Origin of the sequence: Roseateles sp. UC29_93, assembly GCF_042695725.1 — a bacterium.
Lineage (GTDB): Bacteria > Pseudomonadota > Gammaproteobacteria > Burkholderiales > Burkholderiaceae_C > Roseateles > Roseateles noduli_A.
The window spans coordinates 3858349-3914460 of record NZ_CP170545.1; the positions used below are offsets into that span (position 1 = coordinate 3858349).

52 protein-coding genes and 1 pseudogene (2 of these 53 cut by a window edge) are annotated in these 56112 nt (G+C 67.4%); 47 read left to right on the forward strand and 6 right to left on the reverse strand.

The genetic code is table 11. The features are described 5' to 3' along the window. From ACFJIX_RS17955 to ACFJIX_RS18055, 21 genes are all read left to right on the forward strand, one after another. On the forward strand, nucleotides 1–197 hold the 3' end of the coding sequence (locus ACFJIX_RS17955) for a phage terminase large subunit family protein (RefSeq protein WP_377153329.1). It extends 1798 nt beyond the left edge of the window; the window shows 197 of its 1995 coding nt (coding positions 1799–1995); its start codon lies off the left edge, out of view; the stop codon is at nucleotides 195–197. Next, complete coding sequence (locus ACFJIX_RS17960) at nucleotides 197–514, forward strand: hypothetical protein (RefSeq protein ID WP_377153331.1); 318 nt, start codon at nucleotides 197–199, stop codon at nucleotides 512–514. The genes ACFJIX_RS17955 and ACFJIX_RS17960 overlap by 1 nt, the downstream gene beginning before the upstream one ends. 72 nt (nucleotides 515–586) lie before the next feature. Continuing rightward, nucleotides 587–1138 (forward strand): hypothetical protein, encoded by a 552-nt coding sequence (locus ACFJIX_RS17965; RefSeq protein WP_377153333.1) that lies wholly within the window; start codon nucleotides 587–589, stop codon nucleotides 1136–1138. Then, complete coding sequence (locus ACFJIX_RS17970; RefSeq protein ID WP_377153335.1) at nucleotides 1138–2715, forward strand: phage portal protein; 1578 nt, start codon at nucleotides 1138–1140, stop codon at nucleotides 2713–2715. The genes ACFJIX_RS17965 and ACFJIX_RS17970 overlap by 1 nt, the downstream gene beginning before the upstream one ends. Further along, a complete protein-coding gene (locus tag ACFJIX_RS17975) occupies nucleotides 2712–4694 on the forward strand; it encodes a phage major capsid protein (RefSeq protein ID WP_377153337.1) in 1983 nt (660 codons plus the stop codon). Before ACFJIX_RS17970 ends, ACFJIX_RS17975 begins: the two co-directional genes overlap by 4 nt. Before the next feature lie 75 nt (nucleotides 4695–4769). Beyond that, nucleotides 4770–5051 (forward strand): hypothetical protein, encoded by a 282-nt coding sequence (locus tag ACFJIX_RS17980; RefSeq protein WP_377153339.1) that lies wholly within the window; start codon nucleotides 4770–4772, stop codon nucleotides 5049–5051. A 10-nt stretch (nucleotides 5052–5061) separates the two neighbouring features. After that, complete coding sequence (locus ACFJIX_RS17985) at nucleotides 5062–5364, forward strand: hypothetical protein (protein WP_377153341.1); 303 nt, start codon at nucleotides 5062–5064, stop codon at nucleotides 5362–5364. A gap of 2 nt (nucleotides 5365–5366) precedes the next feature. Next, a complete protein-coding gene (locus tag ACFJIX_RS17990; protein ID WP_377153343.1) occupies nucleotides 5367–5795 on the forward strand; it encodes a hypothetical protein in 429 nt (142 codons plus the stop codon). A gap of 19 nt (nucleotides 5796–5814) precedes the next feature. Beyond that, nucleotides 5815–6465: a phage tail tube protein gene (locus ACFJIX_RS17995; RefSeq protein ID WP_377153345.1), complete on the forward strand. Its 651-nt coding sequence runs from the start codon at nucleotides 5815–5817 to the stop codon at nucleotides 6463–6465. Nucleotides 6466–6470: 5 nt separating this feature from the next. Continuing rightward, nucleotides 6471–6926, forward strand: coding sequence for a hypothetical protein (locus ACFJIX_RS18000; RefSeq protein ID WP_377153347.1), 456 nt, complete (start codon nucleotides 6471–6473; stop codon nucleotides 6924–6926). A 153-nt stretch (nucleotides 6927–7079) separates the two neighbouring features. Then, complete coding sequence (locus tag ACFJIX_RS18005) at nucleotides 7080–9182, forward strand: phage tail tape measure protein (protein ID WP_377153349.1); 2103 nt, start codon at nucleotides 7080–7082, stop codon at nucleotides 9180–9182. Next, complete coding sequence (locus ACFJIX_RS18010; protein WP_377153351.1) at nucleotides 9182–9769, forward strand: hypothetical protein; 588 nt, start codon at nucleotides 9182–9184, stop codon at nucleotides 9767–9769. The genes ACFJIX_RS18005 and ACFJIX_RS18010 overlap by 1 nt, the downstream gene beginning before the upstream one ends. After that, nucleotides 9766–10332 carry a hypothetical protein gene (locus ACFJIX_RS18015; RefSeq protein ID WP_377153353.1) on the forward strand — a complete coding sequence of 189 codons (567 nt, stop codon included), beginning with the start codon at nucleotides 9766–9768 and terminating at the stop codon, nucleotides 10330–10332. The genes ACFJIX_RS18010 and ACFJIX_RS18015 overlap by 4 nt, the downstream gene beginning before the upstream one ends. After that, complete coding sequence (locus tag ACFJIX_RS18020) at nucleotides 10302–10736, forward strand: DUF6950 family protein (protein WP_377153355.1); 435 nt, start codon at nucleotides 10302–10304, stop codon at nucleotides 10734–10736. The genes ACFJIX_RS18015 and ACFJIX_RS18020 overlap by 31 nt, the downstream gene beginning before the upstream one ends. Next, entirely contained in the window at nucleotides 10736–14473 is a 3738-nt protein-coding gene (locus tag ACFJIX_RS18025; protein ID WP_377153357.1) for a hypothetical protein, read from the forward strand. The genes ACFJIX_RS18020 and ACFJIX_RS18025 overlap by 1 nt, the downstream gene beginning before the upstream one ends. 187 nt (nucleotides 14474–14660) lie before the next feature. Continuing rightward, on the forward strand, nucleotides 14661–15131 hold the full coding sequence (locus ACFJIX_RS18030) for a tail fiber assembly protein (RefSeq protein WP_377153359.1): 471 nt from the start codon (nucleotides 14661–14663) through the stop codon (nucleotides 15129–15131). A gap of 87 nt (nucleotides 15132–15218) precedes the next feature. Then, nucleotides 15219–15347 (forward strand): hypothetical protein, encoded by a 129-nt coding sequence (locus tag ACFJIX_RS18035; RefSeq protein ID WP_377153361.1) that lies wholly within the window; start codon nucleotides 15219–15221, stop codon nucleotides 15345–15347. Between the two features lie 92 nt (nucleotides 15348–15439). Beyond that, complete coding sequence (locus ACFJIX_RS18040; RefSeq protein ID WP_377153363.1) at nucleotides 15440–17002, forward strand: SGNH/GDSL hydrolase family protein; 1563 nt, start codon at nucleotides 15440–15442, stop codon at nucleotides 17000–17002. Continuing rightward, on the forward strand, nucleotides 17002–17259 hold the full coding sequence (locus ACFJIX_RS18045) for a hypothetical protein (RefSeq protein WP_377153365.1): 258 nt from the start codon (nucleotides 17002–17004) through the stop codon (nucleotides 17257–17259). Before ACFJIX_RS18040 ends, ACFJIX_RS18045 begins: the two co-directional genes overlap by 1 nt. Further along, complete coding sequence (locus ACFJIX_RS18050; RefSeq protein WP_377153367.1) at nucleotides 17256–17738, forward strand: glycoside hydrolase family 108 protein; 483 nt, start codon at nucleotides 17256–17258, stop codon at nucleotides 17736–17738. Before ACFJIX_RS18045 ends, ACFJIX_RS18050 begins: the two co-directional genes overlap by 4 nt. A gap of 1 nt (nucleotide 17739) precedes the next feature. Then, entirely contained in the window at nucleotides 17740–18261 is a 522-nt protein-coding gene (locus ACFJIX_RS18055; RefSeq protein WP_377153369.1) for a hypothetical protein, read from the forward strand. A 236-nt stretch (nucleotides 18262–18497) separates the two neighbouring features. Here the strand turns inward: ACFJIX_RS18055 and ACFJIX_RS18060 are convergent, their stop codons facing one another. Continuing rightward, the gene (locus ACFJIX_RS18060; RefSeq protein ID WP_377153371.1) at nucleotides 18498–18935 is read right to left on the reverse strand and encodes a hypothetical protein; all 438 of its coding nucleotides are present in this window, start codon (nucleotides 18933–18935) and stop codon (nucleotides 18498–18500) included. A 251-nt stretch (nucleotides 18936–19186) separates the two neighbouring features. On the opposite strand from ACFJIX_RS18060, the gene ACFJIX_RS18065 reads away from it, so the two are divergent. Next, a complete protein-coding gene (locus ACFJIX_RS18065) occupies nucleotides 19187–19693 on the forward strand; it encodes a DUF1993 family protein (protein ID WP_377153373.1) in 507 nt (168 codons plus the stop codon). Here the strand turns inward: ACFJIX_RS18065 and ACFJIX_RS18070 are convergent, their stop codons facing one another. After that, entirely contained in the window at nucleotides 19694–20215 is a 522-nt protein-coding gene (locus ACFJIX_RS18070) for a hypothetical protein (RefSeq protein ID WP_377153375.1), read from the reverse strand. It abuts the gene before it with no gap. Nucleotides 20216–20654: 439 nt separating this feature from the next. On the opposite strand from ACFJIX_RS18070, the gene ACFJIX_RS18075 reads away from it, so the two are divergent. From ACFJIX_RS18075 to ACFJIX_RS18095, 5 genes and pseudogenes are all read left to right on the forward strand, one after another. Further along, nucleotides 20655–22508: a tetratricopeptide repeat protein gene (locus tag ACFJIX_RS18075; RefSeq protein ID WP_377153377.1), complete on the forward strand. Its 1854-nt coding sequence runs from the start codon at nucleotides 20655–20657 to the stop codon at nucleotides 22506–22508. A 19-nt stretch (nucleotides 22509–22527) separates the two neighbouring features. Further along, nucleotides 22528–24915: a type I secretion system permease/ATPase gene (locus tag ACFJIX_RS18080; protein ID WP_377153379.1), complete on the forward strand. Its 2388-nt coding sequence runs from the start codon at nucleotides 22528–22530 to the stop codon at nucleotides 24913–24915. Between the two features lie 37 nt (nucleotides 24916–24952). Next, on the forward strand, nucleotides 24953–26161 hold the full coding sequence (locus tag ACFJIX_RS18085; RefSeq protein WP_377153381.1) for an HlyD family type I secretion periplasmic adaptor subunit: 1209 nt from the start codon (nucleotides 24953–24955) through the stop codon (nucleotides 26159–26161). Between the two features lie 104 nt (nucleotides 26162–26265). Continuing rightward, nucleotides 26266–27054 (forward strand): annotated as a pseudogene (locus tag ACFJIX_RS18090) (TolC family protein); the annotation flags it as partial. A 91-nt stretch (nucleotides 27055–27145) separates the two neighbouring features. Then, a complete protein-coding gene (locus ACFJIX_RS18095) occupies nucleotides 27146–27685 on the forward strand; it encodes a TolC family protein (protein WP_377153383.1) in 540 nt (179 codons plus the stop codon). 67 nt (nucleotides 27686–27752) lie between these two features. Here ACFJIX_RS18095 and ACFJIX_RS18100 read toward each other — a convergent pair whose 3' ends face one another. Beyond that, entirely contained in the window at nucleotides 27753–28709 is a 957-nt protein-coding gene (locus ACFJIX_RS18100; RefSeq protein ID WP_377153386.1) for a PEP-CTERM sorting domain-containing protein, read from the reverse strand. Between the two features lie 252 nt (nucleotides 28710–28961). Here ACFJIX_RS18100 and ACFJIX_RS18105 point away from each other — a divergent pair, with 252 nt between their 5' ends. From ACFJIX_RS18105 to ACFJIX_RS18165, 13 genes are all read left to right on the forward strand, one after another. After that, on the forward strand, nucleotides 28962–29954 hold the full coding sequence (locus tag ACFJIX_RS18105) for a ThiF family adenylyltransferase (protein WP_377153388.1): 993 nt from the start codon (nucleotides 28962–28964) through the stop codon (nucleotides 29952–29954). Nucleotides 29955–30185: 231 nt separating this feature from the next. Further along, a complete protein-coding gene (locus ACFJIX_RS18110; RefSeq protein ID WP_377153390.1) occupies nucleotides 30186–30824 on the forward strand; it encodes an XrtA/PEP-CTERM system exopolysaccharide export protein in 639 nt (212 codons plus the stop codon). Between the two features lie 151 nt (nucleotides 30825–30975). Next, nucleotides 30976–32568 carry an XrtA system polysaccharide chain length determinant gene (locus ACFJIX_RS18115; protein WP_377153392.1) on the forward strand — a complete coding sequence of 531 codons (1593 nt, stop codon included), beginning with the start codon at nucleotides 30976–30978 and terminating at the stop codon, nucleotides 32566–32568. A 13-nt stretch (nucleotides 32569–32581) separates the two neighbouring features. Next, nucleotides 32582–33595, forward strand: a complete 1014-nt coding sequence (locus ACFJIX_RS18120) for an XrtA-associated tyrosine autokinase (protein WP_377153394.1) — start codon at nucleotides 32582–32584, stop codon at nucleotides 33593–33595. A 4-nt stretch (nucleotides 33596–33599) separates the two neighbouring features. Beyond that, entirely contained in the window at nucleotides 33600–35189 is a 1590-nt protein-coding gene (locus tag ACFJIX_RS18125; RefSeq protein ID WP_377153396.1) for a TIGR03016 family PEP-CTERM system-associated outer membrane protein, read from the forward strand. A 12-nt stretch (nucleotides 35190–35201) separates the two neighbouring features. Continuing rightward, nucleotides 35202–36290, forward strand: a complete 1089-nt coding sequence (locus ACFJIX_RS18130; protein WP_377153398.1) for an XrtA/PEP-CTERM system-associated ATPase — start codon at nucleotides 35202–35204, stop codon at nucleotides 36288–36290. Then, on the forward strand, nucleotides 36287–37144 hold the full coding sequence (locus ACFJIX_RS18135) for an XrtA system polysaccharide deacetylase (protein ID WP_377153401.1): 858 nt from the start codon (nucleotides 36287–36289) through the stop codon (nucleotides 37142–37144). Before ACFJIX_RS18130 ends, ACFJIX_RS18135 begins: the two co-directional genes overlap by 4 nt. After that, on the forward strand, nucleotides 37141–38259 hold the full coding sequence (locus ACFJIX_RS18140; protein ID WP_377153403.1) for a FemAB family XrtA/PEP-CTERM system-associated protein: 1119 nt from the start codon (nucleotides 37141–37143) through the stop codon (nucleotides 38257–38259). The genes ACFJIX_RS18135 and ACFJIX_RS18140 overlap by 4 nt, the downstream gene beginning before the upstream one ends. A 9-nt stretch (nucleotides 38260–38268) precedes the next feature. Next, a complete protein-coding gene (locus ACFJIX_RS18145) occupies nucleotides 38269–39492 on the forward strand; it encodes a TIGR03087 family PEP-CTERM/XrtA system glycosyltransferase (protein ID WP_377153405.1) in 1224 nt (407 codons plus the stop codon). 161 nt (nucleotides 39493–39653) lie between these two features. After that, nucleotides 39654–41309 (forward strand): exosortase A, encoded by a 1656-nt coding sequence (gene xrtA / locus ACFJIX_RS18150; RefSeq protein WP_377153407.1) that lies wholly within the window; start codon nucleotides 39654–39656, stop codon nucleotides 41307–41309. Further along, a complete protein-coding gene (locus ACFJIX_RS18155) occupies nucleotides 41306–42499 on the forward strand; it encodes a TIGR03088 family PEP-CTERM/XrtA system glycosyltransferase (RefSeq protein ID WP_377153410.1) in 1194 nt (397 codons plus the stop codon). Before xrtA ends, ACFJIX_RS18155 begins: the two co-directional genes overlap by 4 nt. A 14-nt stretch (nucleotides 42500–42513) precedes the next feature. After that, nucleotides 42514–44430: an XrtA/PEP-CTERM system amidotransferase gene (locus ACFJIX_RS18160; protein ID WP_377153412.1), complete on the forward strand. Its 1917-nt coding sequence runs from the start codon at nucleotides 42514–42516 to the stop codon at nucleotides 44428–44430. Continuing rightward, the gene (locus ACFJIX_RS18165) at nucleotides 44427–45731 is read left to right on the forward strand and encodes a glycosyltransferase family 4 protein (RefSeq protein WP_377153414.1); all 1305 of its coding nucleotides are present in this window, start codon (nucleotides 44427–44429) and stop codon (nucleotides 45729–45731) included. Before ACFJIX_RS18160 ends, ACFJIX_RS18165 begins: the two co-directional genes overlap by 4 nt. A gap of 99 nt (nucleotides 45732–45830) precedes the next feature. Here the strand turns inward: ACFJIX_RS18165 and ACFJIX_RS18170 are convergent, their stop codons facing one another. Beyond that, complete coding sequence (locus tag ACFJIX_RS18170) at nucleotides 45831–46175, reverse strand: hypothetical protein (protein ID WP_377153416.1); 345 nt, start codon at nucleotides 46173–46175, stop codon at nucleotides 45831–45833. Between ACFJIX_RS18170 and ACFJIX_RS18175 the strand changes: the two genes are divergently transcribed. The 4 genes from ACFJIX_RS18175 (at nucleotide 46150) to ACFJIX_RS18190 (ending at nucleotide 50688) form a co-directional block, all read left to right on the forward strand. Continuing rightward, a complete protein-coding gene (locus ACFJIX_RS18175) occupies nucleotides 46150–46941 on the forward strand; it encodes a glycosyltransferase (RefSeq protein WP_377153418.1) in 792 nt (263 codons plus the stop codon). The genes ACFJIX_RS18170 and ACFJIX_RS18175 overlap by 26 nt on opposite strands. Next, complete coding sequence (locus ACFJIX_RS18180; protein ID WP_377153421.1) at nucleotides 46934–48250, forward strand: putative O-glycosylation ligase, exosortase A system-associated; 1317 nt, start codon at nucleotides 46934–46936, stop codon at nucleotides 48248–48250. Before ACFJIX_RS18175 ends, ACFJIX_RS18180 begins: the two co-directional genes overlap by 8 nt. Next, nucleotides 48250–49212, forward strand: a complete 963-nt coding sequence (locus tag ACFJIX_RS18185) for a polysaccharide deacetylase family protein (protein WP_377153424.1) — start codon at nucleotides 48250–48252, stop codon at nucleotides 49210–49212. The genes ACFJIX_RS18180 and ACFJIX_RS18185 overlap by 1 nt, the downstream gene beginning before the upstream one ends. Nucleotides 49213–49422: 210 nt before the next feature. Beyond that, nucleotides 49423–50688: a hypothetical protein gene (locus tag ACFJIX_RS18190; RefSeq protein WP_377153426.1), complete on the forward strand. Its 1266-nt coding sequence runs from the start codon at nucleotides 49423–49425 to the stop codon at nucleotides 50686–50688. Between the two features lie 81 nt (nucleotides 50689–50769). On the opposite strand, the gene ACFJIX_RS18195 is transcribed toward ACFJIX_RS18190, so the two are convergent. Then, nucleotides 50770–52434 (reverse strand): asparagine synthetase B family protein, encoded by a 1665-nt coding sequence (locus ACFJIX_RS18195; protein WP_377153428.1) that lies wholly within the window; start codon nucleotides 52432–52434, stop codon nucleotides 50770–50772. A 225-nt stretch (nucleotides 52435–52659) separates the two neighbouring features. Between ACFJIX_RS18195 and ACFJIX_RS18200 the strand changes: the two genes are divergently transcribed. From ACFJIX_RS18200 to ACFJIX_RS18210, 3 genes are read left to right on the forward strand one after another with little or no spacing between them, the layout of a single operon-like run. Beyond that, on the forward strand, nucleotides 52660–53754 hold the full coding sequence (locus tag ACFJIX_RS18200; RefSeq protein WP_377153430.1) for a hypothetical protein: 1095 nt from the start codon (nucleotides 52660–52662) through the stop codon (nucleotides 53752–53754). A gap of 5 nt (nucleotides 53755–53759) precedes the next feature. Then, nucleotides 53760–54299: a glycoside hydrolase family 99-like domain-containing protein gene (locus tag ACFJIX_RS18205; RefSeq protein WP_377153432.1), complete on the forward strand. Its 540-nt coding sequence runs from the start codon at nucleotides 53760–53762 to the stop codon at nucleotides 54297–54299. Then, on the forward strand, nucleotides 54226–54939 hold the full coding sequence (locus tag ACFJIX_RS18210) for a glycoside hydrolase family 99-like domain-containing protein (protein WP_377153434.1): 714 nt from the start codon (nucleotides 54226–54228) through the stop codon (nucleotides 54937–54939). The genes ACFJIX_RS18205 and ACFJIX_RS18210 overlap by 74 nt, the downstream gene beginning before the upstream one ends. 40 nt (nucleotides 54940–54979) lie before the next feature. On the opposite strand, the gene ACFJIX_RS18215 is transcribed toward ACFJIX_RS18210, so the two are convergent. Next, nucleotides 54980–56112 carry the 3' portion of a 3-deoxy-D-manno-octulosonic acid transferase gene (locus ACFJIX_RS18215; protein WP_377153436.1) on the reverse strand. The gene runs 211 nt beyond the window's last position, so only the last 1133 of its 1344 coding nucleotides appear in the window; the start codon falls outside the window, past its right edge; the stop codon is at nucleotides 54980–54982.

Genomic DNA, 56112 nt, shown 5'->3' on the forward strand with positions numbered 1-56112 from the left:
CTGTCCTTGAGCCTCTTGGGCAAGACCTGTTCGGGCACATCGGCGCGGATCCGGCGAACGATGAGCCGCATCAAGAGCAGCAAGTCGTCGCGTCCCCGGAGCCAGCGCCAGCGGCGGAGCCTCGTGCTGATGTTCCGGCGCCAGCCACGGCCCAGACGCACTTCAAGACGTTGATCGCGCAACGCCGCCGCCGCTGATGTCTGAGTCCGCCGATACCCTCACCATCATCCTCTCCACCGTACGCGAAAGTATGGAGCGCGCGGGCGTTGCCAACGATCCGTCCTTCGATGACGCGATGGCTGAGGCGGAACTGCGGGCCAGACGGATCCTCGGAGGCGCCCGGCATTACATTCAGCGACTTCCGATGCTTGAGGCGCTCGTCGCCGTCGAGCTGTTGCCCGCCAACCTGACCGTTGAGCAGATGGTGCAACGGACCGGCCTCAGCAAAACCACCGTCAGACGCATGCTGGCGGAGAGCCGACGGCGCAGGGCCAAGGACGCGGCAAACACATAGGTAAAAAGAAAATAGCAGGCCGCACCATTTTTTGCCCTATTTCTGGTGCTCCCGGATTTCAAAGTCCGGGCCATGTTCCCCGCCGCCACGATCCCCACCAGCCTGAACGCAGGCGACACGCTCAGCGCGTCGCTGGGTGACAGCCTCTTCAGCGCCGACGAGGGTTGGGGTGCCACGCTGCGCGTCATCGGTGGCGGCCAGAACCTCGGCGTTGCAGGGACCGCCAACGGCGACGGTTGGGAGTTCACGGTTCCAGCCGCCACGACGGCCGGCTGGGCGGTTGGCAGCTACTCCCTCGTCGCGGTGTTCACCAAGGGCGCGGAACGGCAGAGTTCGCCATTGGGGGTGTTGTCGCTCAAGCCGGACCCCGCTGCTGGCGGGACCACGGCCCTGGACCTGCGCACGCCCGCGCGCCAGGCGCTGGATGCGCTGCAGAAAGCCTACCTTGACCACGTGAGCGGCGGCAGTGCGCTGCTGCAGAGCTACACGGTCGGAACGCGGTCCTTCACGTTCCAGAGCGTGGCCGACCTCATTGGCGCGATCGAGCAGCTCAAGCGCGAGGTCCGTTCCGAAGAACTCGCCGCCGGGAACGGACTTGGCGGGCGCGTGCTGGTGAGGATGTGATGGGCACGCTCAACCGCATCCTCGGCGCGATCGGCCTGGTCACCAAGGGCGAGGCGCGTCAGTCGGCATTCAATGCCCATCGGCTCGCGCGTGTGCAGGCGAGCGGCACGATCCGGCACCTGCAGGCATCCCTGGAATCGCACATCACCACGCAGTGGCAGGGCGCGCCAGAGCACCTGAATGTGTACATCGCCGCGGGCCTGATGAAGGCTCGCGGTCGCAGCCGGGCGGCATCGGTCAACCTCGACCACGCGCGCCGCTTCGTGCGCCAGTGCCACACCAACATCCTGGGCCCTAACGGGGTGATGTTCCAGGCGCAGTTCGGCAAGCCTGGTGGTGGGCTGCACAACAGCGTCAACGAGGCCATCGAAAAGGCACGGGCGCGGTGGGCCAAGATCGGCGTCTGCGACGTCACAGGGAAGTACTCCTGGCGCGATATCGAGCGGCTTTGCCTGGGGCACCTCGTCGTCGACGGTGAGTTCCTTCTGCGGCATGTCGAAGGAGCCGGACCGCATCGTTACCAGGTGCAGGTCATCGATCCCGCGCTGCTGGATATGGATCTGCATATCGACCTGGCCGGCGGCGCCCGCATCCGCATGGGTGTGGAAATGGATTCCGACGGCAGGATCCTCGCGTACCACATCAAGCGCGACCCCGCGGGCTCTCCGGACGGCTACGGCTATGGGCGCCACTCGCGTGTCCCGGCTGACGAGATCATCCACGGCTTCATCCCCGAGCAGTCGAATCAGATTCGCGGCATTCCGTGGATGAACAGTGCGTTGGAGCGCCTGTATCAGCTCGGCGATTTCGAACGGTCGGCGCTGGCGGCATCGCGCAATGCGGCTAAGCGCGCCGGCTTCTTCAAGTCCATGGACGGCGCTCCGCCGCCCGGGTTTGCGGAGACCGAAAAGGACGGCGAGGGATCGGCGGCGTATGCGCCAACGCAGGAGGGCCAGTTCGACACGATCCCGAACGGGTACGACTTCGTCCAGTTCAAGAGCGACTACCCGCATGTGAGCCATGGCGAGTTCGCCAAGGTGGTGCTGCGTGGCGCGGCCTCGGGCCTGGGGGTGAGCTACACGACCTTCGGAAACGACCTGGAGTCGGTGAACTACAGCTCCGCTCGGGTGGGCATCTTCGAAGAGCGCGAGGTGTGGAAGGAGCTGCAGGCGTGGCTTGTCGAGCACCTGCATGAACGCGTCGACGCGCGCTGGCTGCGCATGGCCATGGTCGCCGAGCCGCTGCTGTACGGGCTGAACCCGGCCAAGTTGGCTGACTACACCGAATCGTTGCAGCGCCAGCCTCGCCGTTGGCCAGCGATCGACCCCCTCAAGGAGGCGCAGGCGGATGACCTGCGTCTGCGAAACAAGACGACCAGCCGCACGCGCGTCCTCGCTCGCGAGGGTGAAAGCCTCGACGACCTGGTGCTGGAGATCGAGCGCGAGAACGAACTGCTCGGCGCCCTTGAGCCGTCTGCCTCTACCGCGCCGCCGGCCGCTGAGGACGACGAAGACGAAACGAAGCCTGCCCGCGCGCTGCGCGTGGTCGCAGCCCGATCCGTGGAGAACGCTCTATGACCGAAGTCGACACCAAGACCCTGTCCGCCGCCGATCTCAATCGCGAGTTGGTGCCACGCGTTGCGAGTTTCGTACGCGAGTCCATCAACGCTGAAGAGCGCACGTGTGAGTTGGCATTCAGTTCCGAACTTCCCTACGAGCGCTGGTTCGGCATCGAGATCCTCGACCACAGCTCCGGCGCGGTGGACATGAGCCGTCTGCGCGATGGCGCGGCACTACTCGTCGGACATCGCTCGGACGATCAGGTGGGCGTCGTGGAATCCGCGTCGATCGATGCAGACCGTCGTGGACGCGCGGTCGTGCGGTTCGGGCGCAGCACGCGCGCTGAAGAGATCTGGCAGGACGTCCAGGACGGCATCCGCCGACTCGTGTCCGTCGGCTATCGGATCAACGAAGCCGTGCTGGAGAAGCGCGACACGAAGACCGGCATCGATACCTACCGCATCACCTCGTGGATGCCCTACGAAATCTCGCTCGTCGCGGTGCCCGCCGATCCCACGGTCGGCGTGGGCCGCGCGGCAGGCGAGCGCCCCCCCGTCCCTCAAGCCAAGGAGAAACCTGTGGACGAACTGGAAACCCAACCGCCTGCCGCCAACCGTACCCAGGCGCAGCCCCCCGTCAACATTCAAGCCATCGAATCGGCGGCGCAGACCGCCGAGCGTGAGCGCTCGCGGGGCATCAACGCCCTGGGCGAGCAGCACGGCATGGCCGAACTCGCCCGCGCTGCCGTCGACAACGGCACGTCGCTGGACGCATTCCGGCAGACCGTGCTCGACAAGCTACAGGAGGCGCGCAAGCTGCGCCCGGCGGAGTCCGCCGAGATCGGCATGTCCAGGAGCGATCTCGCCAAGTTCAGCGTGCGCAAGCTGATGCTCGCGCTGGCCTACGGTCACCAGGACCGCAGCTTGATCGAGGGCGCGGCGTTCGAGATCGATGCCAGCAATGCGGCTCGCAAGCTGCGTCCGATCGAGGACACCATGCCGTCCGCGAAGGAGCGTGCCGGTGGCTACACCATCCCGGTGGACGTGCTGCGCGCTCCGATGGGCACTTCCAATGCGCAGGATGCTGCGCGCCAGGCGCTGGCGCAGATGCTGCGCGACCTGACCGTCGGCACTCCCACTGCCGGCGGCAACCTGGTGGCGACCGATCTTCTGTCGAGCGACTTCATCACGCTGCTGCGCAACCGGCTCGTGCTGGGTTCCATGGGTGCGCGGGTCATGACCGACCTCAACGGCAACATCGCGATCCCCAGCCAGACCGGCGGCGCCTCTACCTTCTGGGTCACGGAAGGCAACCCGGTCACCGAGAGCCAAGCCACGTTTGGCCAGGTGGCAATGACGCCCAAGACGGTGGGCATGTTCACCGACTACAGCCGGCGCCTGCTGCTGCAGTCGAGCATCGACATTGAGATGCTGGTTCGCATGGACTTGGTCAACGGCATCGCCGTCGAAGTCGACCGCGTCGGCATCGCCGGTTCGGGCTCTGGCGGTCAGCCCACCGGCGTGCTGAACACCGCCGGCATCGGTGCGGTGGTGGGCGGCACGAACGGCGCTGCTCCGACGCTGGACCACATCGTGGATCTGGAGAGCGCGGTCGCCAACGTCAATGCCGACGTCGGGTCGCTGGGCTACGTGACCAACACGAAGGTGCGGGGCAAGCTGAAGAAGACGCAGCAGTTCACCGGCACGAACGGCCTCCCGCTGTGGACCGGCAACGAGCTCAACGGCTATCGCGCGGGCGTGACCAACAACGTGCCCAGCAACCTGACCAAGGGCACCAGCTCGGGCGTCTGCTCGGCGCTGGCCTACGGCAACTGGGCCGACCTGTTGATCGGCCTGTGGTCCGGCATCGACCTGATCCTGGATCCCTACACCGGCGCCACGGCCGGCACGCGTCGCGTCGTCGCCCTGCAGGACCTGGACATCGCCGTCCGCCGGGCCGCCAGCTTCTCCGCCATGGTGGATGCGCTGACGACCTGACCCCGAGCGTCGCCTCCCCGCTGCCTCGATCTCTGCGAGGCAGCGGGCCCGAAACGAAACCTTGAGCCCAATCCCATGAAAGTCCTGATCATCGAACCCACGTTCATCCCGCACTCGACCGAACCGGAGCTGGGCCCTCAGCTCCTGGAGCAGGGGACGACGCCCGACGTCGACAAGGACACGGCGCGCAAGCTCGTGGACGCGCAGAAGGCGCTGTACACGGCCAAGACCGACGACCCGTACAAGGGCCAACGCACGGCGGAAAAGGAGCTGATCGACGCCGCCGCGAAGGCTCGCACGGAGAAAGCCAAGGCCGACAAGGTCGCCGCCAAGAGCGCGGAAGAAGCGCCGCAGTAAGGGCAACGCCGTGCTGCCGGACTTCATCGCCCAAGACCTCGCCGTGGCCTATGCGGGCCCTGGTGCGGTGGACTGCGCCTTGAGCGCAGCCGCGGGCGGTGCCGCGCAGCCCGCGCGCGGATTCTTCGATGCGCCCGGATCGATCGTGGATGGACTGATCCTCTCCGATCCTGCCTTGCGCGTTTCGGCGTCGACGTGGCCGGCAGCCCGTGATGGAGACAGCGTCATGGTCGGTGCCGTCGCATACAAGGTCCGAGCCGTCGTGCCGCTCGACGATGGGGCGGAGAAGCGCCTCGAACTCGCGAGGGCGTGACCATGCTGGCCGCTGCACAAGTCATCGCGCATCAAGTCGATTGTTTGCTCGGCTTGCCACTCACCGCCGACCGGGTCTTCAACTCGCGGGCTTGGCCCATCAGCGAACAGGACCTGCCGGCGTGGAACGTCCTGGCCGGCCCTGAAGACGTGGAGATGGCGTCCGTCGACGATGACGTCCTCAATCAGCACCAGCTCACGGTGTACCTGCGCGGGTACGTGAAGTCCGTCGACAACCTGGACGACGAACTGCATGCGCTGACCGCCCAGGGCCTGGCTGCCGTCTTCCAGGCGCCGCTGCTCTACCACCTGACGCTTCAGGGCATCGATCGGGATCTCGTCCAGGAGGGCGGGACCGACTGCGGCGTCGTCGTGATCACTGTTCGCGCCACCTATCACGTGCGGGCCAGCGAGCCCGAAACCCTGCTTTGAACCTCCGGAGGATCTGACCATGACCATCACTCTTTCCACCAGGTCGCAGTTCGCGATCGCGACCACGTACGGCCCGTCCGTCAACATGACGGCCATCTCCAACGCCGCCGAGGCGGTCGCCACGCTTGCCGCCGGCCATGCGGTGGTCGTGGGCGACATCCTGGAAGTGACCAGCGGCTGGGGTCTGCTGTCCGAGCGCCTTGTGCGCGTGAAGACCGTCGCGACGAACGACATCACGTTCGAGAAAATCGACACGCAGGACGTCACGAAGTTCCCGGCCGGCAGCGGCATCGGAAGCATCCGGCGCATCACCGCGTGGACCCCCTTCACTCAGGTGCAAGGCGTGGCAACTCAGAAGGGTGCGCTGGAGTTCGCCGACACCACAACGATGGACGACAACGTGCGCAAGCAAAAGCCCACCGTCCGTGGGGCCTCGTCGCTCACGCTGACGATCTTCGACGACCCGAACCTGGCCTGGTATGCGCCGGCGGTCGCCGCGGCGGATTCGAGCCTCGCGACGGGACTGCGCGTGGTCTACCCGAACAACTCCAAGCAGTTCAGCAACGGCTACTTCTCCGTGCAGGAAACGCCGGACATGCAGCCCAACGCGCCACTGACGGTGGACGTGGACTTCAACAACGCGGCCCGGTCGACCCGCTACGCGAGCTGATCGCCATGGATCTCGATCAGATTCAACGAATCGCGCGTGCTTCGCGAGAGTTCAGCGACACCCACGAAGGCGTCACGGTGACCATCCGGATTCCCACGCGACATGAGGTGCGCGTGGCACTGCTGCAGAGCACCGCCAGCACGCCGGAAGCGAAGCTGCTGGATGCTCAGCGCACGCTGCTGCTGGCCGCCGTGGTGGCCTGGTCTGGCGTGGTGGTGCGCCACCTCGTCCCTGACGTGGCTGACGACACGCTTGTCGACCACGAACCGCTGGCAGTGCAGATCCTGCTCGACGCCCAGCCGCAGTGGACGGATCGGTGGCAGGACCTGCTCGTCGCCAGGATGGCAGAGCGTCGCCGCGTGGAGGAGACGGCGGAAAAAAAATCCGTGAGCGCATCGCATGGAGCGAAGCCCAAGCAGATGCGCAGTCGGGCGGCGGCTCGGAGTTTGCGGACGTCATAGGCGACGCGGAGCCGCTGTGCCGGCACGGCGAGCAAGCCCTTCATTGCTGGAACTGGTGCGCTGGCTGGGCCCCCACCTCCTGGCCCACGTACGGATCGCTCTACGCGGTCGACGACTGGACCCTGGTGATCGAACTGATGCAGGTGATTCGAGATGGCCAACGAAGCAAAAATCGTAGTAACGGCTGAAGACCGCGCCCGCAAAGTCCTGGAGGGTGTTCAGAACTCGCTCGGACAGGTGAGTCAAAAGGGCGAGTCGCTCAACGCAGCCTTCGCGCGCCTGGGTCCGCTCTTTGGCAGCGCGTTTGCAGCCACCACGTTCACGGCTTTCATCAAGTCGACGGCACAAAGCATTGATGCGCTGAACGACGTAAAGGACATCACTGGCTCGACCATTGAGAACATCAGTGCGCTGCAAGACACAGCGGTTCGAACCGGCGGATCGTTGGAGACGGTGACAACCAGCTTGGTCAAGCTGAACCAAGTTCTAGGCGAGGCAGACCCTGGCAGCGACAAGGCCAAGGTCCTGCAGGCGATCGGACTCAGCGCGAAGGAGCTTCGTGCGCTCGATCCCGCTGACGCTCTGGAGAAGGTTGCGCGTGCGCTGGCGACATTCTCGGACGATGGGAACAAGGCACGAGTGACGCAAGAGCTGTTTGGGAGATCGCTGCGTGAAGTGGCGCCGTTCCTGAATGACCTGGCGGAGAAGGGCAAGAAGAACGCCACGGTCACGGATGAACAAGCCAAGGCGGCCGAGGACTTCAACAAGCAGCTGTCGGCACTGGATGCAAACAGTCAGCGGCTTGCGCGCACGATCGGGAGCGAAGTGCTTCCGCAGCTCAATGCGCTGTTCGATCGCGTGAACAAGCGCGGGGTTGGCGGCAGCATTTTGGACGCCCTCGGCTTCGGCGAGTCATTCGACAAGAAGCGCGAGTTGGCTGGTGTGGCAAGCGAGGTCGTCAAGCTCGACACCTACCTCAAGAGGCTGAAGGCAGATCAAGCTGGCGGAATCGGATTCTTCGGCAAGCCGGAGAAAGTTGCCGCCGAGATCGAAAAAATAACGACGGAGCTTGAGGTCGCGAAGGCCAAGTTCCGTGAAGCAGACACCGAATACAAGAGGTTCGCCGCCGGGGTAAGCGGTGAGGACTATTCGAACGAGGGCCGCGGCAAGGCAAAACCGTCGGTTGGCGTGCTCCCGGCCAAGACACCGACTCCGAAGCGCGAAGAGATCGACGGAGCTTCCCAGGCTCTTGCGGGCTACGTGCAGCAACTGCAAAGCCAACTCACCACGGAACAGGAGCTGACAGCGGTCGAGCAGGCGCGACTCTTCTTAAAGAGCCTTGGCACCACTGGCGAGATCGAGCAGGTCCGAGAGTTGGTGCTGGAGATGGCAAAAAAGGTGACTGTCGCAAAGCAGGACCAGGCGATCACCGAAGACAACATTCGAATCGAGAAAGAACGGGCGGCTGAACTCAAATCCTTGACGGAACAGTTGGAGGAGTTTTCGGGTCGCGCCGAAGAGGCTCGGAAGATCAAGCTGACTAACCTTCTGGAGTCGCAGATCGCCAGCGGAAACTTCAACTACACGAAAGAGGAATTGGAGCGAATCGTCAAGAGCATTGCCGGCATCAAGGAGGTGGCAGGCAAGGAGCTAAGCGAGATGGGAGAGTTCGCCAAGCAGGCAGCTCGAACGATTCAGAGCGAGCTGGGAGAGAACCTTGAGCAGGTCCTCGACGGCCACTTCAACGGCATCCTGAATTCGTGGGGCAATCTCATCAAGAAGATGGCGGCTCAGGCGCTCTCCGCGCAGCTCGGCAAGACCCTCTTCGGAGACTATGACAAGACCGGCAGCGTCGGTGGACTCTTCGGTCAGGGGCTCAGCTACCTCGGTCAGTACTTCGGCGGGGCGTCGCCAAGCGCCAAGGGGAATGCCTTCGATCCCAACGGTGTGATCACCGCGTTCGCCGCTGGCGGCGTCTTCAATTCTCCGACGGCTTTCAGCTTCGGCGGCGGCCAACTCGGCGTGATGGGTGAAGCCGGCCCGGAGGCCGTGATGCCGCTGCATCGCGGTCCCGACGGAAAGCTTGGCGTCGCCGCGGCCGGAGCACAGCAGGCGGCCCCGACGATCGTGTTCAACATCGCCGCAGGCGTGACGCGCAACGAGCTGATGTCGCTCATTCCCCGCATCAAGGAGGAGATCCTGTCGGAAGGGCAGGCGCGCCAGCAGCGCAAGAACAAGCTCTGGGGTGACGACTGATGGCGACGGAAGACCATCCGACTTGGCTCAAGCCTCAGTCCATGGTGTGGACGAGCAAGAAGCGCGGTATCCAGTCGCGCAGCCCCACGACCGGATCTGTGGAGGCCATCGAGTTTCCCGCCGAGCGGTGGCAGGTCAGCGTGACCTATCCCGCTCGATTGAAGAACGATGGCGGCCCTGCCGAGGCGTTCTTCGCACGCATGGTCGGCGGCGTCGAGCGGCTGCGCGTGTACAACTTCGTGCGCCCGGTGCCTCGCGGAACGATGCGCGGCTCACCGACGCTCAACGCTGCCATCGCGCGCGGTGATCGGCAGATCGCCATCGCTACCACCGGCACCCTTGAGGCCGGCGACTTCTTCAAGGTCGGGAACCAACTGCACCAAGCGTTCAAGTCCGCTCAGCCCTCAGGCGGCGTGCTCACCGTTGAGACGGTTCATCGGGTGCGCCAGGCGGCGGCGGCGGGAACCGCGGTCCTGTGGGATCGGCCTACAGCACTCTTCATCATTCCCGCGGACGCCAGTAGCGTGTCCTATGCGCCCGGCGTCATGGACGCGTTCTCTCACGAGCTGGATGAGGTGTACGCGTGAGCGGGCGTGACCTGACCCCAGAGGCTATCGCCCTACTTGGCAACCGACTGGGTGCGGCCGTCTTCCTGGAGATGCTGCTGGACGTGCCGTTGTACCTCTCTAATGCCGAGGTGCCGATCGACTTCGGCGGCCACACGTGGCTGGGCGTCAGTCAACTCCAGATCAAGGCCGTCGCCGAGGGCTCCAGTCAAGCGGAGAAGCTGCAGTTCTCGCTGCCTGCGGTGCCCAACGAATACCTCGGGCTCGCGCTGTCGACGGAAATCAGGGGCAAGCGCGTGAACATGTACATGGGGATCATGCATCCCGACACGATGGCCCTCGTACAGATGCTTCCCCTGTGGGGGGGGCAGCTCGATCAGATGCCGGTGAGCTACGGGCCCGAGACGGCTTCGATCGCAGCGACAGCCGAGCACCGCGCGGTCTCGTACGCGAGACCCAAACCCTTGCGCTATACAGACGCCGATCAGCGCAGGCTGTACCCCGGCGATCGGTGCCTCGAATACCTCATTGATCAGAGTCAGAAGGAAGACACGTGGCCGAGTCGCGAATGGTTCAAGCGGTGACCGTGCAGCGTTTTCGCGATTGGCAGAGCCGCATCGCCGCCTTCGTTCAGTCGCGCGAGAGGGCGCCCTTTGCCTGGGGCGACCATGACTGCGCGCTGTTCGTGTGCGACGCCATCAAGGAAATATCCGGCCACGACCCGGCCTCCGATGTGCGGGGATACAAGAACGAGCGCGGGGCGGCTCGCGTGGTGAAGAAGCTCGGCGGCATGCGAACCATTGGCGCAAGTCGGTTCGGCATGGAGATCCATCCGATGCAGGCACAGGTGGGTGATGTCGGACTAATCGAGATCGATGGCAGGGAATCGTTCGCGCTGTGCGGCGGCGCCGTGTGGCTGGCGCCCGGCCTGAATGGATTGGAGCGCCTCGGCATCAATGTGGCGGTCATGGCCTGGAGGTGCTTCTAATGCCGCCGGTCATCATTGCTGCTATTGCGCTCTACGCGGGGGCAATCACGCTCGCGTCGTTCATCCTGGTGACCGTGGCCTACGGCATCAGCCAGTATCAGGCGAGCAGGGCGCGCCGGAAGGGGCGCGACGCATACAACGCGGCACTGCAGGACCGCCTGGTCATGACGGCCACAGTCGACCAGCCGCGCACGCGTTGCTATGGGCGTGTGCGGAACGTCGATGGCATCGTGTTCAAGGCGACGTGGGGAGACAAGAAGCAGTTCTACACGCTCGTCATCGCCCTTTGTGGGCACGAGATCGATGGGGTCGAGACGGTGATGTTCGTGGACACCGAATTGACCCTCGACGGGTTAGGCCAGGTGGTGACCGAGCCATGGCGAGTGGACGTCTCCAACACCTTCACACAGCCTGTTGGAATTGGTGTCACGAGTGTTGCGCTGCCAGACATTCCCATCGCGGGGTCGGTGTGGGCGATGGCGGAGACCTCCGACGGGGATGAACAGATCTCCGTGACCGTGGCGGGGGCCGTCGTTACCTTCCCGCCCGGCTCCGAGGTGAATCCGCGGCGGGTGGTCTACCAAGTCTCGGAGGCGAAGTCTCGGGCAGTGGTGACCGTATACAACGGCGGCAGCGGTCAGGATCTGTCCGCTGCCCTCGCCACACGCTTCCCGGACCTGATCGTTCCAGGTGCCCATCGGTTCGCCGGCATGGCCTGCCTGTTGGTGGAATTGGCGTACGACCAGGATGCATTCCCCAACGGAGTTCCCAACCCGATCACGGCGGTCTTCCGTGGCGCGAGGATCTTCGACCCGCGAACTGGCGTCACGGCCTGGAGCGAGAACAACGCCCTCATCGCACGCGACTGGTCGCTGTATGCGAACGGTGGCGGATGCGACCCTTCGGACCTGGTCGCGGGGGACTTCATTGCCGCAGCGAATGCCTGCGATGTCGTACACGCCTTCAAGAGCGTGAATGGCGACGGTGAAGAGGTGATCACGAACCGGCCAATGTACACGTGCGGCATCGTGTGCAGCACCGAGGCCAACCCGCTGGAAACGCTTTCCGCGATCTGTGAATCCATGGCTGGGGACTTCGCTTGGCCGGGCGGCCTGCTATCCATCCGAGCAGGCGCCTACTCGCTTCCGGTGGGCACGATCACTGGAGACTGGTTGAGCGATAAAGCGTCCATCGACATCGTCAAGGACGCCGCACGGGCAGACCTGGTCAACGTGATCACTCCGAGCATCGCCAACGCTGCAAATCGGTACATCATCGCGCCGATTCCGCGTGTTGCGGCGGATGCGTACATCGCGGTTGACGGCGAGGAGTATCCCGAGGAGATGCCGTTCGAGGGCGTCACGGACTCGGATCATGCCGCGCACGTCGCGAGCGTCATGCTCAAGGATGCTCGGGCGGCCAAGACCTACACGTTGCCCTGCAACCTGCGTGGTCTGCAAGTGAAAGTCGGACAGAACTGGACGGTGAACATTCCCGAGATCGGTCTCTCGAATGAGCCGATGCGATGCATCGGGTGGGAGTTGGACTTCGAGAAGTCCTGCTGCTTCCTGAGCATGAAGGCCACCAACGCGGAGATCTTCGATCCGGACGCGGAGTTCAAGCGCGACGACGCGCTGCCCAACTCCTCGTTGCCCAGCCCGTTCATCGTTCCGGCGGTCACGGGGCTCGTCATCCAGAGCGGAACGTCGCACCTCTTCGTCCAGTCCGACGGGACTGTCGTCTCGCGTGTTCTTGTTTCGTGGACTCAGGCGGCTGACGAAGCGGTTCAGAACGGTGGCGCCGTGGATATCCGCTACGGCACGCTCGACAAGGTGCCGGAGGACTGGCAGGTCGCGACGGTGCCGGGCATCGATACGCAGGTCTACCTCACTGGTCTGGAGGACGGTCGCATCTACGGCTTCACCGTCCGGTTCCGCAACAAGCTGGTGGGCGGCAAGTGGGGCTTGGTGAAGATTCACCAGGTGCTCGGCAAGTCGCAGCCGCCGGCAGCGGTGACCGGTCTCGCCGCGACTCGTGTGCTCGGCGCCCTGGTGCTCACCCGAACGCCCACGACGGAAGCGGACTGGGCCGACACGATCTACGAGTACAGCACCAACGGAGGGGCTTCGTACAACCTGATCCAGGCGGTCGCCGACAGGTCGGGTGCGACCTGGAACAACCCGGTGATTGGGGCGCTTCGCATCCGAGCGCGTGATGTCGACACCAGCAACAACGTCGGGACTGCGTCCACCGTCGATTTCACCGTGACACCTGACAACGTCGGCGGCCCCAGCTCAACGCTCGCGATCAAGATCAACGTCAACGACTTCGCCGGCACCACGAACTACAGCGAAGCCTATATCCATGGCCGTGATGCTGCGGGCGCGCCCGCCGACATCAACGGAACGATTCTTCTCAATGGCGAGTCGGTGAACGTACCCAAGGGTAGCCTGGTCACTGGTCAGGGGCCTGTGTCGGCATTCATTGTCTGGGACCGCGCGGGTCTGGGCTTCAGCACGACCATCCCAGACTTTCGGCCATGGGCAATGGCCCGCAAGGTGAACGGTGGCTGGCAATATGACAACAACAGCGGGTGGGTGGCGTTCACGCCGACGGCGGCGCACTACGTCATTGGCCTGATCCAGACGGGAGGCCCCGACACCGGCGCGCCTGGATCGCCACCCGGGATTCTCAGCGCCACGATGCTCAGCTCGGCCTGGGTGCCGGACGTCATCGCGGCGCTGGGTACGACTGCCGACTGGGTCGGGGTGGCGAATCGCCCGAAGACTTTCGTTGTGCGGTCGCGTGGGCTGTGGTCCGTCACGACTGACGCGCCATCAGGCTTCGGATCCGGGATCTACGACGGAGACACGGGAACTCAAATGCCCGGCGCATCTGCTGCGAGGTCATATCGGGCCCAGGTTTACGACCGTGCGGGTGTGCTGCAGTTCAATGCCGCCTATGACGTATACGCTAGCTCCGCAAATGCGAACGCCATGGCAGCTGACTTGACGACGATTGCGACCAGCGCGACGTATCGGAACATGGTCCTTGTCGCCTTCGCCGACGATGAGCCCTACACAAACCACCTGACCCCAGCCCTGGTGGCCGCGATGAAGGCGAACGGCGCCAGCTCGGCGATCTTCGAACGGAGGATCCACGCCCATGGCGCCTACACCCTCATTGCCGTGACCGGATGTGGAGAGGGGAATGGGTTCGAAAACTATGGTGGTGAATATGCCGATGACCCTGGCGGTTGGTGCGAATCAACCTTTCAGTTGTCGAACGGTGCATTCATCGTAAGTGGTGATCGTGCCGGGGCTCGCTCCGTGTATGACTACGGCTATCTTGGTTCGAATGACGCGACGACGAACAACGTCTATTACCAGTCGACACTGCCGACGTCGCCGGTAAATGGCGCGATCTGGATCAACAGCAGCACCGGGAAGGCGTTCCAGTACGTCGGTGGTGTTTGGCAACCGTATGTCGGCACCGGCAGCGTCGGCACCGGTGAGCTTGTGAACCAGGCGGCGACGGAGGTCTACCAGGACAACATCGATCTGGGTGGGCCTTCGGTAGCTGATGACGGCGCTTTCCACGACCTGCGGACTTTCTCCGTCACGCCGCCAGTCAATGCCACGTTGAAGTTCGCGGCTCTAGTGGACTGCAACATCAACTTCGACAACGGCGCTCGCATGCGGTGGGCCTATTCCGCTGGCGGGGAGGGGATAACTTGATCGCGAGCTGCGTGCCGGAGACCGCCGTTACCGGGACGTTCTACCAGGGTCGAAGTGGCGCCAACACCAGCGTGACGGCGACGGCCGGCGTGACCTACACGTTCAAGCTCCAAGGGCAGCGCGTGGTTACGAGTGGCAGCACTCCGCGCGCGTACCTGTCTCAGATGGCAATTGAGGTGATCAAGCGATGAGCGATGCGGAAGTGACGAACGTCGATCAGGTTGTGGACGCGGAGACGACACCTCCGCCGGACTGCATTCCGAGTGAGGAGTGGTGGTTCTACAACCTCACGACCGGCGTCTGCTCGCTGGGATCGATGCTGCTGCCGCACGAGGCCGCCGCGGCGGCGAACACCCCGCCTGGCTTCGGCGCCACGCGCGTGCCCATCGATCCCTACACGCAGCGCTTTGACCCGACGACCATGGACGTGCTGCCGTACACGCCGCCCGGCCCTGACGATGAACTTCTTGCGGAAATGGTTCGAGAGAAGCGCGACGCGCTGATGCGATCGACCAGTTGGGTGCGCGAGCGCGCGACGGACTTCGGACAACCAGTTCCGCAGGAGTGGCGCGACTACTGGCAAGCCCTGCGCGATGTACCTCAGCAGCCGGGCTTCCCGCGCGCAGTCTCTTGGCCTTTCGCCCCTGTGGCTTCCTGACCGCGCTGATCGCATTCCTCCCGCCGATTGAGGTGGCCGCGCTATCGAACGATCTCTAGCCTCAAGGATCTGCAACCTGGAGACCCCATGAAGCGCTTGTTCCTCATAGCAATGTGCGTCTGCCTTGCCGCCTGTGGTGGCGGAGGTAATGACGAAGATGAGCACGTGGATGCCCGCGATCCACGTTGTGTGGAGCATCCCAAGCTCTGCGAGTGACCATTCGGGATTTGAGGCCGCGCCAGTTTTTGCCCTAGTTTTGGTGCGCGTGGTCGGCATCGTGCGTGCAGTTGCACTCACGGACCAATGCCATGCGGATCACAGCCCTCGATAGCTTCCGGCTCCCCGATACCAGCACTGCCGTTCGCGGTAGCACCTACACCGTCCCGGACCAGTTCGGGCAGGAACGAGTCGGCGAGGGGCGGGCCATTGATCCTGATGCGGCCAGTGCGCCGGGGCGCCTCGTCCCGCTTCAGATCGACCAGGCGATCCAGAAGATCTACGGCGGCGCGTCGGAGGTAACGATCGGCGGGGCCGGATCTCCCAGTGAGCGGGCTGCCGGCCTCTACGGCGACTCGCTTGAGGCGCTGGAGTACTGCGCCCCCACGACTGACGCGCCGATCTACGGCGATCCATCTGCCCAGCCGCAGGGCGCATTCAATCCTCGCGGCGTCTTCACCATCGCCAACGCGCTGCTGGGGCAGCCATGGGACATCCGATTTGCGGGCGGCGTCTCCGGCGAGTACAGCGGCCAGATCCTTGCTCGTCAGAACGACCTCCTCGCCGCGGGCGTCAAGTGGGTTCTGATGGATGGCGGGCGCAATGACGTGACGCTGCAGTCGACTGTCTATGGCGGTGACCTTGACCTGGCGTATGCGACAACGCTGGCGAACCTCACTGCGGCGTGGGATCGGTTTCTGTCGAGCGGCGCGCGGGTGGTGTACCTGTCTATCTCGCCCAAGCAGACTTCTTCGGGTGAGGGGACGCCAGAGAACACGCTGGTGATCCGGCTCAACCGCGCACTCAAGGCAGCGGCGGCCGTGCGAAAGGGCGTCTTCTTCATTGATGGATTCGCCGCGTTGGTGGATCCGACAGTCCAGCAGGGGTACGGCAAGGCGTCGCTGTACGTCGACACCACTCACTGGGCGACGGCCGGTGCCTTCCTCCAGGCACTGGAGGTGGTTCGTCAGCTTCGCCCCTTCATCACTCCCTCCAGAACTCTGGTGTCGAGCCGCAACGACTGCTTTCAGCGCGATACGCGGTCGCTCAATTTCCTGTCCGCCTCCGATGGCCTATTCCAGGGCACAACTGACGCGGCGTCTGGAACCGGTGTGTCCGGCACCAAGCTCGCGACGGCGACCGTTTCCCGCAGCGCGGGTACGGGCAGCGTGGTCGCATCCGTGGTCGCCGCGCCGGCATTCGCAGACCCTATCGGCGACGGCGTGACTTCGATCGGCAATGCCCAGGTATTGGACTGCACCGCCGCCGCGGCTGGCGATCAGTTCCAGCTCGCACTTCCTGTCAGCGGTGTGACCTTCGCGCAGCTTGGCGCCGGTACTGCAGTGCAAGGTGAGTGTGCAGTCAAGGTGGAGAACGCGACAAACCTGATCTCGGTGTCGTGCGAAGTCGTGCTGGTCTACACCGGAGGTTCTCCAGCTTCGCCGACGCGCTCGCGGTCCATGCACCCCGTGAGCCTCACGCTGCCTGGAACCGGCAGCGCGTCGTACGAGATGCACCTCAAGACGCCGCCGGTGCGTCTGCCTGCAAACGCCACAGCCTTGACCAGCATCACGATGAACTGGTTCGCGCAGTTCAGCGGCGCGGGCGGCGCGAAGGTCTCGATCGCGCGGGCCTCGATCGTGAAGGTGTCCTGATGCGGCAAGAAGCCAAGGACATCGTCGTTGAACTGGCGACGAAGACAGTGCCGGCCGGCGGCGTGATGGCGTGGTCGACCGACCTCCTGAAGAACATCAACTGGACGTCGGTCGTGCTCCCGGGCCTGCTCTTCATCCTTCAGATCCTTTACCTGCTGCGCAAGTGGTGGCGTGAGGAAACGGCGTGGGGCTTGAAACTCAAGCGATGGGCCGGTCGTGCGCCTGTCGAGAGCAAGGACATGGAGTTGGATGAATGAGCCTCTTCGACACGCTCATCGATCGCGTTCTGGGGCATGAGGGCGGCTACGTCAACCATCCGGAAGACCCTGGCGGCGAAACGAAGTTCGGCATCGCCAAGCGCAGCTACCCCGGCGTCGACATCAAGAACCTGACCCGGCCGCAGGCGATCGAGATCTACCGCGCCGACTTCTGGAACCGCGTGCAGGGCGACAAGCTGCCGCGCGCGTTCGTGTTCCAGGCGCTGGACGCCGCGGTGAATCACGGGGTCGAGAACGCCGTGCGCTGGATGCAGCGCGCCGCCAAGGTGGCCGACGATGGCCACATCGGCCCCATGACGCTGGCCGCCATCGGGCGCGCCGACACCGCCGACCTGGTACTGCTCTTCAACGCCGAGCGCCAGGAGTTCTACACGAAGCTCTCGACCTTCGATGTCTTCGGCAGGGGGTGGATTCGCCGGGTCGCTGCCAACTTGCGGTACGCCGCGGAGGACAACTGACATGGACCCCATCACCCTGGCCATGGGCCTGGCGCAGTTCGCGCCGAAGATCGTGAAATGGATCACCGGCAGCGACAACGCGGCGGCCGGCGCGCAAAAGGTCGTCGACATCGCCGGCCAGGTCACGGGCCTGTCCGGCGATCCGGAGAAGATGCTGGAGGCCCTGCAAGCGGACAAGGCCCTGCAGATCCAGTTCCAGCAGCGGGTGATGGAGAACGATACCGAGCTGGAGCGGCTGTTCCTGGCCGATACACAGAATGCGCGGGCGCGCGACGTGGCGCTGGCGCAGGCCGGGATCCGGAACTACCGGGCCTCATTGCTCGTCGCGGTGGCCGTGCTGCTGGTGCTGATCTGTCTGACCGTCACCGTCTGGAGTTCGAACGCCAACGACTTCGTCAAGGCGACGGTTACGTTGGTGATGGGTCGGGCGCTGGGATGGGTGGATCAGGTCTTCAGCTTCGAGTTCGGCACCACGCGGGCGAACAAGACGAAGGACGACACGATCCGGGACCTGGCCCGCTGACGCCATGCGCTCGAACTGCTTCATCTGGGCGGTTCGAGCGTGGTGGCGACTGCGCCGCAGGCACGTCTGCCACTTCGCGGTCAGGTCCAGCCGTTGGGGGCCGTTCCCGCACTTCAGCGTGATGGTCAAACGCCGGGCCGGCACTTTCCGCTGCATCAGCTACAAGCCGATGTCGCCGCGCCGAAAAGGACTACCTCCGCCGTTGTTCCGCGGCTCGGTGCGCTGGGGCGATTGAGTCAGAGCCTCCCGGCACGGATCGCCGCGTTCACGCCGAGACGCTCGATTGCTGCGTCGGCTTGCGCTGCGTCATCACCCCGCAGTAGGTGGTTGCCAAGGACCAGGATCCCAGTCCGATCGATGCACTCGGGATACAGGTTCATCCCTTTCAGATTCGCTCGCTCGCCCAGGGCGGTGATCTTGACCAGCCGTTCGCGCTCGCGGTCGAACCCCCGTCGTGCTGGATCGTCAGGATGCAGCGGAGCGGGAGCACCGCCGTCATCAACGCCCGGCTCACGCCGCCAGAACGCGCAGCCTTGGGCCGGCCTCGTGATCATCGGGACGTTGGTCGGCTTCTGGCATTGGCCGTGTGGGTTCTCGGCCATCAGGTAGCCGAACCAGTGGCAGTGCCAGCAGGGCCGTGGATCCTGCCAATTCGGTTGCGTCGTGAGTGTCATGCTGTGTATTTATCCAGCATTTGACGTCACGGTCCAGTATGAGTTTCAGTATGTGTTATTGGAAAGTTGCAGGATTTTCATAGGAGAGTATTGGCGTCGAGGATGATGATGTTCATAGGCGTGCGGGCTCCGATCCTACTCGCCTGAAACGGTCGCCCCAAGGCCATTGGGCGAGCGTCGTGCAACAGATCGGAACAGGCACTAGCATCGCGCCCGCATCGCATCCCCCCATCCCAGACAAGGAGACTCCCATGGACATGTACGCCGCCACCGTCCCGGTGTTCGACCGCATGCTGAGCAACATGCAGACCTGGATCCGCACCGCGCGCGATCACGCCCTGGCCAAGGGCTTCGACGAATCGGTCTACCTGACGCTGCGCCTGGCGCCCGACATGCTCCCGCTGCCGCGCCAGGTCCAGATCGCCAGCGATGCGGCGAAGAGCGGCGTCGCGCGTCTGGCCGGCGTCGAGGTGCCGAGCTGGCCCGACAGCGAAGCCTCGCTGGAAGAGCTGATCCAGCGCATCCAGAAGACGCGCGACTTCATCAAGTCGGTCAGTGCCGAGCAGATCAACGGCTCCGAGACCCGTGCGGTCAGCGTGCCGCGCCGCGACAAGGAGCCGCTGCAGTTCCAGGGGCAGGACTTCACCCGCTTCTTCAACCTGCCCAACTTCTTCTTCCACGCCACCACGCTGTACGCGCTGCTGCGCCACGCCGGCGTGCCGCTGGGCAAGATGGATTTCCTGGGTCAGCCGAAGTAATCAGCCGAGCAGGCGTCGCAGCAGGCCCTTCCCCTGCTCGAGCTGCCGGTTGAGTGCGATCAGGCGCGCCTCGGCTTCCGCCTGGTCGACGCACCGGGCCACTTCCGTGTAGATCGCCGTCCGCAGGTGCCACAGGTCCTGCGGATGGCGGGCATGGACGATGTGCCGGAGCAGGGCGCGCACGCGCTCCTGCGTGTCGACATCGGCATCGTCGGCGAGGTCGGTGACGCTGGCGCGGAAGGCTGTGCGCAGCCGGGCCATCGCCCGGGCGCTGGCCTGGGGCCGGCGACCTTCGCCGGGCCACAGCCGCATCAGGCTCTGGAAGATGGAATCGCCGTTGCGCCGCCGCGTCGGCGCATCGTTCATCGCCGCGCCGCCGGCACCGCCGGGGCGGACCGCCGGTTCTGTCCAGGTTTGGGTCTCCACCGCCCGCGTCTCGAAATCGTCCGGCGCCACGGAATCCACCGCTTCCGCCGCTTCGACGATCTCATCCCAACGGGACAGACTCGGCATCGCTTTCATAGGCTGCGTTCTTCTTGTCCTGGTTGATCGGACGCGCGTCCCTCGACGTCCCTTTGCGGGCTTGCTCTATCGCGCGGCGTCCGGACTTCTGAGTGCCCGGATCGCGAGACGATTGTGGAAGTCGGCCATGTAACAAGAAGCTCGAATAAGGCGGTGACGGGGGCCTCAAATCGTGCTCAAGTTCTCACTCCGGCGGCCGATAAAGGGCTGAATGGGCGGGTCGCCGGTGTCCGCGGCGCGCCCAGGGCGGAGATCCCAGGCGGAGAAATGGGTGGTCGGCACCGTCCATTTGCCGGGATGCTTCCGGGAACGCACGGACACAATCCCGTACAGGCGGCCCATGGGCCCGAGCCGGCACGTCCGGCCGTGCCCGCCGGATCGCTCCACCGTGCCCCGAAAGCCCGATCACATGGACATCGCCCACCCCAGCATGCCGAACTTGAGCGTTCCCGCCCCGCTGGCCCAGGAATGGGAGCAGTTGCTGACCCGTGCCCGCGAGGGCTCGCTCCCGCTGCCGGAGCTGATGGACCGCGGCAATTTCTTCCAGGGCCAGAATCTTGGCGATGCCGCCGCCCATCTCTATGAGACGTGGCTCGCGCAGGAGGGCCAGCCGCCCGCCGCGCGTCTGGTGGCGCTGTACAACTGGGGCACCGTGCTGGGCAACATCCAGCAGCACGAACGCGCCGAGCAGGTCTATCGCCAGGCGCTGGCGATCAGCCCGACCTTCGCCCAGGCCCGTCTGAATCTCGGTCATCAGCTGGAGCACCTCGGGCGTGTCGACGAGGCCCTCGGCGCCTGGCGCGAGGTGTACGAAGGCGCCGGCCCGATGGAGGCCCTCGGTGCCGACCAGACCGGCCTGCGCACGCACGCCCTGAACAACGCAGCCCGGCTGCTCGAAGTGCAGCGTCGCTACGACGAATCGGAAGCGTTGATGGTGCGCAGCCTCACGCTCAACCCCGAGCAGACGGACGTGATGCAGCATTACGTGCACATCCGCCAGAAGCAGTGCAAGTGGCCGGTTTACGAGCCGTTCGGGGAAGTTACGCACAACAAGCTGCTCATTGCGACCTCATTGCTGGCGACGCTGAGCGCCACCGACGATCCCGCCCTGCAGATGGGCGCCGCGCAGCGCTTCGTCCACGAGAAGGTGACGAAGCAGAAGGAGGCTCTCTGGCGCCATCCTGTTTCCGTGGCCGCGCGCCAGCAGGGGAAGCTCAAGATCGGCTACCTGTCCGGCGACCTCTGCATGCACGCTGTCGGCCTGCTGACCGCCGAGCTGTACGAACTGCACGACCGCGAGAAGTTCGAGATCCATGCCTTCGACTGGAGCCGCGACGACGGCACCGCGCTGCGCAAGCGGATCCTGATGTCCATGGACAAGGTCTGGCGCCTGAACGCGATGGACGATGCCACCGCCGCCAAGCTGATCGCGCAGGCGGGGATCGACGTGCTGGTCGACCTGCAGGGCCTGACCAGCGGTGCGCGCCCCAACATCCTGGCCCATCGGCCGGCGCCGGTGCAGGTCAGCTACCTGGGCCTGCCGGCGACCTCGCTGCTGCCCGGCGTGGACTGGATCCTGGCGGATCGCTTCACGATGCCGGCCGAATACCTGCCGTACTGCAGCGAAAAGCCCATTTACCTGCCACATTGCTACCAGGTCAGCGACCGCAAGCGCGAGATCGGGGCGACCCCCACGCGCGCCCAGTACGAGCTGCCCGAGGACGCCTTCGTCTTCTGCTCGTTCAACAACAACCACAAGATGAACGCCGAGGTGTTCGGCGCCTGGATGCGCATCCTGCAGGGCGTGCCGAACTCGGTGCTGTGGCTGCTGGCGGACAACGAGTGGGCCAAGGCCAACCTGCGGCGCGAGGCCGAGTCCGCGGGCGTCGATCCATCGCGGCTGATCTTCGCCCCGCGCGTGGCGCCGCCCGACTACCTGGCGCGCTTCCAGCTGCCGGACCTGGTGCTGGACACCTTCCCGTACAACGCCGGCACGACCGCCAGCGACTGCCTGTGGATGGGCACCCCGATCCTGACCCGCTCCGGCCGCAGCTACATCTCCCGCATGTGCGGCAGCCTGCTGACGGCGGTGGGCCTGCCGGACCTGATCACCTTCTCGGTCGAGGAATACGTCCAGCGCGCCATCCAGATCGGCCTCAATCCTGGCCGTGCGAAGTCCTACAAGCGCTACCTGCGGGACGAAGGGCGCAACAGCGCACTTTTCGACATGCCGGCGATCGTTCGTGACATCGAGCGCGAATTCGAGCAATTGGCCCTCGCGCATCGAGGCTGAAACTGAAAAGATTTGATCAATGAACCGGCCGCACGACCCCTTCTTCGACGGTGACCAGCGCGCCCGCGGCCCCGGCCTGCGCCTGGCCGCGGAAGATGGTCAGCGTGCGCCCGGCATCCCGGACGCGCCGCACGACCCGCTCGCGGACCTGGCGCAGCAGCCGGCCGTCGATCCGCTGCTGCAGTGCCTGTCCTGGCTGACGCAGCATCATGGCCGTGCCCGGTCGGTCGAATCGCTGCGTGCCGGCGCGCCCGTCGAAGGCGCGCTCAGCCCCGATCAGGCCATCCGCCTGATGCGCGAAGCCGGCTACAACGCCGGCCTGCTCCGCAAGGGCATCGAGGAAATCAACCAGCTGCTGCTGCCCGCGGTGCTGCTGCTCAACGGCGGCGACGCCTGCGTGCTGGTGCGTCGCCTGGACGACGACGGTTCGGGCGCGGTCCGCTACGAGGTCGTGTTCCCCGGCCCCGAGGCCGCCAGCTGCGTCGCCCCGGCCTCCGAGCTGGACCAGGAGTACAGCGGCTTCATCCTCGCGATCGCTCCCCAGGAGGTCTCGCAGGCCAAGCCGATCGCCGGCGCGAAAGACGACACCCCGCTGCTGCAGGCCGATTCGCACTGGCTGTTCGGCACGCTGAAACGCTTCATCCCGTACTACCGGTCGGCGATGCTCGCCGCGCTGCTGAGCAACGTGCTGATGATGGTGTCGGGCCTGGTGACCTCGGTCATCTACGACAAGGTCATCCCGCACCAGGCCTTCGTCACGCTGTGGACGCTGGCCGTCGGCGCCGGCCTGGCGCTGGTCTTCGACCTCTTCGCGCGCCAGCTGCGGGCTCACCTGATCGACCTCGCCGGCCGCAAGACCGACCTGATCGTCGGCGCCAAGCTGTTCCGCCAGACGCTGGGCGTGCGGATGGAGCACCGCCCCGCATCGGCCGGCTCCTACGCGCATTATTTGGCGCAGGTGGAAGTCGTCCGCGACTTCTTCACCTCGGCCACGATGTCGGTGCTGACGGACCTGCCGTTCGTGGTGCTCTTCGTCGCGATGACCTTCATCATCGGCGGCCCGCTGGGCTGGGTGCTGATGGCGGCGATCCCGCTGATGCTGCTGATGAGCTTCGGCATCCAGGGCTACCTGCGCCGTGCAATGCGCACCAACATGACCGAGGCGGCCGACCTGCACGGCACGCTGGTCGAGGCGCTGGAAGGCCTTGAGGACCTCAAGACCACCGGTGCCGAAGGCCGCTTCCTGCGCCGTTACGAGCACAGCACCGCCATCGTCGCCGAGTCCGCGCTCAAGGCCCGCACGATGGCGAGCTGGAGCATGAACATCTCGATGACCATGCAGCAGGCGATCAACCTCGTGATGCTGGTCTGGGGCGTCTACCTGATCAACGAGAGCGTCATCAGCGCCGGTGCGCTGATCGGCGCGGTCATGTTCGCCGGCCGCGCCACGGTGCCGCTGAACAGCCTCGTGAGCCTGGCGACCCGGTACCAGGGCGCCCGCGCGGCGATGCTGTCGCTGAACTCGGTGATGAGCGCGCCGGTGGAGCGCGACTCCACCCGCAACTACGTCCCGCTGAACCAGATCACCGGCCGCATCGGCCTGAACGACATCGGCTTCTCGTACCCGGCGCAAGGCGACGCGCAGTCGCCCAAGGTGCTGCGCAACGTCACGATGCGCGTGCAACCCGGCGAGCGACTCGCGATCCTGGGCCGCATCGGCAGCGGCAAGTCGACGGTGCTGCGCATGCTGGCCGGCCTCTATCAGCCGACCGAGGGCCACGTCGAGATCGACGGCATCGACCTGCGCCAGGTCGACCCAGCGGAATTCCGCAGCAAGGTCGGTTTCGTGTCGCAGGAGCCGCGGCTGTTCCACGGCACGTTGCGCGACAACGTCCTGATGGGCCGCCACGTCGATGCGCAGCGGCTCGTCGAGGTCGCCAAGCTCACCGGCCTGGACCGTGTCGTCGCCGGTCATCCGATGGGCTGGGACCTGCCGGTGGGCGAGATGGGCTCGCTGCTGTCCGGCGGCCAGCGCCAGCTGGTGGCGCTGGCGCGCAGTCTCGTCACCAAACCGCAGATCCTGCTGATGGACGAGCCGACCAGTTCGATGGACGCGCAGTCCGAGATCGCCTTCCTCCGTCAGCTGCGCGACGCCGCCGGCGACTGCACGCTGATCATGGTCACGCACCGTCCGGCGGTGCTGGAACTCGTGTCGCGCATCGTTGTCGTCGATACCGGTCGCCTCGTCATGGACGGTCCGCGCGACCAGGTCCTGGCGGCGCTCTCCGGCGCCCGCCCGCCCGGCCAGCCGCAGCAGCAGCAACCGCAACCGGGCCAGCAGCCGCAAGCCGCACCCGTTCACGTCCATCCGGCCGCGCAGGCGGTGAACCGCGCCGCGTCGGTGTGATGGCCGTCCGACGTCCGATCTGAAGAAGTCCGCCCCCATGTCGCAGTCCCGCACCCTCAGCCGCGAAGAAGGCCTGTTCGTCGGCAGCGTCCAGTCGGCGCTGATCGACGAGCCGCTGCCGCGCGCCGTCTGGGCGCTCTACCTGATGGCGGCGGTGCTGCTGGTGGGGCTGGCCTGGTCGTCGATCGCGACGGTCGACGAGGTCACCCGCAGCGACGCGCGCATCGTGCCCGACGGCAAGGAGCAGGTGATCGCCAGCCTGGAGTCCGGCACGCTGGGCAAGCTGCTGGTCCATGAAGGCGAGGAAGTCGAGGCTGGCGAGGCCTTGGCCGAACTTGATCCGACCCGCGCCGAGGCCGCCGAGAACGAGAGCCAGGCCAAGCGTCTGGGTCTGATGGCGCAGGTCTCCCGCCTGCGCGCCGAGGCGCTGGGCGTGCCGCTGAAGTTCCCCGACGAGGTCAAGGGCGTGCAGCGCCTGGTCGACAGCGAGACCGAGGTCTTCGACACCCGCCGCCGCGTCCTCGAGGAGGCGACCGCCAGCATCAACCGCAGCATCGGGCTGCTCGCCACCGAGCAGAAGATGGCGCAGGACATGGCGTCCAAGGGCCTGATGTCCAACGTCGAGGTGATGCGCGTCACCCGCCAGGTCAACGAGCTGCAGCAGCAGCGCAACGAGCGCATCAGCCGCTTCCGCCAGGACTCGAGTTCCGAACTGTCGAAGGCGCAGACCGACCTCGCGCAGCTGGACGAACAGCTCGTCGTGCGCCGTGACGCGGTCACGCGCTCGGTGCTGAAGTCGCCGGTCAAGGGCCTGGTCAAGAACATCAAGATGAACACGGTGGGCGGCGTCGTCACGTCCGGCACGCCGATCATGGAGATCGTGCCGATCGGCCCGCGCATCCTGATCGAGGCGCGCATCAAGCCCAAGGACATCGGCTACATCCAGGTCGGGCAGACGGCCATCGTCAAGCTCAACGGCTACGACTTCAACGTCAACGGCGGCCTGCACGGCAAGATCGAGTACGTCAGCCCCGACGCGCTCGGCGAGACCGAGAAGAACAACGAAGGCACCTACTACCGCGTGCTCATCACGGCCGAGCGCAACACGCTGCGCGCCAAGGGCGAGCCGCTGCCGGTCATCCCCGGCATGACGGCGATGGTGGACATTCGCACCGGCGAGCGCTCGGTCCTGAGCTATCTGCTGCGGCCGATGCTGAAGTCCAAGGAAGCGCTGCGAGAGCGCTGAGTCAGGGCTGAAACAGTCCGGTTGCGCGCCGCTTATCGGCGCTTCGATTTCCCGCTGGAATGGTCCAGTAGAGGCATGGGAAATTGCTTGCAGTACGCGTGACCATGACCGACACCACCCGTCGCCGCAGCCTGCGGCGCGCCTCGATCTCCTCCTTCCGACTGAGCGCCGGCGCGACCGTCGTCCTGACGGCGCTCTGCGCGTTCAGCGCGTCCGCCTGGGCGCAGGATCCGCCGCCCAGCCGCTGCTCGGACGAGCGCACGCTGCCGCCTGCGCAGCTGTCCGCCAAGGACACGGCGCTGCTGGATGTCGGCGACTCCGATCCGCGCGCCCAGTTGCAGGACCTCGTCAACCGCTCGCTCAACCGCAGCAAGGCGCTGGGCGCGACCCGGCTACTCACGCTGGCGGCCGAGGCCGACTTCGAGGAAGCCAAGTCGCAGCGACTGCCGACGGTGACGATGGGCATCACGGCCGGCCACACCGGCACCGTCGTGCCGGGCAACGGCTCGATCGACAACTCCAGCGGCCTCCAGGGGCGCGGCTCGTTGAGCGTGACCGCGCCGATCTACGACTCCGGCCGCATCACCAAGCTCACCGAGTGGCGCTCGCAGCTGCTCGAGGCCGCGCGCTACGGCCAGTCGAGCGCCGAGGAGCAGGTCGCCCTCCAGACCGTGTCGCTGGCGCTGGACCGCGGGCGCTATCAATTGCAGGCGCAGGTCTACAGCCAGTACGTGCGCAAGATGTCCTGCCTGGTCGAGGCCCTGGAGATCATCACCAAGGCCGACCGAGGCCGCGCCAGCGAACTCGTGCAGGCGCAGAAGAGCCTGCAGCAGGCCGACCTGTCGTATGAGCAGACGACCTCGGCACTGCGTCAGACCGAGGTGAGGCTGAAGCGCTTCGTCGGCGACGATCTGCCGCGCGGCGCGGCCATGAGTTCCGGTGCTGGCACGCCTGCCCGATCTCAACGAGATGCTGGCCGACGTGATGGTGTCGCCCGACGTGTCGGCGGCCGCGGCGCAGGCTCAGGCGCAGCGCAGCTACGCGGAATCGGTGCGCGCCGGGCAGCAGCCCAGCGTGAGCCTGCTGGTCAGCGGGAATTCGACGATCGGCCAGGCGCGGCAGACCGACTGGATCGGCGGCGTCACGGTCAACATCCCGATCGTGCAGCCGGGCGCCGACTCGGCGCTGACCTCGGCGCGGCGACGTGCGCAGGCGGCCTCGCTGCAGCGTGACGAGACGATCGAGGCCAAGCGCTATCGCGTGCAGGAGATGTACGAGGCCGCGTCCTCGTCGCTCGACCGTTCGCGTCGGCTGGTCGACATCCTGCGCAGCAGCGAGCGCGTCCGCGGCTTCACGCTGCAGCAGTGGCAGCAGCTCGGCAAGCGCTCGCTGTTCGATGTGATGGCGGCGGAGGGCGACTACTACTCGAACCGCATCGCGCACGTGAACGCGCTCTACGACGCGCAGCAGGTCGTGGCGATCATCTGGTCGCAAGGGCGCGGCGTGGTGACGCCGCTGCGTTGAGCAGGAAAGAGAATCGGAAACGGAAAAGCCGCCCCGAGGGGCGGCTTTCGCATTCAGCCGAGGCTGATTACTTGCGCAGGGCGCGGCGGCGTTGGGCGAAGCCCACGCCCGCCAGGGCCAGGCCGACCAGGGCCAGCGTGCCAGGTTCCGGCACGTTGATGACCAGCGAGCCGTCCAGGGTCGACTGACGGATCAGGCCGCCGCCGGAGTTCCACAGTTGGTCCGGGGTCGGGATCGGGGGATCGACGTTGGTGTCGAGCACCCAGCTCACCGAGATGCTGTTGTTCAGCCAGTTGCTGTACAGCGAGCCCAGGCCTTCGCCGGAGTTGAAGAAGTTCTGGATGAAGGTGTCGCCGCCAGCGTAGCTGTAGTCGACATAGCCCTTGACATTCAGGTTGGTCAGCTGGATGTCCGAACCCGTGACGATCAGGCGCAGAACTTCCTTGCCGTTGTTCGGATCCGTCGCAGCGCTCTGATAGAACACGCTGAAGACGCCGCTGGTGTAGGACACGTAGTCCGACACGCCGTCGCCGGTGGAGTCCACGGTCGTACCGACGATCTGGTACGAGTAGGTCAGGCCCCACGCGCCGCCCAGGCCGCCGACGTTGCCGAAGCCGTAGGCCGGGAAGCCCACGCCGCCGACGAAGCCGTTCAGGTCGGTCGGGTTGACCGGGTTGTTCAGCGAATCGATGTTGGTCTGCGCCGGCGCGTTCGGGTAGTTGAACGAAGCGGAGCCGCCCGACAGCGTGGTGTGCGTGCCGGCCGAGAAGCCGTACGAATTCATCACCGACGGGATGTTGGTGTCGATCACCGTGGTGCCGGGGGTGGCCGGCGAGCCCAGATAGATCGAGGTCGCCAGGGTGCCGCTGTAACCCAGCTGGTCGAACACCGTGGTCTTGGTCGAGCCGTTGGGCTCGGGATTGAAGTCCTGCCCGGTGTTGATGTACAGCGGTGCTGCCATCGCCGGCAACGTCGCGGCTGCCAGCGTCATCGCTGCCAGTGCGAGCTTTGCTTGCTTGAACATGTGTCTCTCCTTGAGGATGCGTCTTGCCAGAAGCACGTTAGGAAGCGGCACGTGCCGGCTTCTTGGCGGACATCAAAGCGACAACCGTGCCAGCGAACTTTCATCGTTTTAAATCAATGACTTAACATTCTGATGCGGGAATCTTCGACGGGTCCTGTCAAATTTTTCGACAGCGGTCTGGCCCGCATATCGGGGGGGGTGTCGAGGGGGGGGAGGGGCCGCCGGGCGTCCGTTGCCCGAGGGCTGGCGCGGATGCTTTTCAGCGTTTTGCCGTCATGGCGCGAGCGCATACTCCTCGCCTGCGCTGTGCGAACCGATTTCGCGTGGTCCGGCGGCGGCGCGATTCGAATAAAGGGAGACCCCATGACGCGAGACACTCCTTCCGGTTTCGTCTTCGATTACGACCGCGCGTTCTCGCGCAATATCGGTTGGGTCACGAAGGACGAACAGCAGCGTTTGCGCCGGGCGCGCGTGGCGGTGGCTGGATTGGGCGGCGTCGGCGGTGCGCATGTGCTGGCGCTGTCGCGCCTGGGGATCGCCAATTTCAATATCGCCGACTTCGATGAGTTCGACGTCCACAACATGAATCGCCAGGCGGCGGCATTCATGTCGTCGATGGGCCGCCCCAAGATCGACGTGGTCGCGGAAATGGCCCGCGACATCAATCCGGAAAGCGACATCCGTCTTTTCCGCGAGGGCGTCACCGACGCCAACCTCGACGAGTTCCTGAAAGGGGTCGACGTGTATGTCGACAGCCTGGACTTCTTCGTCCTCGAGGTGCGCCGCAAGGTTTTCCGCCGCTGTCGCGAGCTGGGCATTCCCGCGATGACCGCCGCGCCTCTGGGCATGGGCACCGCGTTCCTGTACTTCAGCCCGACCGGGATGAGTTTCGAGGACTATTTCCAGGTCGAAGGCCGCGACCATGAGGATCAATATGCGCGCTTCATCGCCGGGGTATCGCCGGCGATGCTCAGCCGCCAGTATCTGGTCGCGCCCGAGGCGGTGAATTTCAAGGAGAAGCGCGGGCCCTCCACCGGCATGGCCTGCGAGTTGTGCGCGGGGCTGATGGGCACCAGCGTGCTGAAGCTGCTGCTGAATCGCGGCGCTTTGCGCGCCGCGCCGTGGGGCATGCATTTCGACGCCTATCGCGGCCGGCTCAAGCACACCTGGCGGCCCTGGGGAAATGCCCATCCGCTGCAGCGCCTGCTGATTGCGCTGATCAAGCCGGTGCTGCGCGGGAAATAGCGACTGACGCTTCCCGCTTGCGGGTTTTCCATGACGCTGTCATGAGGTTTTCCGCGGGGATTTCGAGGCGGCTTCACGCCGAGTTGTTTCGGGGGTGTATCCGGACGGTTCCCCGGGGCGGATCCGCTAGCACGGAAATCGCTCACGTCAGGGAGGGATCGCCCTCAGTCCAGGGGGTTCCACACCCGTGCGCGCTGAGGTGCAATCCGGTCAGCTTCCAGAGGGGTGGACATGGTGAAGAACACTGGATTGAAGATCGCTTCCGTCAAGGCGGCACACGCCGCGTTGCTGGCCGCCGCCGCGGCGCTCGCCGGCTGCTCGACCACCGGCAACCTGCCGCCCGCGCCGGTCGCCGCCTCGCAGGCGGACTACAGCTACGTCGTCGGTGCCGGCGACCAGCTCAACATCATCGTGTGGCGCAACCCGGAGCTGTCGCTGACGGTGCCGGTCCGGCCCGACGGCAAGATCGCCGCCCCGCTGATCGACGAGCTGCAGGTGCAGGGCAAGAACTCGGTCGAGGTCGCCCGCGACATCGAGAAGCAGCTCGGCAAGTACGTGCGCGATCCGGTGGTGACCGTGATCGTGACCAGCTTCGTCGGCCCGTACAGCGAGCAGATCCGCGTCGTCGGCGAAGCCGCCAAGCCGATGTTCCTGCCCTACAAGCAGAAGATGACGCTGCTGGACGTGATGATCGCCGTTGGCGGCCTGACCGACTTCGCCGCCGGCAACTCCGCCTCCATCCTGCGGACCGCCGAGGGCAACAAGCAGTACTCCGTGCGCCTCAAGGACCTGATCCGTCGCGGCGACGTGTCCGCCAACGTCGAGATGCGTCCCGGCGACATCCTGATCATTCCGCAGAGCTTCTTCTGACCGTCGCCCGGACGGCCGCGCGCGCGGCCCTCCGGGTCGCCGGGGTCGGCCAGGGGACGTGCCCCGGATCGTTTCCCGCATTTCCCGCAGTATCGGCCCGCCCCGAACCGGGCCCCGCCGGCGCTCCCGCCGGTGCAACCGAGATCGCCGCATGGATTCCCTCATCGCGCAACTGATGGCCGTGTTCAAGCGGATGTGGCGCTACCGCTGGCCGGGCCTGATCGCGTCGTGGCTGGCCGCCATCGCCGCGGCCGTCGTCGTGTTCGTGGTGCCCGACCGCTACGAGGCCAGCGCGCGCGTCTACGTCGATACGCAGTCGATCCTCAAGCCGCTGATGTCCGGCATGGCCGTGCTGTCCAACACCGAGCAGCAGGTCAACATGCTCAGCCGCACGCTGATCAGCCGGCCCAACGTCGAGAAGCTGGTGCGCATGGCCGATCTCGACCTGAAGGCCACCAGCAAGTCCGACCAGGAAGCGCTCATCGACCGCGTCACCCGCAACCTGTCGATCCAGACCGCCGGCAACTCGGCCAACAACCTGTACCTGCTGTCCTACCGCGATTCGTCGCCGGAGACGTCGAAGAAGGTCGTGGCCTCGCTGCTGTCGATCTTCATGGAGTCCAGCCTGGGGGCCAACCGCAAGGACAGCACGACCGCAGCGACCTTCCTGAACGAGCAGATCAAGACCTACGAGACCAAGCTGGAGGAGGCCGAGGCGCGCCGCAAGGAATTCCGCCTGCGCAACCTGCAGCTGACGCAGGCCGACGGCAAGGATGCCGCCGCGCGCCTGGCCGAGGCCAGCAACCAGCTCGAGGCCGCCCGCCTGCAACTGCGCGAGGCCGTCAACGCCCGCGACGCCGCGCGCCAGCAGATCGAGGCCGAGCGCAAGCGCAGCCAGCCCGGCACCAGCCTGCAGAGCCTGATGCAGGAGAGCGCGCAGAAGTTCGCGACGCCCGAGCTGGACAACCGCATCGTCGAGCTCAAGCGCAACCTGGACCAGCTGCAGCAGCGCTACACCGACGCGCACCCGGACATCGTCAACGTCAAGCGCCAGATCCGCGATCTGGAAGAGCAGCGCCGCAAGGAAGTCGCCGACCTGCAGAAGGCCGCGCTGGCCAATCCGGTGCCGACCGGCGGCCCCAACGACAGCCTGGCCAACCAGGAGCTGGCCCGCATCCTGGCGGCCAAGGAAGTCGAGGTCGCGCAGATCCGCGCCCGCGTCGACGAGTACGGCTCGCGCTACGCCTCCGCGCAAGGCTCGATCAAGCTGGCGCCCCAACTGGAGGCGGAGTTCTCGCAGCTGAACCGCGACTACGACATCATCAAGAAGAACTACCAGGAGATGGTCGAGCGCCGCGAGTCGGCCTCGCTGTCGACCGACCTGGACAACACCTCGGGCGTCGCCGATTTCCGCATCATCGACCCGCCGCGCGCGTCGCCCAAGCCGGTGTCGCCGAACCGCCTGATGCTGCTGGCCGCCGGTCTGGTGGTGGCGGCGCTGGCCGGCCTGGTCACGGCCTTCGCCGCCAGCCAGATCCGTCCGGTCTTCCACGACCTCAACGAGCTGCGCCACCGCCTGGAGCTGCCGATCCTGGGCGCCGTGTCGCGCCAGGAGACGCGCGAGGACCGGCGTCGCCAGAAGGTGGACCTGCTGCGTTTCGGTGTCGCGTCGGGCAGCCTGGTCAGCCTGTACGCGGTCGGCCTGATCGGCATGGCCATCTGGATCAGCCGCCAGGCCGGGTGAGGGGAGCTTTCGCATGACGAGCCTGATCGAACAAGCCGCCGCGCGGCTGGAACAACTGAAGCAGGCCGGCGTCGACGTCGGCCTGGCCACGGCGGCCGCACCGGCGACCGTGCCCGCGACCGCGCCGCCGGCGCCTCACGTGGCGCCCGCGGTCGCACCGGCAGTGCTGCCGGCTGCCGCGCCGGCGGTGATCCGCGCCCCTGGCGACGCGACCTCCAAGCGCGTCGACCTGGACCTCGAGGCGCTCGCCGCCCAGGGCTTCCTGACGCCGAACGCGCCGCGCACCGTGATGGCGGACCAGTACCGCAACATCAAGCGCCCGCTGATCCGCAACGCGATGAACAAGGGCGCCTCGTCGCTCAATCACGCCAACCTGATCATGGTGACCAGCGCGCTGCCCGGCGAGGGCAAGAGCTTCACCTCGCTGAACCTGGCCATGTCGATCGCGGCCGAGTTCGACTCCACCGTGATGCTGGTCGACGCCGACGTCGCCCGCCCGTCGATGCTGCGCATGCTGGGCCTGCCGCCCGGCCCCGGCCTGCTCGACGTGCTGGAGAAGGAGGCCGACATGGCCAGCGTCCTGCTCAAGACCAACGTCGACAAGCTGACGCTGCTGCCCAGCGGCCGCCCGCATGCGCGCGCCACGGAACTGCTGGCCAGCGATGCGATGACCGCGCTGCTGGACGACATGGCCAAGCGCTATCCGGACCGGATCATCATCTTCGACAGCCCGCCGCTGCTGCTGACCACCGAGTCCCGGGTGCTGGCCACGCACATGGGCCAGATCGTCATCGTCGTGCAGGCCGAGCGCACGCCGCAGAGCGCTGTGCAGCAGGCGGTCGCCGCGATCGAGCACTGCCCGCTGAAGATGCTGCTGCTCAACCAGGCCAGCAACAAGCGCAGCAGCGGCTACGGCTATGGGTACGGCTATGGCTACGGCTACGGTTATGGGTACGGCAGCGCGGATGGGCAGGGCCATGCGCCGGATGCCGCGCCGCATCCCGCCGCCGGCCCGGATCGGGCCTGACACGATGACGCGGGCCAACGACCTCCGCCGCCGGCCGCAGTCTCCGGTCCGTGTCGCCTGTCTGGCGGCGATGGGCCTGGCCGCGGCCCTGGCGCAGACGCCGGCCGCCGCCCAGGATGACGGCACCAGCGCCGCGGGCTCGCGCAAGGGCATCGCGTTCACGCCGCGCGTCAGCGTCTCCGAGACCTGGACCGACAACCTGGCGCTGTCGCCCGACAACTCGCGCGATCGCGCGTTCATCACGACGGTGTCGCCCGGTCTGACCATCTCCAGCACCACCGGCGCGATCCGCGGCAGCTTCGACTACACGCTCGACGGCATCGTCTACACGAAGAGCGACCGCGACGCGCGGCTGCAGAACCAGCTGAGCACCCGCGTCACGGCGGAGCTGGTGCAGTCGGCGCTGTTCGTCGACGTCACCGGCAACATCAGCCAGCAGACGGTCTCGGCCTTCGGACAGCAGTCGCCGGACGGCACGCTGGACAACCCCAATCGCACGGAGACGCGCACGCTGCAGGTCTCGCCGTACTGGCGCGGCCGGCTGGGCAGCTTCGCGGGCTTCGAGCTGAGGGCGATGGGCCAGATGCGCGATTCCAGCGAGGGCGGCACCGGTGCCGCCGGCGGCAGCGGCAACAGCAAGGAAGGCGCGTTGTCGCTGAACCTGTTCGGTCCCGCCGGCCGCGAACTCAACTGGGGTCTGAACACGTCGACGTCGCGCATGCACTTCGAGCAGACCGGCATCGACTACCGCACCACCAGCGTGATCGCGTCGCTGAACTGGGTGCCCGACGTCGACTGGGGCGTCGGCCTCACCGGCGGTCGCGAGCGCAGCGACTACTTCGGACCCGAGACGACCTCCGTCTACGGCGCCAACCTGCGCTGGTCGCCGGGCCCGCGGACCAAGTTCGCCGCCGACTGGCAGCACCACAGCTACGGCAACAGCCACAACCTGAGCTTCGAGCACCGCATGGCGCAGTTCTCGGTGCGGGCCAACAGCAGCCAGAGCGTCAGCACCGGCGAGACGCCGACCCAGGCGACCAACTACCAGCTGCTGGATCTGCAGTTCGGCAGCCTGGAGCCCGACCCGGTCAAGCGCGACGCCTTCGTCCGCGGGCTGCTGGCCGCGCTGGGCCTGGACCCGAATTCGTTCAGCGGCGCCGGCTTCCTGAGCAACACCGCGTCGCTGCAGCGTCGCAGCGACCTGTCGCTGATCTGGACCGGACCGCGCATGACGGTCACGCTCAGCGGCAATGACAACAACAGCCGCCGCCTCATCAACTCGCCGCTGGGCGTGGGCAGCGGCGACCTGTCGCTGACGGACCGCGTGCGCCAGCGCGGCGCGACGGTGTCGGTGGGCTATCGGCTCACTCCGCTGGCCAACGCCAACGTCAGCTACTCGCGGCAGAACTCGCGCGGTGACGGCGGCGTGGGCGGCAACGACATGCGCACGCTGACCGCCAACGCCACCTACCGGCTGGGCCCGCGCACCGACGCGGCCTTCGGCCTGCGTCAGACCAAGTTCGACGACACCAGCCTGTTCGCCACCAGCTATCAGGAACACGCGATCTACGCATCGCTGACCCAGCGCTTTTAAGCAGTCACCGACATGTACGAGGCCTTCTACGGGCTGGCCAGCAAGCCGTTCCAGCTCAGTCCCGACCCCAGCTTCTACTTCGGCAGCAAGCAGCATCGCCGCGCCAAGGCCTACCTCGACTACGGGGTGCTGCGCAGTGACGGCTTCATCGTCATCACCGGCGAGATCGGCGCCGGCAAGACGACGCTGGTGCGCGGGCTGCTGGACAGCCTGAACCGCAGCAACGTCGTCATCGGCAACATCGTCACGACGCAGCTGGACGCCGAGGACACGCTGCGCCTGGTCGGCGCCGCCTTCGGCGTGCGGGTCAAGGACCTGCCCAAGAGCGAAGTGCTGATGGCGCTGGAGGCCTTCTTCGTCAGCGAGGCCAGCCGCGGCAAGCGCTGCCTGCTGATCGTCGACGAGGCGCAGAACCTCACCGCGCGCGCGGTCGAGGAACTGCGCATGCTGTCCAACTTCCAGTTCGGCAACCAGTCGCTGGTGCAGACCTTCCTGGTCGGGCAGCCGGAGTTCCGCGGCATCCTGCAGCGGCCCGAGATGGAGCAGTTCCGCCAGCGCATCGCGGCGAGCTGCCACATCGGTCCGCTCGACGAGGAAGACACGCAGCGCTACATCGAGCACCGGCTCAAGTGCGCCGGCGCCGCCGACAAGCCCAGCTTCGACGCCGACGCCTTCACCGCGCTGCACCGCGCCAGCCACGGCATTCCGCGCCGCATCAACACCTTGTGCGACCGGTTGCTGCTGCTGGGCTTCATGCACGAGAACCCGCACCTGACCGCGGCCGACGTGGAAGAGGTCGTGCAGGACCTGTCCGCCGAGTCGGCGTCCGCGCCGGCGCCGGCGGTACATGGGTCCGAGATCAACGGCCATGCGTCCGAGGGCGACCTCGCGGTCGACCTGGACCTGACGCGGCTGCGTTCGCGCGTGGCCGGCGGCGGGCTGAACGGAGAACTCGGCGCTTTGGCCGACGGACTCGCGGGCCTGAACCTGGACGGCCAGGAGACGCGCCTGCAGCGCATCGAGGACAGCCTGATGCGCCTGGAACGGATCAACCAGCAGACGCTGGCGCTGCTGCAGAAACTCGTGGGAGCGATGCGATGAACAAGATCCGCAACGCGATGAGCATCGACGTCGAGGACTACTTCCAGGTCTCCGCCTTCGCGCCCTACATCGCCCGTGGCGAGTGGGACGCGCGCGAGTGCCGCGTCGAGCGCAACATCGCGCGCATCCTCGATCTGCTGGACGCCAAGAGCTTCAAGGCCACCTTCTTCACGCTGGGCTGGATCGCGCAGCGTTATCCGCAGATCGTGCGCGAGATCGTCGCTCGCGGGCATGAACTGGCGAGCCACGGCTTCGGCCACGAGCGCGCCAGCGACCTGGACCGCGCCGCCTTCCTGAAGGACGTCGGCGACGCCAAGGCGCTGCTCGAGGACCTGGGCGGCGTCGAGGTCAAGGGCTATCGCGCGCCCAGCTTCTCGATCGGCAAGGACAACCTCTGGGCCTTCGACGTGCTGGCCGAATGCGGCTACCGCTACAGCTCCAGCGTCTATCCCATCGAACACGACCACTACGGCATGCCCGATTCGCCGCGCTTCGCCTACGAGGTGCGCCCGGGCCTGATCGAAGTGCCGGTGACGACGCTGCGCTGGCGCGGCAAGAACTATCCGAGCAGCGGCGGCGGCTGGTTCCGGCTGCTGCCCTACGGCGTGTCGCGCTGGATGATCGAGCGCTTCAACCGCATCGAAGGCCGCAGCGCGGTCTTCTACTTCCACCCGTGGGAGATCGATCCGGAACAGCCACGCATCCCCGGCATCGACGCGAAGACGCGCTTCCGCCATTACGTCAACATCGGCCGCACCGAGTCGCGCATCGAGCAACTGCTGGGCGACTTCGCCTGGGCGCGGATGGACGAGATCTTCCTGCCTCAGGCCGGCACGGACCGGCTGGCGGCATGAGCGCGGCAGCACCGTCGATCCCGGGCGTCGCCACGGACGTGGCCGCGCCGACCGCCGTCGGCGCGGCCGCGGCGGGCCAGCTCGAGGTCCGTCAACTCGACATCGCGGACAGCGCGACCGCGCGGCGCTGGGACGAGTTCGTCCGTGGTTGCGCCTCCGCCACCTTCTTTCACCTGTCCGGCTGGCAACGCATCATCAGCCGTCAGTTCAAGCACCGGTGCTTCTTCCTGTACGCCGAGCGCGACGGCCGCATCGAAGGCGTGCTGCCGTTGGCCCAGGTCAAGAGCCGCCTGTTCGGCCATGCGCTGGTGAGCCTGCCCTTCGCCGTCTACGGCGGCGTGGCCGCGGACAGTGCCGAGGCGGCCGACCATCTCGAACAGCGGGCGCAAAGCCTGTGCAAGACCTTGGACCCGGACCACCTGGAGTTCCGCAACGTCCAGCGCCGTCACGAGGACTGGCCGCACCAGGACCTCTACGTGACCTTCCGCAAGGAGATCCTCGAGGACGAGGAGGCCAACATGCTGGCCATCCCGCGCAAGCAGCGCGCCATGGTCCGCAAGGGCATCAAGAACGAATTGAAGGCGGAGATCGACCGCGACGTGTCGCGTTTCTTCGCGCTCTACGCGGACAACGTCCATCGCCACGGCACGCCCGCGATGCCCAAGCGCTACTTCCAGGCGCTGCTGGACGAGTTCGGCGACGCCGCCGAGGTGCTGATCGTCAGCAGCCCGCAGGGCCAGCCGCTGTCCGGCGTGCTGAGCTTCTACTTCCGCGACGAGGTGCTGCCGTACTACGCCGGCGATGCGGTCGCCGCGCGCGACCTGGCCGCCAACGACTTCAAGTACTGGGAGCTGATGCGTCGCGCCTGCGCCCGCGGGCTCAAGGTCTTCGACTACGGCCGCAGCAAGCAGGGCACCGGCAGCTATTCGTTCAAGAAGAACTGGGGCTTCGAGCCGACGCCGCTGCATTACGAGTACTGCCTGTACCGGCGTGACAGCGTGCCGCAGAACAACCCCAGCAACGCCAAGTACCAGCTCATGATCAAGGCCTGGCGCAAGCTGCCGATCGCCGTCGCCAACTGGCTCGGTCCGCACATCGTGCGCAGCCTGGGCTGAGGACGACGCATGGCCAACATCCTCTACCTGGTCCACCGGCTGCCGTACCCGCCCAACAAGGGCGACAAGCTGCGCTCGTACCACCTGCTCAAGCACCTGACCGCGCATCACAAGGTCTGGCTGGGCACCTTCGTCGACGACGCCGAGGACTGGGCCCACGTGCCCGCGCTGCAGGCGCAGTGCGAGCAGCTCTTCGCCGCCGACCTCAACCCGCTGCTGGCGCGTGTGGCCAGCCTGCGCGGCCTGGCGACCGGCGAGGCGCTGAGCCTGCCGTACTACCGCCACCGCGCGATGCGTGACTGGATCGCGCAGATCGCCAAGACGCAGCGCTTCGACGCGATCGTCGTGTTCTCGTCGACGATGGCGCAGTACGCCGAGCAGCTGCGGGCCGTCGCCGGCCCGGTGCCGATGCTGATCGACTTCGTCGACGTGGACTCGGCCAAGTGGACCGACTACGCCAAGGCCAACCGCTGGCCGATGTCGTGGCTGTACCGGCGCGAGGGCCGCGAACTGCTGGCCTACGAGCGCCGCGTCGCGGAACAGGCCCGCTGCTCGTTCTTCGTCACCGAGGGCGAGAAGGCGCTGTTCCAGCGCCTGTCCGCGACCGGCGCGCCGGTCGAGGCGCTGGGCAACGGCGTCGACAGCGGCTACTTCGCCCCGCTGCCGCAGCAGGCGAATCCCTTCGCGGCGGACGAGCTGCCGCTGGTCTTCACCGGCGCGATGGACTACTGGCCCAACGTCGATGCGGTGCAGTGGTTCGCGGCCGAGGTGTTGCCGCAGCTGCGCCAACGCTGGCCGACGTTGCGCTTCACCATCGTCGGCCGCGCGCCGACGCCCGCGGTGCTGGCGCTGGCGGGCGACGCGGTGCGCGTGACCGGCACGGTGCCCGATGTGCGGCCCTACCTGCAGCATGCGGCGGCTGTCGTCGCGCCGCTGCGCCTGGCGCGCGGCGTGCAGAACAAGATCCTCGAGGCGATGGCCGTGGGCCGGCCCGTCGTGGCGGCGCGCAGTTGCGTCGAGGCGCTGGGCGCCGACGGCGTGCTCGCCGGCCAGGACCTGCTCTCGGCCGACAGCGCCGCCGACTACCTCGAACTGGTCCACGCGCTGCTCAGCGCACCCACCCGCGCGCAGGCGATCGGCCAGCAGGCGCGCGAACGCGTCCTGCGCCAGTTCAGCTGGCAGGCGCACCTGGCCAAGCTGGACGGGTATCTGCCGCAAGGACAAGCGGCATGAGCGCGCGCAGGGCCGCCCCAAGCAAGCTCAGCGTCCCCGCGGGGACCGGCTGCGGCTTGCCGCAGACGAGGGGGCAACACTGCGCGCGCGCAGGGCCGCCCCAAGCAAGCTCAGCGTCCCCTCGGGGACCGGCTGCGGCTTGCCGCAGACGAGGGGCAGCAATGAGCGCCACCACGCCGTCGGCGCTTCAGCAGCGCGGTGTCCCCGATGCCTGGCGCCGCCCGCTGGCGGTGCTGGTGCTGCTCGTCGTCGCGTTGCTGCTGCTGTACCGGCAGACGGCGCTGGGCATGGTCACGATCTGGTGGCGGTCCGGCACCTTCACGCATGCCTTCCTGGTGCCGCCGATCGTGCTGTGGCTGGCCTGGCGCCGCCGCGGGATGGTCGCGCCGCTGACGCCGCGGCCGGTGCCGTGGCTGGCGCTGCCGCTGGTGGCGCTCGGCGCGGTCTGGCTGTTCGCCGACTTCGCCGCGATCAACGCGGTCACGCAGTTCACGCTCGTCGCCATGCTCGTGCTGCTGGTGCCGGCGGTGCTGGGCTGGCGCATCGCGCGCGAGATGGTCTTCCCGCTCGGCTTCCTGTTCTTCTGCGTGCCGGTCGGCGAGTTCCTGTTGCCGCAGCTGATGGACTGGACCGCCAAGTTCACCGTCGTCGCATTGCGGCTCAGCGGCCTGCCGGTCTACCAGGAAGGCCTGCAGTTCATCATTCCGAGCGGCCAGTGGTCGGTCGTCGAGGCCTGCTCCGGCGTGCGCTACCTGATCGCATCGGCGATGGTGGGCACGCTGTACGCCTACATCAGCTACCACTCGAACCGCCGTCGGCTGGGCTTCATCGCCTTCGCGCTGGCGCTGCCGCTGGTGGCGAACTGGGCCCGGGCCTACCTGATCGTGATGATCGGCCATCTGTCGGGCAACACGCTGGCGGTCGGCGTCGACCACCTGATCTACGGCTGGCTGTTCTTCGGCATCGTGATGCTGGCGATGTTCCTCATCGGCGCACGCTGGGCGCAGCCCGAGCTGCCGCTGGTGCCGCCGCCGCGCGATGTCGCGCCGGCCGCGACCGGTGCGGCCTGGCTGGCGACCGTCGCCGTGCTGCTCGCCATCGCGCTGCCGATCACCGCCGGCGTGCTGCTGCGCCAGGGGCACTCGGCCCCGATCGCCGCGCTGCCCGCGGTGTCCGCGGAGCCGGGCTGGTCGGACCAGACCGTCCCGTCCGACGCCTGGGTGCCGGACTTCGAAGGCGCCAACGCCGCGCTGCACCAGGAGTTCACCGGCCCGGCCCAGGTCGGCGCCGCGAAGCCGCGTGTCGGGCTGCACCTGCAGTACTTCCGCGATCAGGACTACGAACGCAAGCTGGTCAGTTCCAGCAACGCCGTCGTGGCCGCCGAGGACAAGCACTGGGCCGTCACCGGCCGCGGCCAGGCCGCGTTCTCGCCGGTCACCGGCGTCTCGGCGGCGCCGGTTCCCGTGCTGACCACACAGGTGCGCGCCTCGTCGCTGGACGCGGTGACCGCGCCACGGATGCTGGTGTGGCACGTGTACTGGATCAACGGCCGGCCGATGACGAGTGCCTGGCAGGCGCGCGTGCGCGGCGCGCTGGAGCGGCTCCAGGGCCGCGGCGACGACGCGGCGCTGGTACTCGTCTATACCGAGGCTGACGAGCTGGCGCCGCAGCGGCTGGATCTCTTCCTGCGTCAGCACTGGGGCACGATCGATGGCGAACTCCGCCGCGTGCGCGACGGCGGCGCACGGGGCGCGCCTTCGACGACGCCAACGACGCCAACGACATTGACGCCCTCGTCGCCAGGGGCGCCGACATGAGCGCCGGCCTGAGCGTCGAGCGCGCGCTCGCGGCCGCGGACGAGCGGCCGCTGGTGCTGCACGTGATGTACCGCTTCGACACCGGCGGTCTCGAGAACGGCGTGGTGAACCTGATCAACCACATGCCGGCCGACCGCTACCGGCACGCGATCGTCGCCCTCACCGAAGTCACCGATTTCCGCAAGCGGCTGCAGCGCGACGACGTCGAGTGCTTCGCCCTGGACAAGCCGCCGGGGCAGGGCTTCTGGCTCTATCCCAAGCTCTACCGGCTGTTCCGCGCGCTCAAGCCGGCCATCGTGCACAGCCGCAACCTGGCGGCGCTGGAAGTCCAGCTGCCGGCCTGGGCCGCGCGCGTACCGGTGCGCATCCACGGCGAGCACGGCCGCGACGTCGGCGACCTCGACGGCCGCAACCGCGCCTACCAGCGCGTGCGGCGCTTCTACAAGCCCTTCGTCTCGCACTACATCGCGCTCTCGCGCGACCTCGGCGACTACCTGACCGGTCCGGTCGGCGTGCCGCCGGCGCGCGTGAGCCAGTTCGTCAACGGCGTCGACACCCTGCGCTTCCAGCGCCAGCAGGTCGAGGCCATCCCGGGCTGCCCCTTCGATCCCGCCGCGCACTGGCTGATCGGCACCGTCGGCCGCATGGCGCCGGTGAAGGACCAGCTGATGCTGACGCGCGCCTTCATCGCGCTGATCGGCCAGGCGCCGGACCTGCGCGCGCGCGCGCGGCTGGTGCTGATCGGCGACGGTCCGCTGCGGGCGCAGTGCCAGGTCTTGCTCGACGAGGCCGGCCTGAGCGAGCTCGCCTGGCTCCCCGGCGAACGCACCGACGTGCCGGCGGTGATGCGCGGTCTGCACGTCTTCGCGCTGCCGTCGCTGGCGGAGGGCATCTCCAACACCATCCTCGAGGCGATGGCCAGCGGGCTGCCGGTGGTCGCGACCGAGGTCGGCGGCAATGCGGACCTGGTGACGCGCGACGTCAGCGGGCTGCTGGTGCCCGCGGCGGATCCCGCGGCGATGGCCGCGGCGCTGCTGCGCCTGGCGCGCGATCCCGAAGGTGCGATGGCGATGGGCGAGGCCGGCCGCGCGCGGGTCGAGCAGGATTTCAGCATGCGTGCCATGGTCGCTCGGTACCAGGGCCTGTATGACACGCTGCGCGGCCACAATGCCGCCAGCCACAAGAACTGACACGGGGTACGACCATGTGCGGAATCAGCGGACTTTTCGATACCCGGGGGCGGCGCGACTTCGATGGCGCGCTGATGCATCGCATCAACGACTCGCTGCACCACCGCGGCCCCGACGAAGGCTCGATCCACCTGCAGCCCGGGCTGGCCTTCGGCCACCGCCGGCTGTCCATCATCGACATCGCGACGGGCCAGCAGCCGCTGTTCAACGCGGACCATTCGGTGGGCATCGTCTTCAACGGCGAGATCTACAACTACCAGCAACTGACCGACGAGCTCACCGCGCTGGGCTACCAGTTCCAGACGAAGAGCGACACCGAGGCCATCGTGCACGCCTGGTCCGCCTGGGGCGAGGCCTGCGTGCAGAAGCTGCGCGGCATGTTCGCGTTCGTGATCTGGGACAAGGCGCGCGACCAGCTCTTCATGGCGCGCGACCGGCTCGGCGTGAAGCCGATGTTCTACGGGCTGCTGGACGACGGCACGCTGGTCTTCGGCTCCGAGCTGAAGGCGCTGCTCGCGCATCCGGGCATGAAGCGCGACATCGTCCCGCAGGCGGTGGAGGAGTACTTCGCGCTGGGCTACGTCGCCGAGCCGCGCACCATCTTCCGCCAGGCGCTGAAGCTGCCGCCGGCGCACACGCTGGTGATCCGGCGCGGCGAGCCGCTGGGCCAGCCGCGCCGCTACTGGGACGTCAGCTTCACGACCGACAGCAAGATCGACGAGGTCCAGGCGCAGGAAGAACTGACCCGCCGCCTGCGCGAGTCGGTCAAGCTGCGCCTGATCGCCGAAGTGCCGCTGGGCGCCTTCCTCTCGGGCGGCGTGGACTCGAGCGCGGTCGTGGCGATGATGGCCGGCGAGACCAACGGGCCGGTGAAGACCTGCTCGATCGCGTTCGACGACCCGCAGTACAACGAGTCCGAATTCGCGCAGAGGGTGGCGGACCGCTACCAGACCGAGCACCACGTCGAGACCGTCCAGAGCGACGACTTCGACCTGATCGACACGCTGGCGCGGCTCTACGACGAGCCTTATGCCGACAGCTCCGCGATCCCGACCTACCGCGTCTGCCAGCTCGCGCGCAAGCACGTGACGGTGGCGCTGTCGGGCGACGGCGGCGACGAGAGCTTCGGCGGCTACCGCCGCTACAAGCTGCACATGATGGAAGAGCGCATGCGCGCCAGCCTGCCGCTGGGGCTGCGCAAGCCGCTGTTCGGCACGCTGGGCCGGCTCTATCCGAAGGCGGACTGGGCGCCGCGCGTGTTCCGCGCGAAGACGACCTTCCAGGCGCTGGCGCGCAACTCGGTGGAGGCCTACTTCCACACGATGTCCGTGATCCGCGACAACGAGCGCATGCCGCTGTACAGCGCGCGCTTCAAGTCGGAACTCGGCGGCTACAACGCGCGCGACCTGTTCCTGCAGCACGCCGAACGCGCCAACACGGACGATCCGCTGGCGCTGATCCAGTACATCGACACGCACACCTACCTGGTCGGCGACATCAACACCAAGGTCGACCGCGCGTCGATGGCGCATTCGCTGGAAGTGCGCGAGCCGCTGATGGACCACCCGCTGGTCGAGTGGCTGGCGACGCTGCCGTCCCACCTGAAGCTGCGCGGCGGCGAGGGCAAGTACCTGTTCAAGAAGACGCTCGAGCCGCACCTGCCCAACGACGTGCTGTACCGGCCCAAGATGGGCTTCGCCGTGCCGCTGTCGCGCTGGTTCCGCGGACCGCTGCGCCAGCGCGTGCGGAACTCGCTGCTGGGCGGGCCGCTCGCGGATTCCGGCATGTTCGACCTGAAGACCGTGGGCCAGATGGTCGAGCAGCATGAGAACGGCAGCCGCGATCACAGCACGCCGCTGTGGACGCTGCTGATGTACGACGCGTTCCTGCGCAACGTGATGGGCGCGACCTCGATGCGCGAGGCGGCGTGAAGATCCTCTACCACCATCGCACCGCGTCCAAGGACGGCCAGGCGGTCCACATCGAGGAGATGATCGGCTCGCTGCGCGCGCTCGGCCACGAGGTGCGCGTGGTCGCGCCCGGCGGCGAGTCGGCGCCCGAGGACAAGGCGAAGATGGGCGACGACACCGGCTGGGTGCATCGCCTGCGCGCGAAGCTGCCCAAGTTCGTCTACGAACTGCTGGAGCTGGCGTACTCGCTGGTGGCGTACCGGCGACTCGCGGCGGCGGCCCGGGACTTCCAGCCCGACCTGATCTACGAGCGCTACAACCTCTTCCTGCTCAGCGGGCTGATGCTCAAGCGGCGCCTGCGCGTGCCGCTGCTGCTCGAGGTGAACGCGCCGCTGGTCGACGAGCGCGCGAAGTTCGGCGGCCTGGCCCTGCCGCGCATCGCGCGCTGGGCCGAGGACACCGTCTGGCGCGGCGCTGACGCGGTGCTGCCGGTGACCCAGGTGCTCGGCGCGATGGTCGGCGCGCGCGGCGTGCCGCAGGAGCGGCTGGTCGTGATCCCGAACGGCATCAACGAGGAACACTTCGACGCGGCGCCGTCGTCCGAGGCGGCCAAGCGCACGCTCGGCTGGGACGGCGCGCTGGTGCTGGGATTCACCGGCTTCGTGCGCGACTGGCACGGCATGGACCGCGTGATCCGCTGGATGGCGACGGACGCGGCGCCCGCCAATGCGCGGCTGCTGCTGGTCGGCGACGGGCCGGCGCGGGCTGACCTCGAGGCGCTGGCCGGCGAGCTGAAGCTCGGCGAGCGCGTGCGCTTCACCGGCGTCGTCTCGCGCGACGCGGTACCCGCCTACGTGGCCGCCTTCGACATCGCGCTGCAGCCGGCGGTGGTCGCCTACGCGTCGCCGCTCAAGCTCTTCGAATACCTGGCGCTGGGCAAGGCCATCGTCGCGCCGAACCAGCCCAACATCGAGGAAGTGCTGGACGACGACCTCAACGCCTTGCTCTTCGATCCGGCGCAGGCCGGCGCGCTGGAGGCGCTGCTGGCGCGGCTGGCGTCGGACGAGGCGCTGCGCCGACGTCTGGGCGAAGGCGCGCGTGCCACGATTGGTCGACTGCAGCTGACCTGGCACGGCAACGCCGCGCGCGTCGTGGCGCTGGGCCGGGCATTGAAGAGCGGGCAGGGCGCTCGCGAGGCGCAGCAGGCCGCTCACGCGGCCATTGCCCCGCGCGCCGTCACGCCCGCCGTCTCGCCCGCCATCACGCCTGCCGTCGAGGCCGCATCCGCGGCGACGTCCGGTGCCGAGGACGCGAAGGCCTGAGCCATGCTGAAGCTGCTGACCTTCTCGACGCTGTACCCGAGCGCGGTGATGCCCAGCCACGGCATCTTCGTGGAGACCCGGCTGCGTCACCTGGTCGCGTCAGGTCAGGCTGAATCCCGCGTCATCGCGCCGGTGCCGTGGTTCCCGCTCAAGGGCGAGCGCTTCGGCGAGTACGGCAAGTTCGCCGCGACGCCGGCGCGCGAATCGCGGCACGGCCTGGACATCACGCATCCGCGCTTCGTGCGGCTGCCCAAGGTCGGCATGAGCAGCGCGCCGTACACGCTGGCCTGGACCTTCCTGCGCGCGGCGCGGCAACTGCAGGCGACGGGCTACGACTTCGACCTGATCGACGCGCACTACTTCTATCCCCGACGGCGTCGCCGCGGTGATGGTGGCGCGGGCGCTGAACAAGCCGGTGGTGATCACCGCGCGCGGCACCGACATCAACCTGATCCCGCAGCACGCCTTCCCGCGCAAGCTGATCCTGCGCGCGGCGGCGCAGGCCGACGCGATGATCACCGTGTGCGAGGCGCTCGAGGACGAGCTGGTCGCGCTGGGCGCGGACGCCGCGAAGGTGACCGCGCTGCGCAACGGCGTGGACCTGACGCTCTTCCATCCCGCCGGCCGCGACGAGGCCCGCGCCGCACTGGGCCTGGCGGCCGGGCGCTTCACGCTGGCCTCGGTCGGTCACCTGATCGAGCGCAAGGGCCATGAGCTGGTCATCGGCGCCCTCGCTGAACTGCCCGACGTCGATCTGCTGATCGCCGGCGCCGGTCCGGAGGAGGGCGCGTTGCGCCGCCTGGCCGAGTCGCTGGGCGTGACGTCGCGCGTGCGATTCCTCGGCGCGCTGCCGCAGGCGCGGCTGCGCGAGGTCTATGCCGGCGTCGACGCGCTGGTGCTGGCGTCGAGCCGCGAGGGCTGGGCCAACGTGCTGCTGGAGGCGATGGCCTGCGGCACGCCGGTGGCGGCGTCCAATGTGTGGGGCACGCCCGAGGTCGTGGCCAGCCCCGAAGCGGGCGAGCTGATGCCCGAACGCACCGCGTCCGGCGTGGCCGAGGCCGTGCGCCGCCTGCGCGCGTCGCCCCGCGACCGCGCGGCGACGCGGCGCTACGCCGAGCGTTTCAGCTGGGACGCGACGACGCAGGGCCAGCTCGACCTGTTCCACCGCATCCTGGCCGCGCGGCGGTCGCCGGAGCTGCGCCATGCGTGACCTGCTGATGCTGGGCCTGTTCCTGGCCCTGATCTACAAGACCTTCAAGGACCCGATGTGGGGCGTGCTGGGCTGGGTGTGGATGGGGGTGATCAACCCGCACCGCCTGGCCTACGGCTTTGCGCACGACGCGCCGTGGTCGATGGTGATCGCGCTGGCGCTGTTCGCGAGCCTGATGGTGCACCGCGACAAGCTGGTGAAGTTCCCCGTCAATGCGGTGACCATCCTGCTGTCGATCTGGATCCTGTGGATCGGCGTGTCGCCGCTGCTGTTCTCGTTCTACCCGGACAAGGAGATGCACTTCTGGTCGCGCGCGTTCAAGGTGCTGCTGATGGTGCTGGTGTCGCTGCTGGTGGTGAAGCGGCGGCGCGACCTGGACTGGCTGGTGCTGGTGCTGGTGATCTCGATCGGCTACTACGGCATCAAGGGTGGCGTGTTCACGGTGCTGTCCGGCGGCTCCGCGCGGGTGTGGGGGCCGGAGGGCTCGTTCATCGAGGACAACAACTCGCTGGCGCTCGCGACCATCATGACGGTGCCGCTGATCCGCTACCTGCAGCTGCAGGCCACCAAGCGCTGGCAACGCCACCTGGCCACCGCGGCCATGCTGCTGTGCATGGCGTCCGCGGTGGGGTCGCAGTCACGCGGCGCCTTCCTCGCGATCGTGACGATGTCGTTCTTCATGTGGATGAAGAGCCGCAACAAGCTGCCGTTGGCCCTGGTGGTGCTGGTGGCGCTGCCGCTGATCTTCGTCTTCATGCCGGAGAGCTGGACCAGCCGGATGGAGACCATCAAGACCTACGACCAGGACTCGTCGGCGATGGGGCGGATCAATGCGTGGCAGATGGCCTGGCGGCTGGCGATCGACCTGTTCCCGTTCGGCGGCGGCTTCACGGTCGCGGGGCCGGCGGTGTTCGCGAAGTACGCGCCCGATCCGTCCGTGCCGCTGACGGCGCACAGCATCTACTTCCAGGCGATGGGGGAGCACGGTTTCCTGGGCCTGGCGATTTTCGTCGGCATCTTCGCCACGACCTGGCGGCTGGCGAGCGCGACCATCCGGACCGCCAAGGACCTGCCCGAGCTGCAGTGGGCGCGGGACCTGTCGGCAATGTGCCAGGTCGGGCTGATCGGCTACGCGACCGGCGGGGCGTTCCTGAGCCTGGTGTACTTCGACCTGCCTTACTACCTCGTGCTGATCGTGGTGGTGGTGAACCGCGTCGTCGTCGCGGAGGTGGCGGGGCGCAAGCAGGCCGCCGTCGCGGCGGGGCAGGCGCCGCGGGACGTGCACTCGCCGTACTGGGGAGGCACCTGATGCTGGCGTCGCTGAGCCTGCTCGGCTGGCCGCGCGGCGAGCCCGCGCTGAGCATCCTGATCTACCACCGCGTGCTGCCCGCGCCGGACGCGATGCGGCCGGGCGAGATCGACGCGGCGCGTTTCGAGGCGCAGGTGTCCTTCCTGGCACGGCACTTCACGCTGATGACGGTGAGCGACGCGGCGCTCGCGCTGCGCGAGGGGCGCCTGCCGAAGCGCGCGGCGTGCATCACCTTCGACGACGGCTATGCGGACAACTGGACGGTGGCACATCCGATCCTGGCGCGGCACGGCGCGCGCGCGACGGTGTTCATCGCGACCGGCTACCTGAACGGCGGCCGCATGTTCAGCGACACGGTGGTCGAGTTCCTGCGTCTGGTGCCGGGACCGGTGCTGGACCTGTCGGCGGTCGGGATGGGCGTGCATCCGGTCGCGACGACCGAGGAACGTCTGAAGGCCGTGTCCGCGCTGCAGGTGCAGCTGAAGTACCTGGCGCCGGACGAGCGCGAGGCGCAACTCCGCCGGATGCTGGCGGCGCAGCCGGTCGGTCCGATGCCGGACGACCTGATGCTCACTGACGCGCAACTGAAGCATCTGGCCGACGCGGGCCACGAGATCGGCGGTCACACGGTGGACCACACGGTGCTGACGACCTTGTCGCCCGACGGCGCGCGCGAGCAGGTGCAGGCGGGACGCGACCACCTCGCGGCGCTGTTGGGCCGGCCGGTGCGCAGCTTCGCGTACCCGAACGGACGGCCGGCGCGCGATTACGACGCGGGTCACGCGGCGATGCTGCGGGATCTCGGCTTCGAGGCGGCGGTCAGCACCGCGCCTGGCGTGGCGCTGCCGGGCGCCGATCTGTTCCAGCTGCCGCGCTACACGCCGTGGGGGAACTCCACCGCGATGTTTGCCGCGCGGATGATGCGCAACGCGCGCATGGGCGGACCGGCAGCGGTGGTCTGAGCACGCTCGGCACCTCCGTGTGCCGCTGCGGATCGTCGATTGCCGAACGCAAAAGTTCTAGGAATGGAACTTCGGTTGTCTGTGGACAAACACCCCCAAAAGATTCCCGCCAGTTCGTGGGCGCGGCGCAACGACTGACCCCGTTTCGCCGGCCCCGTTGAATTTCGACGTGTTCGGACGGGCTAAGAATTTGTGGTCTGGAGGTGATCCATGCTGCAACTGATTGATCGTGTGCTTGACCGCTTTCGCGGTGTCTCTCGTCCCGACCCCCGTTTCGACGTCTTGTCGGATCCGGCGATCTTTCGTCGTCCGGAACTGGCCAGCCGGATGGCGTCCGCGTTGATGTCCCACGACCATGCATCCGGACTTTTCCTCACGGCGCCTCGTCGTACGGGAAAGTCCACTTTCATCCAACGCGACCTCACACCTGCGCTCGAGCGCGAGCATGGTGCGCTGGTGCTCTATGCGGATCTCTGGAGGCGACGGAGCGAGGATCCTGGAACGGTGATCGTCGAGTTGATCAACCAGGCCGTGAAGTCACATGAAGATCAGGCTCGACGCATGTTCGATCGCCTCAGCCTCTCGCGTCTGAAGGTGCCGGGTTTCGAATGGGAACTCAAAGGTGAGCGGGGCGTGCGTGAACCATCGCTCTGCGAGTCGCTGGAGCGCCTGTCCGATCTGGCCAAGCAGACGGTCGTGCTCATCATTGATGAAGTTCAGCAGACGCAGTCGACAAGTCTGGGCCGCGATGTGCTCTACATGCTCAAGTCAGCGCGCGATCACTTGAACGGCTGTGACAAGCTGAAGTTCCGCTTGCTCGCCACGGGCTCGCATCATGAAAAGATCGTCGGACTCGTGCTGGATAAGCACCAGGCCTTTCTCGGCGCGAACATGGAAACGATGCCGACATTGGGCGAAGAGGCCTATCTCCGCTGGGAGCGTGCGTTGCACGGACCGGCGTTCCAACCCTCGCTGGCGGTCATGGCTCAGGCCTTCGATATCTGCCTGCGCCGACCGGCGGACTTCCACAAACTCTGTAGGAGTGTCGTGACGGCAGGTCCCGGCGCAGGGGGAACGGATGACGACACGTTGATTCGCTTCGCACGCGGTCAGATCCAGGTCGAGAAGCGTCAGCTATTCATCCGACTTCAAGCGCTGGAACCGATCGAGCAAGTTGTCTTGCGCCTGCTTGCCGAAGACGGTGAGAAGTTCGCGCCGTTCTTCCCGCCTGCAAAGCGACGGCTGAACACGATGCTGGCGGTACTTGAAGAAGGGAGTCGGCCGGAAGTCTCCGACGCCACCATCAGGATGGCGTTGGACCGACTCTGCAATGCCAAGTTGATGTGGCGAGGGGATGGGCCCTACGTACTGGAAGAAATGCAGTTTGCGACTTGGTTGCTGGAGCGAGATCCCGTCATCGTCGCGCCGGCACCGACGAGCCCGCTCCTCGAAGGGCAGACTGCCGAAGCCGCGTAAGTCGGAGGGAGGCGTCCATGTGGCGAGTCCCTGCCGAAAGACCCGCTCTGACCGCGCCCGCGCTGCTCTCCTGAAGCGCGCTCAAACCCGGTAATTCGGCCGCCGCCCCCGCAGCCACTGCTCCAGCATCATCAGGATCCACACCATCTCGCCGTAGTACCCGGGGTGTTCCGGCAGCCGATCCTTGAGCAGGCTCCGGATGAACTGCGGGCGGACGATGCCGCGCGTGGCCAGGCTGCCGAGCGAGTCCTCCGCCAGCGCGCGCAGGTTGGCGTCGCGCGTGGCCCAGACGCCGAAGGGCAGGCCGAAGCCCTGCTTCTTCTTGACGATGATCTCGTCGGGCAGGAAGCCGCGCAGCGCCTCCTTGAAGAACCAGCGCAGCTGCAGCCCCTTGAGCTTGTAGTCCGCCGGCAGCCGCTCGGAGAAGGCCAGCAGTTCGTCGTCCAGCATCGGGAAACCGACCGAGGTCCCCGCCAGCCGCGTCGTGCCCACGACCTTGGGCAGGTCGGTGTCCGCCAGCGTGTAGCGCCAGTCGAAGGCCAGCATCCGGTCCACCAGCTTGCCGGTCTTCAGCCCGCCCCACACCTGGCGCTGCTGCTTCTGCGGTCCCAGGGGATCCACGCGGCGCAGGAAGTCCGTCTCCAGCACGTCGGCCATGCCCAGCCGCGTCAGCAGGTTGTAGCTCTGCAGCCGGTCGGGCATCGGCACCCGCGCCTGGTCGATGTAGCTGGCGCCCTTCTTCAGCAGCGGCAGCTTGCCGATCGGCGAGCCGAACACGGGCTGCAGCACGAAGTCGCGCAGCGGACCCGGCACGTTGCCGTACCAGGAGAACACCGTCTGCTTCGCATAGCGCGTGTTGCCGCCGAAGAGCTCGTCCCCGCCATCGCCGGCCAGCAGGTGCCGCACGCCGTTGTCGTGGGCCCGGCGCGCGCAGTAGTAGGCCGGCAGCGCCGAGCTGTTGCCGAAGGGCTGGTCGTAATGCGTCGCGACCTTGGCGATCCCGTCGACCAGGTCCTTCGGCGTCACGTAGTACTCGTGATGCCGGCAGCCGAAGTGCTTGGCCGCGATGCGCGCGAAGGCCATCTCGTCGTAGCCCTCGGCTTCGAAGCCGATCGAGTAGGTGTCCGCCGGCCGCCCCGCCACGCGGCTCAACATCCCTGCGACCGTGGAGCTGTCCGTGCCGCCGCTCAGGAAGCAGGCCGCGTCCGGCGCGTGCATCGCCCGTTGCACGGAGCGCTGCAGGATCTCCTTGAACTCGACCTTCAGGTCCTCGAGCCGGGGCGACGGATCGGCGCGGAAGGTCGGCGTCCAGTACGGCGTCACGCGCAGCTCGCCGCGCTCGAAGATCGCGACGTGCCCCGGCGGCAGCCGGAAGATGTTGCGGAACACCGTCCCCGGCGACGGGATGACGTGGAAGTAGAGGTAGTCGAACAGCGCCTGCGGGTCGAGGTCGACGTCGTCGCCGGCCAGGTCGTCCGCGCGGGTCGCGAACTGCAGGTCGTGCCCGACGATGCGGTAGCACAGCGGCTCGATGCCGAAGCGGTCCGTCGCCAGCAGCGTGCGCCCGCCGGGCTGCCGCCATGCCACCGAGAAGCGTCCGCCGACCTGCGCCAGCGCCGGCGCCGGATCGGTCGCCGACAGCAGGGTCTGCCACGCGGCGTCGCGTTGCGCGGCCGGGACGTCGGCGGAGAGACCGGGCAGCACCGGTTGACCAGTGGAAAGGAAGGTGGCGGTGCTCGTCGTCATCGTTGTGTACGGACCGGCGAAGCGGCCAGGAGGCAAGGGAAGGGGCGTCCACGCGGCGTGGAATTCCCCCGGCGGATTCTGGCGTGGAAATGCGTTGGCGCACCCGTCCCCGACCCCACCCACTTGGAGGGCCGCGCTTCGGGGGGAGGCTTCCGACCATGCCGCACAATCGCGGCCTGCCCGCCGCCGGAGGCGGGCGCTGGAGCCGGTTTGCAGATTCACTGGATGCCTCACGCGCTGAACCCGGCCTACGCCGGCGTGCGCCTGCGCTGCCTGATGCCGAGCCGCGAATTGCGCCGCTCGGGTCTGGTCTCGCGCGTGCTGGATCCGGCGCCGGACACGCAACCGCTGCCCGCTGACGGCGTGCTGGTGGTCCAGGCGAAATGGCTGCTCGATGCCGGCTCGCCGGCCGCGCTGCGCGACCGGACCCGGCGTCTGGCCCAGGCCCGTGAACGCGGCGTCCGGCTGGTGCTGGACAGCTTCGACAACTACTTCCTGAACGAGTCCGGCGACCCCGCCCGGGCCGAGCTGCTGACCGCCTACCGCGAGGCGCTGCCGCTGTTCGCGTTGTTCACCGTGTCGTCGCCGGGCCTGAAGCCCTTGCTGGAGGCGGAGCTGCCCGCCGACCTGCGCGCCGCCGCGCCGGTGCGGGTCGTCGGCGATCCGGTCGAGACGCCCGCCGCCGCGCGCGACTTCGAATCCTGGCCGCACCGCATGCATCCCGGCCGCTGGCGCGGTCAGTGGCGCGCCTGGCGCGAGTTGCGCGAGCACCGCGCGCAGCGCCGTGTCGCCCGTCAACTGGTGTGGTTCGGCAATCACGGCAGCGCCTACGCGACCGGCGGCATGGCCGAGCTCGAGCCGCTGCTGCCGCTGCTGGAGGCCGCCTCGCGGCGTCAGCCGCTGCGGCTGACGGTGGTCAGCAACTCCGAGCAACGCTATCGCGAGCTGCTCGGCCGCGCCGCCTTTGCGCATCGCTACCGGCCCTGGGACCGGCTGCATTTCCTGTCGCTGCTCGGCGAGCAGGACCTGGTGCTGCTGCCCACCCGCATGACCGCCTTCACGATGGCCAAGAGCAACAACCGCATGCTGCTGGCGCTCGCCCAGGGCGTGCCGGTGATGGCCGACCCCTTGCCCGATTACCAGCCGTGGCGCGCGCACTGCGCGCTGGACGACTGGGACCACCTGGCCGACCACATCGCCGATCCGGCGCCGCTGGCCGCCCGCGCGCGTGCCGCGATGCCCGCCATCGAGCGCGACTACTCCACGCGTGCCATCGCCGCCCAATGGCGCGAGGCGCTCCAAGCCCTCGTTTCCCGATGAACCGCATGACGCCCGATTCCCTCGCCACGCCGGACTATGTGGCGGACCACGCGGACGCGCACGCGTCGTCGACGCCGGCCTCCTCCGCGGAGAACCCGCTCGCGATCGCCATCGTGCTGCCGCAGTTCCATCCGTTCCGTCAGAACGACGCCTGGTGGGGCAAGGGCTTCACCGAGTGGCGCAACGTCGCCAAGGCCAAGCCGCTGTACAAGGGCCACTACCAGCCGCGCCTGCCGGGCGAGCTCGGGTTCTACGACCTGCGCCTGCCCGAGGCGCGCGCCGCGCAGGCCGAGCTGGCCCGCGAGCACGGCATCGGCGGCTTCTGCTACTACCACTACTGGTTCACCGGCGAGCGCCTGATGGAGCGCCCGATCGAGGAGATCCGCGCCAGCGGCGAGCCCGACTTCCCCTACTGCCTGGCCTGGGCCAACGAGAACTGGACCCGCGCCCTGGAACGGCAAGGACCGGGAGATGCTGATCGAGCAGCGCTACTCGGACGAGGACGACGAGGCGCACATCCGCACGCTGCTGCCGCACTTCCGTGATCCGCGCTACATCCGCATCGACGGCAAGCCGCTGTTCATCGTCTACAAGGTCGACCACCTGCCCGATCCGCGGCGCACGCTGGCGACGTGGCGCCGCATCGCGCGCGAGGAGGGTGTCGGCGAGCTGACGCTGGCCCAGTTCGAATGGAGCGGCACCGGCTCCGGCGCCGATCCGCGCGAGGTCGGGCTGGACCTGTCGATCGAGTTCGCACCGGACTGGCGGCGCCTGGGCGGCAAGCACTTCACCGGCTGGAAGTCGCGCCTGGCGATGGCGCTGGGCCTGCTGCCCAAGGCCTACGGCCAGCACAACTTCTTCGACTACGACCGGATGGTCGACGGCGTGCTGGCCAAACCGGCGCCGGACTATCCGTTCCTGCGCTGCGTCAGTCCCGGCTTCGACAACAGCGCGCGGCGCTCCTCGGGGGGCGCGACGATTCTCATGAACAACACGCCGCAGCGGTATCGCCGCTGGCTTGAGGCCGCGCTCGCGTGGACGCGCAAGCACCAGCCGCCGCAGCGTCAGGTCGTGTTCATCAACGCCTGGAACGAATGGGCCGAGGGCAACCACCTCGAGCCCGACGCGCTGAACGGCCGCGCGCTGCTGGAAGCGACGCGCGACGCGTTGAAGCAGAACGCTTGAGTGGATCCATCGGTCCGGCGGACCAGGCTGCACCGGCCGCTCAGCGCCCGATCCGGGCCGCGCACGCGGCCTGGTGCCGGGCCACCGAGCCCCGCATCGACGCCAGCGCGTCCTCGGTGCGCTGCAGGTCGTCGGCGATGCGCGGCGCGCGTTCGATCGCGGCCAGCCAGTAGTCGCACATCGAGGCCGCGTCGTCGCACTCGTGCAGCACGCCGCGATCGCGCAGCAGGCGGTAGACCGGATAGGACGGGTAGGTCGTGTCCCAGCCGCCGCGGATCGTCAGCGGCTTGTTCAGCCCCAGCGGCTCCAGCACGTTGTGGTCCACGCCCACATGCGCGACGCTCGCCGCCGCGTAGAAGTCCCGCAGCTCGCCGACGGTGTCCAGCACCAGGCATTGCACGTCGGCCGCGAGCGGCGCGTCCTCGATCTGCGAGCGCCGCGTGACCCGCAGTCCCGCCTCGCCGAGCTGGCCCAGCAACTCGCCCATGCGCTCCAGGTTCTCCGGATGCCGCGGCGCCAGGATCAGCAGCGCGTCGGGATGCGTGCGCCGCAGCCGTTCGAAGGCGGCCAGCACCTGATGCTGCTCGGCGAGCTCGGTGACGCAGCCGCCGACCACGATGGGCCGGGCCGACGCGAGCAGATGGCCGAGCAGTCGCGGGCTGCGCGTGGCCTGCTCGACGCCCCAGTCGGCGCGGCGCATCGCGTCGAACTTCATGTTGCCCGTCACCTGCAGCCGCTCGCGCGGCGCGCCGCGCGCCTCGAGCTGCCGCGCGGTCTCGGCGTCCTGCACGCACAGCACGTCGAAGGCGTTCAGGAAGTCGCGCTCCAGCAGCCGGCGCTCCATCTGGTCCAGCCGCGCCGGCGGTTCGTAGTGGTAGAGCCAGCCGTTGAGCATCAGCGTGGCCGCGTTGTGGCGGCGCGCCTCGCGCAGGAAGGCATAGGAGAAGCGGCAGGGCGCCTCCGACGGCAGGCAGGGGATCTCCGCCACGGCCAGCATCGCCGGCGGCAGCAGGCGGGCGAGCCGGCGCGCATCGGCGCTGTGGCCGCGGCTGGTGCAGACCACCGCCTGCGGCAGCCGGGCCAGGTAGGCGTCGCGGTAGTGCGGATGCTCGGTGATCAGCACCGGACGCAGGTCGGGCCGCTGCGCGATCAGCCACTCGATCATCGGCGCGA

Excerpts from the sequence above, each read along its gene's own strand:
- ACFJIX_RS17960 (WP_377153331.1), top strand. The coding sequence starts at position 197 with ATGTCTGAGTCCGCCGATACCCTCACCATCATCCTCTCCACCGTACGC.
- ACFJIX_RS17965 (WP_377153333.1), top strand. The coding sequence starts at position 587 with ATGTTCCCCGCCGCCACGATCCCCACCAGCCTGAACGCAGGCGACACG.
- ACFJIX_RS17970 (WP_377153335.1), top strand. The coding sequence starts at position 1,138 with ATGGGCACGCTCAACCGCATCCTCGGCGCGATCGGCCTGGTCACCAAG.
- ACFJIX_RS17975 (WP_377153337.1), top strand. The coding sequence starts at position 2,712 with ATGACCGAAGTCGACACCAAGACCCTGTCCGCCGCCGATCTCAATCGC.
- ACFJIX_RS17980 (WP_377153339.1), top strand. The coding sequence starts at position 4,770 with ATGAAAGTCCTGATCATCGAACCCACGTTCATCCCGCACTCGACCGAA.
- ACFJIX_RS17990 (WP_377153343.1), top strand. The coding sequence starts at position 5,367 with ATGCTGGCCGCTGCACAAGTCATCGCGCATCAAGTCGATTGTTTGCTC.
- ACFJIX_RS17995 (WP_377153345.1), top strand. The coding sequence starts at position 5,815 with ATGACCATCACTCTTTCCACCAGGTCGCAGTTCGCGATCGCGACCACG.
- ACFJIX_RS18000 (WP_377153347.1), top strand. The coding sequence starts at position 6,471 with ATGGATCTCGATCAGATTCAACGAATCGCGCGTGCTTCGCGAGAGTTC.
- ACFJIX_RS18005 (WP_377153349.1), top strand. The coding sequence starts at position 7,080 with ATGGCCAACGAAGCAAAAATCGTAGTAACGGCTGAAGACCGCGCCCGC.
- ACFJIX_RS18010 (WP_377153351.1), top strand. The coding sequence starts at position 9,182 with ATGGCGACGGAAGACCATCCGACTTGGCTCAAGCCTCAGTCCATGGTG.
- ACFJIX_RS18025 (WP_377153357.1), top strand. The coding sequence starts at position 10,736 with ATGCCGCCGGTCATCATTGCTGCTATTGCGCTCTACGCGGGGGCAATC.
- ACFJIX_RS18030 (WP_377153359.1), top strand. The coding sequence starts at position 14,661 with ATGAGCGATGCGGAAGTGACGAACGTCGATCAGGTTGTGGACGCGGAG.
- ACFJIX_RS18035 (WP_377153361.1), top strand. The coding sequence starts at position 15,219 with ATGAAGCGCTTGTTCCTCATAGCAATGTGCGTCTGCCTTGCCGCCTGT.
- ACFJIX_RS18040 (WP_377153363.1), top strand. The coding sequence starts at position 15,440 with ATGCGGATCACAGCCCTCGATAGCTTCCGGCTCCCCGATACCAGCACT.
- ACFJIX_RS18045 (WP_377153365.1), top strand. The coding sequence starts at position 17,002 with ATGCGGCAAGAAGCCAAGGACATCGTCGTTGAACTGGCGACGAAGACA.
- ACFJIX_RS18050 (WP_377153367.1), top strand. The coding sequence starts at position 17,256 with ATGAGCCTCTTCGACACGCTCATCGATCGCGTTCTGGGGCATGAGGGC.
- ACFJIX_RS18055 (WP_377153369.1), top strand. The coding sequence starts at position 17,740 with ATGGACCCCATCACCCTGGCCATGGGCCTGGCGCAGTTCGCGCCGAAG.
- ACFJIX_RS18060 (WP_377153371.1), bottom strand. The coding sequence starts at position 18,935 with ATGACACTCACGACGCAACCGAATTGGCAGGATCCACGGCCCTGCTGG.
- ACFJIX_RS18065 (WP_377153373.1), top strand. The coding sequence starts at position 19,187 with ATGGACATGTACGCCGCCACCGTCCCGGTGTTCGACCGCATGCTGAGC.
- ACFJIX_RS18070 (WP_377153375.1), bottom strand. The coding sequence starts at position 20,215 with ATGAAAGCGATGCCGAGTCTGTCCCGTTGGGATGAGATCGTCGAAGCG.
- ACFJIX_RS18080 (WP_377153379.1), top strand. The coding sequence starts at position 22,528 with ATGAACCGGCCGCACGACCCCTTCTTCGACGGTGACCAGCGCGCCCGC.
- ACFJIX_RS18085 (WP_377153381.1), top strand. The coding sequence starts at position 24,953 with ATGTCGCAGTCCCGCACCCTCAGCCGCGAAGAAGGCCTGTTCGTCGGC.
- ACFJIX_RS18095 (WP_377153383.1), top strand. The coding sequence starts at position 27,146 with ATGGTGTCGCCCGACGTGTCGGCGGCCGCGGCGCAGGCTCAGGCGCAG.
- ACFJIX_RS18100 (WP_377153386.1), bottom strand. The coding sequence starts at position 28,709 with ATGTTCAAGCAAGCAAAGCTCGCACTGGCAGCGATGACGCTGGCAGCC.
- ACFJIX_RS18105 (WP_377153388.1), top strand. The coding sequence starts at position 28,962 with ATGCTTTTCAGCGTTTTGCCGTCATGGCGCGAGCGCATACTCCTCGCC.
- ACFJIX_RS18110 (WP_377153390.1), top strand. The coding sequence starts at position 30,186 with ATGGTGAAGAACACTGGATTGAAGATCGCTTCCGTCAAGGCGGCACAC.
- ACFJIX_RS18115 (WP_377153392.1), top strand. The coding sequence starts at position 30,976 with ATGGATTCCCTCATCGCGCAACTGATGGCCGTGTTCAAGCGGATGTGG.
- ACFJIX_RS18120 (WP_377153394.1), top strand. The coding sequence starts at position 32,582 with ATGACGAGCCTGATCGAACAAGCCGCCGCGCGGCTGGAACAACTGAAG.
- ACFJIX_RS18125 (WP_377153396.1), top strand. The coding sequence starts at position 33,600 with ATGACGCGGGCCAACGACCTCCGCCGCCGGCCGCAGTCTCCGGTCCGT.
- ACFJIX_RS18130 (WP_377153398.1), top strand. The coding sequence starts at position 35,202 with ATGTACGAGGCCTTCTACGGGCTGGCCAGCAAGCCGTTCCAGCTCAGT.
- ACFJIX_RS18135 (WP_377153401.1), top strand. The coding sequence starts at position 36,287 with ATGAACAAGATCCGCAACGCGATGAGCATCGACGTCGAGGACTACTTC.
- ACFJIX_RS18140 (WP_377153403.1), top strand. The coding sequence starts at position 37,141 with ATGAGCGCGGCAGCACCGTCGATCCCGGGCGTCGCCACGGACGTGGCC.
- ACFJIX_RS18145 (WP_377153405.1), top strand. The coding sequence starts at position 38,269 with ATGGCCAACATCCTCTACCTGGTCCACCGGCTGCCGTACCCGCCCAAC.
- xrtA (WP_377153407.1), top strand. The coding sequence starts at position 39,654 with ATGAGCGCCACCACGCCGTCGGCGCTTCAGCAGCGCGGTGTCCCCGAT.
- ACFJIX_RS18155 (WP_377153410.1), top strand. The coding sequence starts at position 41,306 with ATGAGCGCCGGCCTGAGCGTCGAGCGCGCGCTCGCGGCCGCGGACGAG.
- ACFJIX_RS18160 (WP_377153412.1), top strand. The coding sequence starts at position 42,514 with ATGTGCGGAATCAGCGGACTTTTCGATACCCGGGGGCGGCGCGACTTC.
- ACFJIX_RS18170 (WP_377153416.1), bottom strand. The coding sequence starts at position 46,175 with ATGTCGGTGCCGCGCGCGGTGATCACCACCGGCTTGTTCAGCGCCCGC.
- ACFJIX_RS18180 (WP_377153421.1), top strand. The coding sequence starts at position 46,934 with ATGCGTGACCTGCTGATGCTGGGCCTGTTCCTGGCCCTGATCTACAAG.
- ACFJIX_RS18185 (WP_377153424.1), top strand. The coding sequence starts at position 48,250 with ATGCTGGCGTCGCTGAGCCTGCTCGGCTGGCCGCGCGGCGAGCCCGCG.
- ACFJIX_RS18190 (WP_377153426.1), top strand. The coding sequence starts at position 49,423 with ATGCTGCAACTGATTGATCGTGTGCTTGACCGCTTTCGCGGTGTCTCT.
- ACFJIX_RS18195 (WP_377153428.1), bottom strand. The coding sequence starts at position 52,434 with ATGACGACGAGCACCGCCACCTTCCTTTCCACTGGTCAACCGGTGCTG.
- ACFJIX_RS18200 (WP_377153430.1), top strand. The coding sequence starts at position 52,660 with ATGCCTCACGCGCTGAACCCGGCCTACGCCGGCGTGCGCCTGCGCTGC.
- ACFJIX_RS18205 (WP_377153432.1), top strand. The coding sequence starts at position 53,760 with ATGACGCCCGATTCCCTCGCCACGCCGGACTATGTGGCGGACCACGCG.
- ACFJIX_RS18210 (WP_377153434.1), top strand. The coding sequence starts at position 54,226 with ATGCTGATCGAGCAGCGCTACTCGGACGAGGACGACGAGGCGCACATC.